We start from the raw sequence: 57454 nt of genomic DNA, 5'->3' as shown, positions 1-57454 counted from the left end.
CGCACCGCCGCAACCGGCCACCCCTGATGAGACCCCGAAGGTGGTCGCGTTCGTGGGAACCGGTGTGCTGGCGCTGATCGCAGCCGTCACCGCCGCGGTCGCGGTCCACCGGCGAAGGAACCTAGACAACCAAGCGGAGGCATCGTGACCGTTCGAATTGCGCTGGCGTCGGTGGCCGTGGTCCTGGCGGCCATGGCGTACCCGTGGGAGACAACCACGGATTGGTGGATCTTCGGCATCGCAGTCGCCGTGGTCGTCGTCGTGTTCGCATGGTGGCGGGGCCAGTTCGTGACGAACATGTTCGGCCGGCGGTTGGCGGTGTTTCGACGCAACCACTCCACGCCGAAGCCGCAGAGTGCGAAGCAGGCCACCGTGGTGTTGCGGGTCGAGGACCCGTCGGGACTCGGTGTGCCGTTGGCCCTGGTGGCGAGCTACGTCGAGCGGTTCGGCGTCCGCAGCGAGAAGGTTCGCGTGACGAACCGCGATGTGGATGGTAGTCGTACCACGTGGATAAGCCTGACCCTGGATGCCGAGGCGAATCTGGTTGCTCTGCAGGCGCGTTCACCGGAGCTGCCCCTGCGCGAGACTGCCGAAATCGCCGGTCGTCGGCTCGCCGATCACCTGCGGGAGGCGGGGCTCGATGCGGTGCCCGTCGACGACTCGGACGCGCCGTTGATCGGAAAGGGCCGCGAGAAGTGGCGCGGTGTCCACGACGAAGACGGATTCGTGTCGGCATACGGGATTCCGGTCGACGAGCGGCTGGGTGAGCTTCTCGACGAGGTGCGGTCCCAGTCGTCGGAGACGTGGACCGCCGTCGAGTTCAGCGGTTCGGCGGCGCACCCGACTGTCGCGGCGGTGTGCGCGTTCCGGACACCCGAGCCGGTACGCGGGGCCCCGGTGTCGGGACTGGCACCGCATCGCGGGGTTCAGCGGCCATTACTGACGGCGTTGGATCCCAAAGCCGTTGGCAGATTCGATCTTCCGGCTAAGCCGGTTACCGTCGATCAGTTGTCTCGGATCGACTGGCCGGCGGGAAATCAGGCCGAGCTCAGTCGAACATGAAATCCTTCATGAAGCGGGTCATCCTGCGCAGGTAGTCAGGCTGGCTGACATGCAGGATGTGGTTGCCCGGGAACCAGTGGAACGCGCAGCGGTCCCAATGTTCCCACAGCATCTCAGCCTGCTCCGGCGGCGCCAACCGGTCGCCGAGACCTGTGATGATCAAACGGCGGTCCTTGGGGACCAGCGGGGCGTAGTTCAGCGGTGAGGAGAACAGGGTGGCGCCCCCGGTGAGTTCCGCGTCGGTTCCCGTCAGCAGGTTTCGCAGCCCGACCACTTTGTTGGCGGGGAACCATTCGTCCACCGTCTGATCGGGTGCGACGACAGGGACATTGGGGATCACGGCCTGGATCCGGTCGTCGACGGCTGCGATCAGCGCTGACGTGTACCCGCCGAGCGACATACCGGTCAACGCGATCCGATCGACACCGGTGAACTCCAGATAGTCGATGACCGAGCGGAAGTCGTGCACCGCCTGGGCCATCGCCTCGGCGAAGCCCGAGAAGCCGTTGGCGAAGAACCCGTAGCCGCTGAAAGGGGAGCCCTTTTCCGCCCGGGGACCGTGAAAGGGCATGGTGTACAGCAGGACGTCGTAACCCGACCGAAAGAACCACGGCAGGGAGAAGAACAGGCCGTTGAACAGATACGGCGAACCCATGAACCCGTGGATCAGGCACAGGGTCGGGTGTGGCCCGTCGTCGTGGCGCCAGTGCTGGGCGTGGACGACGTTGTTGCGTTCGAATCCGCTGCACTGCGCGCGCAAGGCCGGGTTGATCGCTTCGAAACTGCTCTCGAAGCGAATGTTCTGAACCTGACCCTTCGCGATCCACTCGGCCAGCGGGTTGGCTGCCCGCGATGCGACCCGGGGCGGTGAAGTGGGGGCCGGGAACGACTGCGCGGGATCCTTCGCCGAGGCCAATTCGGCATAGAACTGCAGCTGTTCGCGTTCCGCGCGCGACTGCGAGCGGCGTAGGCCGCCGGCCAGGCTCGGCAACATCGTCGTCGCGAGCAGTGATGCGATCGCGGTGCGCAAGGCGAGATCCGCCACGGCCGACGAGTCGACGATGAAGCGCTGGCGCAGCGTCAGGTCGGCACGCCGCGGCAGACCTGCGCTGGCATCTGCGCCGGGGACGTCCGGAACGGGTATCGGCGGATCAACCGGGTTCGCCTCCGTTTGGCTCACTTCCGCATGGTATCCCGATCGGGCGATGTCAAACTGTCGACATGTGGAACCCCGACACATATCTGACGTTCGCCGACGAGCGTGGGCGCCCCTACTTCGATCTGTTGTCGAGGGTCGGTGCCGATGCCCCGCGGCGGGTTGCGGATCTGGGTTGTGGGCCGGGCAATCTGACGACCTCATTGGCCCAGCGTTGGCCGCAGGCTCGCATAGAGGCGTTGGACAGCTCGCCGGAAATGGTGCGGGCCGCGCGCGACAGGGGAATCGACGCGAACGTCGGTGACATCGGCGACTGGGTGCCGAAACCCGATACCGACGTGGTGATCAGCAACGCCACCCTGCACTGGGTGTCCGACCATCCACGCTTACTCGTCAGGTGGGCCGCACAGTTGCCGGCGCGGTCGTGGATCGCAATGCAGGTACCGGGTAACTTCGATGCTCCCTCGCACCGCACGGTAGGTGAGCTCGTCCAGCGGGACCGTTGGGCAGAACGATTGCAAGACTTCCCATTTCGTGGCTCACCGGTGAAGGATCCGGTCGAATACGCAGATCTGCTCGCCGATGCCGGTTGCAGGGTCGACGCGTGGGAGACCACCTACGTGCACGTGTTGACCGGTGAGGACCCGGTGCTGGACTGGATCGCGGGAACCGCGCTACGCCCGGTGCGCACTAGGCTCACCGACACCGAGTGGAACGAGTTTCGCAACGAATTGACCCCGCTGCTGAACGCGGCGTATCCGAAGCGGAAGGACGGCAGGACGTTCTTCCCGTTCCGGCGCATTTTCGTGGTGGCTCAGGTGAACTGAGCGTCCCGTTTGGCCTTGAGCAGATCGATCACCTGCTTGGCCAGATCCTCGACATTCGCTTCGGTGGTGTCAAGGACCAGATCGGGATTCTCGGGTGGTTCGTACGGTGCGTCGATGCCCGTCAGGCCCTTCAGCTCACCCGCGCGGGCCCGGGCGTACAGGCCCTTGGGATCGCGGCGTTCGCACTCGCCGACCGGGGTGGCCACGTGCACCTCGATGAAGGGCAGTTTGGCGGCATCGTTGAGGGCGCGGGCGGTGTCGCGATCCGACTTCAGCGGCGACACCAACGACGCCAGCGCCACCACACCGGCGTCGGCGAACAGTCTCGTGAGATGGCCGACCCGGCGGATGTTCTCGGCGCGGTCGCCGGCCGAGAACCCGAGGTCGTCGGAGAGCCCGTGCCGGATGTTGTCACCGTCGAGAAGGTAGGCCACATCGCCGGATTCGACGAGCGCGCGTTCGACGGCGACCGCGATCGTCGACTTGCCCGAGGCGGGAAGGCCGGTGAACCAGATCGTCGCCCCGCGTTGACCGGTCGACGACCACCGGTAGTCCCGGTCGAGGGAGGAGGGGTGCCACCGGATGTCGTTACGTGTCTGCTCGCCCGGCTTGACCTCGCGCGGTTCGATGATCGTGCCCGCGCCGACGGTGTCGTTGGTGGCCTCGTCGATGAGGATGAACGCGCCGCTGTCCTTGTTGTCGGCGTAGGGGTCGGCGATCACGACCGAGCTCGTGCGAAGCGTGACGTCACCGACGTCGTTGAGCACCAGCTCGACAGGGTTGTCCAGGTCATCGAGCGTCTCTGGATCCAGGCGGCTGTGCAGCGACTGAACGGTTGCGCGGACCGTCTTCGTACCTTGTTTGAGTGCCAGCCGGTCACCCGCCCGCAACGGAGCTTCCCGGAACCAGCACACTGTCGCGTCGAGCTCGCGGGCAAGGACGGGCAGGACGGCGTCGTCGGATCCGCTGACGAGGACGTCTCCGCGACCGACATCGATGTCGTCGGCCAGCTCCACCGAAACAGACAGCGGCGCAACAGCAACGGTGCGCTCGTCATCGAGAGTGTCGACGAGTGTCACGGTGGATCGGGTACCGCCAGGCAGGATGACGACCGGGTCCCCCGCCTGGAGCGTTCCACCGGAGAGCCTTCCGGCGTAGCGGCGACGTTGGTCGGCAGTGGGGCGGGACACCCACTGCACGGGAAGGCGCAACTTGCTCGATTGCGCCTGCGGTGCGCTCAGTTCGATGCTCTCGAGGTATTCAAGCAGCGTCGGCCCGTCGTACCACGGTGTGTTGCGGGATCGGTGGACCACGTTGTCGCCGTGCTTGGCGGCGATCGGAACCACCGTGATGTCGATGTTGCCGAGGCGTGCGCAGAGCTGTTGAAGCTGCGTATGCACCTCGGCGAACCGCAGTTGGTCGAACTCGACGAGGTCGATCTTGTTGACCGTCGCGACGAAGTGCTTGATTCCCAACAACTTCGCGATGCGCGCGTGCCGGTTGGTTTGACGCAGCACGCCTGCGCGGGCGTCGACGAGCAGGACGGCGACGTGGGCGTTCGAGGCACCCGTGAACATATTGCGGGTATAGCGCTCATGACCCGGGGTGTCGGCAAGGATGTAACTTCGGGTTTGCGTCGAGAAGAACCGGTAGGCCACGTCGATCGTGATGCCCTGTTCGCGTTCGGCGCGCAAACCGTCGGACAGGGCCGCCAGGTCGGCAATGCCCTCCTCGTCGGTGACGGCGTCGAGGTGGTCGGTCGGCAGGCTGTCGGTGTCGTGCAACAGGCGACCGATCAGCGTGCTCTTACCGTCGTCGACAGATCCGGCGGTGGTGATGCGGAGGAGTTGGCGGGTCATCAGAAATACCCTTCGCGCTTGCGGTCTTCCATGGCGGCGGCCGAGGTGCGGTCGTCGGCGCGCGTCTCGCCGCGCTCCGACACCGTGGCAGCTGAGATCTCGGCGATGACGCCCTCGATGTCGACGGCTCGGGAGCGCACCGCACCCGTGATGGTCAGGTCGCCCACGGTCCGGTAGCGGACCTCTTCGACGGACGCTGTCTCGCCGCCGACGGGTTTGGAGTACTCCGACACCGCGAGAAGGATGCCGTCGCGTTCGAAAACCTCACGTTCGTGCGCGAAGTAGATCGAGGGCAGTTCGAGGTTCTCCAGCTCGATATAGCGCCACACGTCGAGTTCGGTCCAGTTGCTCAGGGGGAAGACCCGGACCTGTTCGCCCTTCCTGATACGGCCGTTGTACAGCGACCACGGCTCCGGCCGCTGGGCCCGCGGATCCCACTGGCCGAACTCGTCTCGGAAGGACAGGATCCGCTCCTTCGCGCGGGCGCGCTCTTCGTCGCGGCGGGCTCCGCCGAACGCCGCGTCAAAACGCCCTTCTTCGAGCGCGTCGAGCAGGGTCCGGGTCTGCTGACGGTTGCGCGACGCCCCGGGCCCGGGATCGGGGACGCGGCCCTTGTCGATCGACTCCTGCACCGACGCCACCATCAACTTGTGCCCCTCGCCCGTGACTCGGCGGTCACGGAACTCGATGACCTCGTCGAAATTGTGGCCGGTGTCGACGTGCATGACCGGGAAAGGCAGCGGTGACGGGCGAAAAGCCTTCTCCGCGAGGCGAAGAAGTACGATCGAGTCCTTGCCCGCCGAGAACAGCAGCACCGGCCGTTCCAGTTCGGCGACGACCTCGCGGATGATGTGCACCGCCTCGGCCTCCAACAGTCGAAGCTCGTCGACGTGCAGGGTATCCACTGTCATGTAGGAAGCCCTTCTCTTTCGGCGTCCGCCCGGTACCGGTCGACCCACGCATCTGAGCGTTGGTCGGCCTGCCGCTCGAGAACCGGTTCCGGCGCGAGCCGCCGGTCCTGTCCGAGCGCTTCGAGCACATCGCCCACGATCTGGGAGAGATTGCGCCACAACACCGGGTACGGCACTTCCATCGGCGCGACTCCCTCCTCGGCGAACCAGTTGCGCCAGCCCTCTTCCTGGGCCCGCAGCATCGTCACGACGTGGGCGATGGCGCCGGCGTGGTATTGGGCCCGGGCATCGCGTGCCGGATCAGGCCGGCCCCGCCATACCCGGGTCTGCACCGCCCGCCAGAACGAAACCGCCTGTGAGACCACGTCAGGACGGAAGACATGGATGAGGAACGGGTCGCTACCGATGACGTCCCGGATGGCCGACAACAGGCCGGTACCGGAGCGGTCGGGCAGCCCGCCGGCCCGATCGAGCAGCAGCGGAGTCTGGTTCCACATCAGCTTGCCGCCCCAGATGCCGTTGGGGGTGCGGCCGACCGTGCGGATGTAATCACGCCAGATCTCCGGGGGAGCGAGGTCGGGTTTGCCCTCGTCAAGCGGGTCGAGGAGGCGCAAGATCGACTCGTCGGTCACACCCTCGAACCACTGCCTGGGCTGTGGTGACTGGCTGGTGCTCGGCAGGTACTGAAAGAACTCCCCGGGTTCTCCGGCGACACCCGTCGCGCGCAAGGACTCCACCAGCAGCGTGCTGCCGCTGCGCTGGGAGGCCAGGACGAGATAGGCCCTCGAGGCTGACATGCGCGCAGCTTACCCACGGGGCAAACATCCGACACCCCAGGAGTTTTCGTTCATGTTGAGCGAAACTATTGGTCGCTGTGGTCGTCCGTGACGCCGCGTTCGGCCGCGAGTGCGGAGCGGCTCGGCAGCTGACCTTGAATACGCAGATATGTTTCGGTGTAGCGCTCCGATATCCGGGTGCCTGCGAACTCCGACGGGATCACATCGTTGGTCTTGACGCGCCAGTCGTTGAGCAGCAGGGCCAGATCGTCGGCGATGGATTCCGCCACGTCCGAGCCGCGTTGGGCCAGAAGGTTGTTCGACTCGTTGGGGTCCGCGCGCAGGTCGTAGAGCTCTCGTTGCGGCCGCTGCGTACGGGTGAGGGGGGCGACGATTCGCCCGGGCGCACTGTCGGCGATATCCAACGGTAGATCGAGAAGCGGGCGCGACGCGTAGTTCTCGATGTAGCTGTATTCCTTGGTTCGGATCGCGCGGATGGGGTCGAAGGAGTCGTGGTAGGTCTTCGTGGTGTACACCTCGGTGCGCACGGGCGGCTCGGGGGAGGCCAGCAAAGCGGCCTTGTGCGAGAGGCCTTCGACGCCGGCTGGTATCTCGACACCGAGGACTTCGAGCAGTGTGGGAAGCAGGTCCACGCCGCTGAACAACCCGTCGTAGACCTTTGGCTGGATGGTCGCGTCGCGCGGTGGGCGCACGATCATCGCGATGCCCGTACCCGCGTCGTACAGCGTCGATTTGGCGCGGGGAAGTGCTGGGCCGTGGTCGGTCATGAACACCACCCAGGTGGTGCGGTCGAGGCCGGTCGCCGAGAGGGTGTCGAGCAGACGGCCGACCGCGGCGTCGGCCACCGATATCGATCCGTAGAACTCGGCGAGGTCCTGCCTGACCTCCGCTGTGTCGGGCAGATATCCGGGGACGTCGACGCCGGTGGCATCGGCGGGTTCATACCTGTCGCGCGGGTACGGTCGATGTGTCTCGAAGAAGCCCGCCGTCAACAGGAACGGCTTCTCGGGCGGCTCGGTCAGCCACCGCCTCGCGTGTTCGACGACGTATTCACAGTAGGAATTCGAGACGTCGTACTCATCGAAGCCGAGCCTGGCAGGATATGAGGTTTCGTGCTGCATACCGAACAATGCAGTGTGCCAACCTGATTCGGACAGAATCTGGGGCAGCGTACGGACGCCCGCACGATATTCCCATCCGTGGTGGGCCAGGCCGACGAGTCCGTTGCTCTGGGGGTAGCGGCCCGTGAACAACGATCCCCGCGATGGCGAGCAGAGCGGCGCAGTCGCGTGCGCGCGGGTGAACAGAATGCCTTCGGCGGCGAGTTCGTCGAGACGCGGACTCGACACGTCGTGGTGGCCGTAGGCGCCCAGGTAGCGGCCGAGGTCGTGCCAGTGAATGATCAGCACGTTGTCTCGGCGTCGGTCTGTCACGTCACATCCTTTCGTCGTCGACGTCCCACTTCAGCGTGCTCGGCCCGATGGGGCAAGCCTTCGGCTCGGTCGGCGGGTTATCCCCAAGTTGGGATTCATCCACAGATGGGTGTTGACCGCTGGTCACACCACCAGCGGGTCGATAGGTTCGATCACATGTTCGATGAACTGGTGGCCGCGGCCGGCAGTGCCCGGGGTGCGGGTGCGGTCGGGGCGTGGGCGCGGGTGGAAAACGCCGCCAGCGCGTACCGGCTGGCGGCCGCCGCTGACGTGCTCGATCGCCTGATCAGTGAAGCGGGGTCCGTCGACCGTGAGCAGTGGTGCATCGACAACTGGGCGATCGCGGCCGCCGAGGTCGCCGCCGCCCAAGGCGTCTCGCTGGGGGTGGCCTCCCACCAGTTGCTGCTCGCCGATGACCTGCGCCGGCGCCTGCCGGCGGTGAGCGCGGTGTTCGCCACCGGGGCGATCTCGTACCGCACCGTGGCCGCAGTGGCACACCGCAGCCGCCTGGTGCGCGATGCGGGCGCCCTGGCCAAACTCGACGCCGAGCTGGCCGCCCAGCTGACCCAGTGGGGCACCCTGTCCACCGAGCGGTTGCACACCGCCATCGACACCTGCGTGGACCGCTATGACCCCGCCGCGGTGCGGCGCACCGAATACGCCGCACGCGGGCGCCATGTCGATATCCACGACCCCCGCGACGGGTCGGGCACCGTCGCGCTGGAAGCCACATTGTTGGCCACCGACGGCCAAGCCCTCGACACCCGCCTGGATGCGATGGCCGCCGCGGTATGTGCCCACGACCCACGTACCGTTGACCAACGCCGCTCTGATGCGTTGGGCGCCCTCGGCCAGGGCGCCGACCGCCTGGCCTGTGGCTGTGGGCGCCCCGACTGCGGCGCCGCGGCGGCGACACCGAGTGCGGTGGTCATGCACATGATCGCGCGCGAAGAGTCACTGACCGATGACACCCCGGCCACGTTGGACGGGCGCGTGCCCTCCAGCGAGGAGGAGCCACCGTCCGCTCCGGCGGGCACCGACCCGGGCTATTTGATGGGCAAGGGCCTGCTACCGCCCCGCTGCTGGCAGCCAAGCTGGCTGGCACCGCCACGATCCAACCCGTCATTCATCCCGGGGACGCCGGGCCTGAACCGCGCTACCGCCCCTCAGAGGCGCTGGCGTGGTTTGTGCGCTGCCGCGACATGACGTGCCGGTTCCCCGGCTGTGATGTCCCGGCCACCGACTGCGACATCGACCACAGCGTGGCCTATCCGGTCGGGCCCACCCAAGCCTCCAACCTCAAATGCCTGTGCCGACACCACCACCTGCTCAAAACCTTCGCCGGCTGGCGCGAAGTACAGCACCGCGACGGCATGATCGAATGGACCTCGCGACACGGCCAGACCTACATCACCCACCCTGGCAGCCGGCTGCTGTTTCCCGAACTGTGCCGCCCTACCGCCCCAGCGTTGATCGACTCCAACATCGACACCGCATCCGACGACGCGCGCACCCTGAAAATGCCGCGCCGCAAACAAACCCGAGCCCAAGCCCGAACCCAAGCCATCAACGACGAACGCCGCCACAACCAACCGATCGTCGACGCACAACTCGCCGAACGCAACAAACCCCCACCCTTCTGAAAGCGACGGGGCGAGCGCGCGGTATAGCAGCTCCTATGGGTCGTAGGGCACTCCCACGGCCCGGAACACGTATTCGGGCGGGACATCGAAGGACACCGATCGTCGGGGGAGGCGCGAGAGGACGTCCTCGGGGATGGAGACCTTGTAATGCATCGAAAGTTCGCCGGTGAAGCGGGAATCGACACCGGCGATGTCGACATCGAGCTGCACACCGGTCTCCGAGAGCTGGGCGGTGACGGTCCCGGACTGCCTAGCGTCCCAGCGTTGATCGATGGTGCGGCCGGCCAGTTTCGGCACGGTCGACAGCGTGGCGAGTATGCGTTGGTTGGTCAGCGCCAGCGAGCCCACGTAACTCGTGACGTTCGCGTTCGCACGTCGTCCCGGGATCTTGCCGCTGAACCGTCGGGTCACCGCGATGTACTCGGCGAGGAAGAGCACACCCTCGGCTTCCACCTCGGCCCGCAAATCGTCTGGCATACCGCCGATACGGAGCAGCTTGCGCAGGAACACGGCCATGAGCAGTCACCCTAACGGCCTCAGCACCCACGTGGTAGAGGTGGACGATGGCATCACACACGCCTCGGCTGGTGGTATCGGCACTGGCCGCGGTCGCGGTGTATGCCCTGCTGTGGATCGGTTCCGCGCAGCAGTGGGCATGGCTGGTCGACATCGATTCGGCGGCGCTCGACGCCTTCTACCCGCTGGGAGTCGACCATCCGGGGTGGGTGCTCGGATGGGATGTCTTCTGCACCGCTCTCGGGCCCGGCATGTTCCGCGTGGTGACCGTTGTCCTCATCATTGTCGCGTTCGTGCGCCGCCGGATCCGCATCGCGATATTCCTGATCGTGACGGTGGAACTGGCCGGACTCGTCACCGAGATCGCGAAGGGGGCCGCCGACCGTCCGCGCCCGGATACCGCGTTCGTCGACGCGCTGGGAACAGCGTTTCCCTCCGGCCATGCCCTCGGGGTGCTCGTCGCGGTTCTCGCTCTGCTGACAGTCGCTCTACCTGCCGTGCGTCCATCCGCCCGCGCGTGGCTCATCGTCGCGGGCATCGGCGTCGTCGTCCTCATCGGCGTCGGGCGTGTAGTGCTCAACGTCCACCATCCGACCGACGTCGTGGCCGGGTGGGCTTTGGGCTACGCCTATTTCGTGCTCTGCCTGCTGACCGTGCGGCCGTCGTCTTGGGTCACGGAAGCGGACGAAACACCGGAAGCGCCCGGTATCGCACGCTGAAGCTGGCCCTTTCGCACTCGGTTCCGATCTCACCGTCGTGCGCCAACAGCGTCGGACCGTCGACTGCGGTGAACTCGAACTCGGGTACCCGCATCTCGTGGTAGAACGGGCTGCGCTCGAGCCTGCCGAGTGCGACGTCGACCAGGATGCGCAGCTTGCTGAACCGGTGACCGGTCTCGAGGATCCGGACATCCATCAGGCCGTCGTCCATCCGGTCCCGCCGCGACGGCGCGAATCCCGAAGGCAGATAAGCCGAATTGCCGAGGAAGAACAGAAACGTCTGCAACGTCTTGTTGTCATAGCGGATGCGGACCGGATCCTCGTGCCGCAACGTGTGATACATCGCGTAGAGCCCGGCCAGCGGCTTGCCGATCTTGCGTTCGTACTTCTCTCGTGTGCGGACGAACGCCGGGTACGCCCCGATACTCGCGGTGTTGACCACCATCTGCTTCTCGTTCAGACACACCATGTCGACGCAGGCGACACTGCCCCGCCGAATCGCGTCGACGGTCTTTTCCACCGTGTCACAACCGATGTCCTTCGCGAAGTGGTTGAAGGTACCCCCCGGGAACACCGCCAGCGGCACACCCGCCTCGATGGCCGCGGCCGCCGCGCACGACACCGTTCCATCTCCGCCGCCGATCGCCAGAACCTCAGCGCGCTGAGCCGCCGCGCGTAACGCCGCGTCGAAGTCATCGTCATCGGAGAGCTCGACAATCTCAGCGCGCGGCAACGCATCTCGGACCTCTTCGAGAATGTCTGCCCCGGTCCCGCTGCCGGACGCCGGATTGACGACGAGCACCACACCGGCCCCCTCCGGCCGCGGCGGGGTTTCCACCCGCAGCGGGTCGGCGGTCGGGAGCCTCGTCGGCACCACTGGCGGCACCACCCGCCCGCCCAGCACCGCGACCGCGGCACCCAGGCCGAATCCGGCGATCACATCCCCGGGGTAATGGGCGCCGACGGCGACCCGGGACAACCCGACGAGACCAGCCAGAAGCGCCAAGGGGAGTCCGAGCGAAGCGCTCTCCAGTCCGACAGCCACCGCGAAGGCTGCGGCGCTCGCGGAGTGCCCGGACGGCAGCGAGTTGGACGTGGGTCGACGGCGCGTACGGCGCACCAGTGGTACGGCGTCGAACAGCGGACGGGGCCGTCGCCGGATGCGCTTGGCGCCCTGGTTGGTGATCAGGCTCGTCGCCGCCAGCGTGAGCACCCCGCGCACCGCGCCGCGCCGCGCACGAGGGTTACCGGTGGCGGCCAGGGCCGCGGCGATCGCGAACCACAGTTTGGAATGGTCGGCCGCGCGGGTCAGCGGCGGCATCACCGTGTCGAGCAGCGGGGTCGGCGACTCGGCGATCGCATCGAAGATCTCCCGGTCGAGCGCGCCGAGACCGTGCGTGATTCGCCGTAGACCTGCGGGCCGGCCGACCACCTGCGCAACATCCATCTCCCCAACGTATCCACCGACGTCGGAAACTAATCGTGTCATCGCAGATCAGTCACAGGGCCGCGTGGCATACGGGGATCACAGCGCGGCGCGACCTAGCATGTGTCGGTGCGCCGACTGCTGACCCTGCTGTGTGTGGGCTTGATGGTCCTTGCGGTCGCCCCCGTCGGCCAGGCGCAGACCCTTCCGTGGTTCGCAGGGTCGGTGGGTTCGGCCACTCAGGTGATTTCCGTTGTCGGCGTGGGTGGTTCGAAGGCCAAGATGGATGTCTACCAGCGGACCGCGGCAGGCTGGCAACCGGTCGCGGCGGGTATACCGGCCTGGATCGGCGCCAACGGTATGACTCCGCAGAGCCATGACGGCGAAATGAAAACCCCGATGGGTGTTTTCACGCTCGACTTCGCCTTCGGCACGGCGCCCAACCCTGGCGGAGGCCTGCCCTACGTGCAGGTCGGGCCGGATCACTGGTGGGACGGCGACATGAAGAGCCCGACCTACAACACCATGCAGGTCTGCAAGAAAGCGCAGTGCCCGTTCGACACCGACCCGGCCAGCGGCACCGAGAATCTCCAGATCCCGCAGTATGTGCACGCGGTCGTGATGGGGGTCAACAAGGCGCGGGTGCCCGGCAACGGCGGCGCATTCTTCCTGCACGCCACCGACGGCGGGCCGACGGCCGGATGTGTGGCGATCGACGACGGCAAGCTGGTCGAGATCATGCGTTGGCTTCGGCCGGGGGCGCTGATCGCGATCGCTCAGTGATTCAAATGTTCAGCGCCCGACCGGGCTTCACCTTGAAGTTCAACGCCTCGAGTGACATCGACGCGTCATAGGTGCGGTCGTAACCGGTTTCGCTGATCCGCCATCCCTCGCTGGTCCGCCGGTACCTGTCGTGATAGAAGCCCGCGCCGATCAGCATGAAGTTGAAGTCCGGTGCGATCACCCGGTCCTGCAGATACCACGTGCCGGTCGCCTCGTCACCGTCGACGGTGATCTCGGGATGGGTGACGCGGTGTTCGGTGATGATCTCGGGGCCCAGCGAGTTGCGCATGAACTTGACCAACTCGTCGCGGTTGGTGAAGTGGTGCTCCTCGCCGATCGATTCGCCGTACTTGCCCACCACGTCCTCGGTGAGGGTGTCGGCGAACTCATCCCAGTGTTTGGTGTCGAGCGCGCGCAGGTAGCGGAACTTCACTTGCTGGATCTCGTCGATGTCACCCATGCCGACATTGCAACACAACATCTCCGCAGCGCGTACAGTCCGCTCATGAAATTTCTCGACGCCTATGTCAAATCTCCGTTTGCGGGGCTGGCGCCATGGATCCTCATGGCGGTCGTCGCAGGTCCGGGCCGGTTCGAGGAAGCCGCGTCCGCGGCGCTGGGACTCGCCCTACTGACACTCTGGGTCGGCACCCGCCGCGGCGTTCCCGTCCACGCCCTTGAAGCACTGACCATCGCCTACTTCGGTGCCCTCGCCGTAATCGGCCTCCTCGCGCCGGATCGTGTGATCGATTGGCTGCAGCTGTGGTCCGGCGAGCTCAGCAACATCGTGCTGGCCGTGTTCGCGGTCGGCACGCTGATCGTGCGGCGTCCGTTCACGATGGCGTACGCGAAGGACACGACGCCTCGTGAGTTCTGGGACACCGCACCGTTTCGACGCATCAACTTCGCGATCACCGGCGCATGGGCCGCCGCGTTCGTGGTGTCGGCCATCTCGGGGGGCATCGGTGACGCCGTCCTGCGCGACAACGACAACTTCTGGACCGCGTGGATCATCCCCATCGGCGCCCTCGTCTTCGCCGCATCGTTCACCGAGTTCTATCCCGATTACGCGACGGGCGAGTCGGACTCGTGGTCGGGTGCCATCGACTGGCTTCCACCCTTCCTCACGGTCACCGGAATCGTCGGCTGGGTGTCGGATTCCACGTCCGACACGGTCGCGATCACGCTGATCGTGGTCGGCATCGTCGGATCGATCGCCGTCCGGCGCTTTCTGCCCGAGAAGCCGATAACTACTGCGCCGCAGTGAGATTGCGGGTAGCGGGACCCTCGAGCAAGGTACCGTCGGGTGCGAAGCGTGAGCCGTGCAGTGGGCACTCCCACGATTCATCGGCGTCGTTCCAATTGACGATGCCGCCGAGGTGCGGGCACACCGGTGAAACGCGATATTCGCGGCCGTCGACCACGCTTCGCGCCTCCAGATCCCATGGCGGGCCACTGACCACACCGCCCTCCTCGGGGGTGCGATTGAGGATACGGGTGACCGGCGTGATCCACCCGCGCGTCAGATAGAGCGCCACCTGTGCGTTGGTCTGCATAGCCTTCGGGATTCCCGACAGCTCGTGCGGGCTCCAGCTGTCGAAGGCCTTGGCCCAGTCCATCCGCCCCCCGAGGATGCGGCTCGAGAGCGCCAGCGCGGCAGCCGTTCCGTTGGTCATGCCCCACTTGTCGAAACCCGTTGCCACAAAAATCTTGTCGTTGCCGGGCAGGATCGGCCCGACGTAGGGCAGTTCGTCGATGGGTGAGTAGTCCTGCGCGGACCAGTAATGCGTCTGCATCGCGCCGGGGAAGTGCAGCTTCGTCCACTGGTCGAGTTCCTGCACCGACGAGGCCGGGCTCTTCTCGTGGCCGACGGGATGTCCTGCGCCACCGGCGATCAGCCGATCGCCGTCCGGTGTCGGCGCATAACGCAGCGACCGGGTGGGCGAGTCGGCGGAGATGTACATGCCCCTGGTGATGTTGCCGGGCACCTTGTAGGCCATGCAGTAGGAGCGCTGCGGTTTGAGGCGGGCGAAGAAACCGCCGCGGTCCAGGATCGGGATGCCCGTCGCGAGAACACATTGCTTGGCATGCACGTCGAATTCGTCACCCGCGGTGGTTCGGACACCCAACGCCAGCTTGTCGCCGTCATTCGAAACCTTCTGCACCCGAACGCCTTGCGCAAGCCGTCCACCCCGTTCGTCGAGCTCCACGACCAGGCTGTCGAGCAACGGCATCGGGTCGAACTGCGCCTGGTCTGCCAGCCGGACCGCACCGTGGAACGGGAAGGGCACATCGGCGTCGTCGACCCAGTCGACGTCCAATCCCGCGGCCTCGCACGCCTGTAGCTCCTGGCGCACGGAGGGGACACCCTGCTCGGATTGTGCATAGGTGTAGGCGTCCTCGCGTTGCACCGACAGCCCGTGCGCCTCACAGTGCTGGACCAACCACTCCAGGCCCTCGCGATTGCCCTCGACGTACTGCCTGGCCGTCCCGGGTCCGTGTTTGGAGACGATCTTCGAGAGTTTGGTGCTCTGCAACAGGCTGATTTTGGCGGTGGTGTTGCCGGTGGCGCCCGCCCCGACGCGTTGGGCTTCGAGCGCCAACACGTCCTTGCCGGCCCGCGCCAGGAGCACCGCGGTGATGAGGCCGGTGATGCCGGCGCCGACCACGACGACGTCGGCCGACCGGTCCGATTCGACCAGCGGGTCGGGCGGTGTCGGCCGCTCGACGCGGTTTGCTAGCCACAGAGATGTCATGGCATTGCAGGTACCCGTTTGGTGCACCCCAAAACCGTGGCCCCCGAACGGGGTTCGCACGGAGTGTCTGACCGGTTCCCGGTGGTCGGAGGACTATCGTGTCCTCCGTTATGAGCGACCCAATGGGGTTGTCGATCGGGACGACGAACTTGGTCGCGGTACGCATCGACAATCGAGCCGATCAGCCCGTGCTCCGTCGTTCGGTGTTCACCGTGCCGGACGGCACCGTGATGTCCGGCTTCGTCGAGCGGGTGGGTGACGACGTACCCCTGGTCGCCGCCGACGGATCGTCGCACTCGGCCGACCGACTGTTGGTCGCCGCGCTCGCAGATCTCGTCGAAGACAGCGGCCCGGCGTCCTCCGACGTCTCGATCGCTGTGCCCGCGCACTGGGGGCCGGCCACCCTGCGGACGCTGCGCAGCGCACTGCGCGGGCATCCACTTTTCGGTGCCGACGCCACGATCACCCGACTCGTTTCGGATGCCAAGGCGTCGCTGACCGCACTGCAGAGCGATCTCGGCCTCCCGGCTCAGGGGGTGGTGGCGCTGGTCGATTTCGGCGGCGGCGCAACCAGCATCACGCTGGCGGATGCAGGTGACGCCTTCGAGCCCATCGACGAGACGACTCGTCACACGGAGTTCTCCGGTGACCTGGTGGACCAAGCCCTGCTGAGCCACATCCTTGCCGGGCTCGCGGGCTCGGGTGGCGACGACCCCCTGAGCACGGCCGCCGTGGGGTCACTGTCCCGCCTGCGAGACGAGTGCCGCAACGCCAAGGAACAGTTGTCGACGCACGAAGCCACCGACGTCGACGTGCAGTTGCCGGACCATCACCTGGCGGTCCGGGTGACACGCGACGAGCTCGAGGCTCTGGTCGCGCCAAAGCTGGACAGTGTCCTTGTTGCGATCGATGACACGTTGCAGCGCAACAGATTTGACTGGAAGGACATCGCTGCCCTGGTCGTTGCCGGCGGTGGCGCAGGCATGCCGTTGATTCGACGGCGGCTGGCCGAGCGCTCCGGCATGCCGGTGTTCGCCACCCCGCAACCGGGACTCGACGCCGCGAAGGGCGCCGCGTTGATCGGTGCGTACACCTCGGCCGCCGAGGCGCGGACCGGCTTGGCGCCCGTGATTCCCGCGGACGCCCCGACGGGTTTGGCGCCGGTGCCGCAGCCGGCGGCCGAGTCCCCCGGGTCGTCGACTTTTCGAGCGCTGGCCTGGTCGCAGGACGACGCGGCGGACGACCCCGTGCCCTACACCGGCTCGGGACCCTATGAGACCCCGTATGACTCCGGGCCGATGCGCCCGCCGCCCGCGCAGTACGTGCCTCCCACGGACGGGCCCATCGACGAACCGCGGATCTGGCAGCGGCTACCGGGGCTGGTGATGGGCGTGGCCGCGGCCATCGCGGTGGTCGCGGTCGGCGGGGTGGCGATCGCCCTGACCAGCGCGACCGGCAGTACCGGTGTGACCCCGGCGCCGCAGACCGCGCCGGTTCCGCCGCCGTCGGCACCGGCGCCCGAACCGGTCGCCCCCGAGGCGCCGCCGCCCCCGGTCGAGACCGTGACGCTGACTAACGCCCCGCCCCCGCCACCGGTGACCACCGAAGCACCGCCGCCTCCACCACCGCCCCCGACCACGACGGTCGCCACGACGACAGCACCGACCACCACCACAACCACGACGACGACCACAACCACCACACCCACCACAACCACGACCACCACGACAACGACAACCCCGCCCACGACGACCACCACCGCACCGACCACGACGACCGCCACGGCGACCACCACGCCGATGACGACCACGTATCTGACCGTGCCGTTCGTGCCGGTTCCGATTCCAATCCAGGTGCCGCAGAACCCTTACCAGCCGGTGCCGTAGGCGACTGTGGAGATAATGCGGCGATGAACCGGTTACATTCCGTCACGGCGGCCCTGGCGATCACGGCGACGATGACTGCACCGTCGGCGGCCGCCACACCCGCAGAGGGCGACATCGAGCGCACCGACCTGGCGAAGGGTACGACAGATGCGCCCATCGCGATCGTCTCCGTGGGCCACCCGACCACGCTCTACGTGCAGAGCTTGGTGCTCGCCCCGGAGTCGAGCAGCGGTTGGCACACCCACCCGGGTCCGGAGTACTCGGTGATCAACGGCGGCGAGGTGAGTCTGCAGACGGCGGGTGGCTGCCTGCCTGCGGTCTTCGGCGCCGGCCAAGCCATCTTCGTGCCCGCCGGAGTCCCACATGTGGTGTCCAACAAGGGCTTTGAGCACGCAGAGGCGACGGTCACCTACACGTTGCCGGCCGACCGTGCGGTGCGGGACGACGCACCGGACGCCTGCCCGTAGGGCTAACGCCCGTACGTGTACTCCGGTTCGTGGAACCGGTTGATGATCGGGATGCGCTCGATGATGCGGTCGCGCAGCCGCGGTTGCGGAGGCGGTACATATGCAGGCGCCGGCGGCGGCGCATACACCGGTGCCGGTGGCGTGTACGCCGGGGCGGTGTCGACGGGGGCTGGCGGCGCGTAGACGGGTTCCGGTGCGGTGTACGCCGGTGCGGGCGGTACGTAAGCCGGGGGTTCGTAGACCGGTTCAGCCGGGGGAGCGGCGGGCGGCGGTGGAGGGGCGGCCACCGCAATGGTCTGCGCGACAACAGGCCTGGCCTCGGCCGGGGTTGTGGCCTTCTTGCTGTGGATCTCGTTGTCGACGGGCCGCTGTGCCTCTTCCGCGACGGCCACGGGTTCCTCCTCCGTGGCGTGCGCGCCCTGGCGTGTGGGCTCGCCGTCACCGGTCAGGCTCAGGCCGACCGCCGTCGAGGTCGACACCACGAATGTCACCACGGCGGCGACGAGGACCGACGCCAGCGCGCCGACCCGCGACGGCCCCTTCGCCACGGTGGCGTCCAGCCTGTTGACCGCACGCGCCGATGCCAGCGCCGCTCCGCGCGCAAGCGCCAGGTCTGCCTCGGCGGCGGAGAACACCGGGGAGTCGGTCACGTCGCCGAGCGTGGAGGTGATCAGGTCGAGATCGCGGGCCGACCCGACCACGAAGATGGCCTGCGGTCGCCACTGGTTGAGCTCAAGCATGGCGATCACGCTGCTGGGCAGCTCGACGACGTCCGCGCCGTCAAGGGGTCGGGCGATGCGATCGACGGTCACGCCGTCACGGTCGACCATCGCAACCACCGCGGCGTCGGGCTCGACGATGCACACCGCGACCTCGTCGTAGTCGGCGATGTCGGCGATGCCCGCCGCCAGCACATCGCCGGCTTCCAGCTCGGAGATCGCGATCGCGTTGCCGTAACCACGCCCGGTCAGGGCTTCCAGCACACCGGACGCCATGGCTTCGGCCTCGTTGGTCCAGGTGACGCCGATCGCGTGGATCGGGCTGTCGACGACATCGGCGAGTGCCACGTTGAGCAGATCGTCGGGATCGACGTCCGCGTCGAAGTCGAACGATCCGCGGTCGACGGTGGCTCCTTCGCCGGTGGCGCCCTCCACGAGCACCCACCGAACCGTGCTGGACGTCATCGACAGGCCGAGCACGAGGTCCATATCGCGTCCCCGTTCTTGCGGTGAATCAGGCTCTGAGGTTACCTCTCGCCTGACTCGGTACCCACTCAGCCGCCGCATCCAACGGTTGCGGCGGGGCCACGTATCCGACGAATGTGGCGGTGGCACGATGTGGAGTTTGCGACGATGGCGCGCGGGGGAAACATTTGCGTCACCGATGTGTGTGAGGGGGAGCAATCCGTGGACCCGCCGGCCGAGACGATTTCGGACCCGGAATCTCGAGTGCGCACCTCGTGCCTGCGCTTCGGGGTGAGCGCGCCGGGCGGGTTCACGGCGGGGCGCGAGCTACAAGCGGTGGCCGATGCGGTCGGACACCGGCCCGAGCTGGTGATGGCGTTCGAGGATTTCTTTGCTCCACCCCCGGTGCCCGCGATGGCTCTGGTGGCGTACAGCGGCGCCGATCCCATCGTGTCCTGGGAGCCGTGGTGCTGGACGGACGATCGGTCACCCGCCGTTGTGAAATCGCTACTCGCGGGTGCCCTCGACGACTACATCTACCGCTGGGCCGACGAGTTCTGCGAATGGGGGCGCCACGTCTTCATCCGGCTGGCGCACGAGTTCAACGGTGACTGGTACCCCTGGACACCTGCATGCGGTACTTCGCCGTCGGCGTACATCAGCGCGTGGCGGCACGTGCACGACATCTTCACCGAACGCAACGTCGCAAACGTCGACTGGATATGGGCGCCCACGGTCGGTGGCGCCGGAAGGCTTGCGGACTGGTATCCCGGCCATGAGTACGTCGACGTTCTGGGGATCGACGGATACAACTGGGGGACCTGCCTGTCCTCGACGAGCTGGGTCGATCCCGATCAACTGTTCGGAGCCGCCCTCGACGAGCTGAGAGCGATCGCCGCGGACAAGCCGATCCTGATCGCGGAAGTCGGTTGCGCCGAGTCCGGCGGCTGCAAAGCCGAATGGATCGAGCGCTTCCTGGAATTCCTCCGGCTTCAGCGCGATGTGATCGGTTTCGTCTGGTTTGACCATGACAAGGAGACGGACTGGCGGATCGAGAGCACCCCGGAGTCCGCGGCCGCGATGGCCGCGGCGATGCGGTATGCGCGGTTGCTGTCATGACATCGGACGTAGTTCACGACCGCTTCGCCCTCCCGGCCGACGTGGAGGAGCAGCGGCTTCACTCCCTGACGCAACTGGACATCCTCGACACCCCGGCGGAAGAGCGGTTCGACCGGATCATCCGCATGGCCCAACTGATTTTCGAGGTGCCGAGGGCATACATCAACTTCATCGACCGTGACCGCCAATGGTGTAAGCAGGCGGTGGGCGAGGGCCTTGAGATCAGCGGACCTCGCGAGACCTCGGTGTGTCGGGCCACCATCGCGCGAACCTATGACAAACCGTCAGAACCGGCCCTGATCGTCGACGACCTCACCGCTGAACCGGAATTCGCCGCGCTGCCCGCGATCGCAGCCGAGGGCGGGATCCGGTTCTACGCCGGGTATCCGCTGTTCGGTCCCGGCGGCCATGCGGTCGGCACGTTCTGCATCTACGACTTGAAACCGCGTTCACTCGACGCCCGACAGCGCGAGGTGTTCCGTCAGCTCGCCGTATGGGCGCAACGCGAACTCGAACGGTCCGACGACTTGGAGAGGGCGGCCGCCATCCAGCGGCTGCTCCTGCCGCCGGAGATCGGCGACCTCCCGGGCTATTCCGTCTGTGCGATGTGTTCGCCCGCCTTCGCGGTCGGCGGTGACTTCTACGATTACTACGCTGTGCAGCGCGGCGCCGTGCTCACCGTCGCCGATGTGATGGGCAAGGGATTGGGGGCGGCGCTGCTGACCGCCAGCGTCCGGTCGGCGCTGAGGGGCGCGTCGCGCGCCGTCGACCAGGTCGCACACGATGCAGACTTGTCGGCGGCAATCAACTCGGTCGCCAGTCAACTGGCCGAAGACTTCAGTCGCACAGAGACCTTCGTGACGATTTTTCATGCCCGGCTGGACACGATGACCGGCCGGGTGCAGTACGTCGACGTCGGCCACGGAATCGCCGCGGTGTTGAGGCGAACCGGGGAGGTCGAACGCTTATCCGCAGGTGGGCTACCGATGGGTGTCGTACCCGACGACACCTGGGGAACACAGGAGACGATGTTGGAGCCGGGAGACATGCTGGTGGTTGCCTCGGACGGGTCGCTGGACTTGCTGGGGCGCTCAGCCGTTGAGCAGGACATTCTGAATTTCGTTGCCGCTCACGCCCAGCCGGGTGAACTCTGTGCCGCGGTGGGCGCCTTGACAACCAGGAAGCCGCCGCTCGACGACGTGACCTTGATCGCGGTACGCCGGGACGGACCGTGACACACAGGCATTCGTCCGAAGGAACCACGCCGTCACCGTGGCTGCGACTGCTGATCGTGCTGACGGCGGCGTTGGGCATCAATTACGTCGTTTGGCGATGGCTCGCCTCGACGAACTGGTCGGCGTGGTGGATCGCCGTCCCTCTCGTGCTGGCCGAGACCTACAGCCTCATTGACTCGCTTCTGTTTGGCATGACGATGTGGCGATTGCGTCGGCGGCCTCCGCCGCCACCGCCTCCCGAGGGCGCGACGGTCGACGTGTTCATCACCACGTACAACGAGCCCATCGACATGGTGATCGCGACAGCCGAAGCAGCGCAGCGCATTCGGTATCCACACCGGACCTACATTCTCGACGACGGGGAACGCGACGAGTTGGCGCAGGCGGCCGCCGAACGCGGGATCAGTTATCTGGTCCGGTCGTCGCATTGGCTGGACAAACCGCGTCACGCGAAGGCCGGGAACTTGAACAATGCGCTACTCGAGACCGACGGTGAGTTCATCCTGATCCTCGACGCGGACCAGGTTCCTGAGCCGGAGATCCTCGATCGAACGCTGGGTTACTTCCGTGACGAGAAGATGGCGTTGGTGCAGACGCCGCAATACTTCGTCAACGTCCCGTTCTCCGACCCGCTGGGCAGCCAGGCGCCACTGTTCTATGGTCCGATCCAGCAAGGCAAAGACGGTTGGAATGCTGCCTATTTCTGCGGATCCAACGCCGTTCTGCGACGCGATGCGCTGATGCAACTCGGTGTGACCGGCTATGTGCGCGCGGTTGAAGACGGCATCAAACGCGCGCTCTACACCTCCCGCAAGATCCTCAAACAGGCCAAGCGCAAGATCGGCAGGGACCAACCGGACGTGCTGGCCGCCCTGACGAGCGTCGAGGACGCAGTGCACGAGTCCCGTGCCGCGCTCAAGAACAAGCAACCGCTGGCCGACATCACCTACCTCTTTCAGCAACGCGTCGACGCGGCGGCAAAGAGCTTGGTGGATGCCGACGTCAGCGCCATGCGCGCCGATCTCGATGCCATCGCCGCGCTGAGTGGGCAGCGTGAACAACTCGACACCGCAGTCATCTTCGACGACGAGGCGCTGGAATCGCTGGCCGGACGGGACTGGTCACCGTTGGGGGCCCTGGAGTCGATCCGCACCATGATCCGCGCGGTCGACGTCGGGAGGGACGACGAGGCCCAGCCGATGCTGCCGATGGCTACCATCTCCGTGACCGAGGACATGGCCACCTGCATGCGCATGCACGCGCTCGGGTGGAAGTCGGCCTACCACCACGAAATCCTGGCCAAGGGGCTGGCGCCCGACGACGTGCGAACCATGCTCACGCAGCGGCTGCGTTGGGCACAGGGCACGATTCAGGTGATGCTCAAGGAGAACCCACTGTTCGTCAAGGGGCTGAGCATCGGACAGCGTTTGATGTACTTCGCCACGATGTGGAGCTACCTGGCCGGTTTCGCGGCGTTGGCCTACATCGCCGCCCCGGCAATCTTCCTGATCTTCAACGTCATGCCGGTGCAGGCATACAGCTGGGACTTCTTCGGGCGGTTGATTCCGTTCCTGATCCTCAATCAGCTCCTTTTCATCGTCGTCAGTAGGGGTACGCCGACATGGCGTGGCCAGCAGTACAGCCTTGCGCTGTTCCCGGTGTGGATCAAGGCATGTATCACGGCATTTCGCAATGTCTACTTCGACCGGCCGCTCGGCTTCGCGGTGACGCCCAAGACGCGGCAGGGTGCGGGTGCCATCCCGTGGGGATTGGTGAAATGGCAGATCGCTGCCATGGTGCTGCTGGTGGTCGCCTCGGTCATCGGGATCGTCCAGTTGTATTTCGGCGCAATCTCGGTGCTGGGCGTCGGAGTGAATCTATTCTGGGTGCTCTTCGACCTGATCATCCTGAGCGTCGTGTTCCAGGCGGTGCGGTATCGCGGCCATGAAGCGGAAGGTGAGAAGTGACCGGATCGACTAGGCGTACAACAGCTTCGGGCGCAGTGGTGGTAAAGCCCGAGGGGCGGCTGAACATGGTGGCGGCGCCGGCGCTGCGCAAGGAACTACACGGCCTCATCGAGGACGGCAACACCCGGCTGGTCGTGGATCTGTCGGCAACGGAGTTCATCGACTCGTCGGGGCTCGGGGCGCTGATCTCCGGCCTCAAGCTCGCGAGGCAGGCGGGCGGGGATCTGAGAATCGCGGCGCCCACGACGCAGGTGGAAACCGTGTTGTCGCTGACGAACCTGGACCGAGTGCTGCGCGCACATCCCACAGCCGATGCCGCATTCGACTAGAAGCGACCGATGATGCAGAATCCCACCGCCGTCGTCGAAATGGCCACCGGACCCGAAACCCTTGCAGCCCTGCACGAAACATTGGACGAGGTGTGGCAGAGGCATGACATTCCCGATGGGACCCGGATGTCGATGGATCTGGCGGTCGGAGAGATCGGCGCCAATATCATCGAGCATGCTGGGGGCGGCCAGTCGGTGCGGTTACGAATGGAGGTCACGGTCTCACCGACCGAAGTGATCGCCACCCTCATCGACGACGGCGGACCGTCCCCCGTCGACCTCAGTCAAGTGGAGCTGCCCGACGAACTCGCGGAAAGCGGCCGGGGGCTGGCCATCACGCTGAGGGTGCTCGACGAGCTGTCCTATCGGCGCGAGGAAACCGGTAACCGCTGGACATTGGTGTCGCGTCTGCACTGACCGGGATCAGGGCCGGAACGTCACCCCGCCGTCAACGCTGATCGTCTGCGCGGTGATGAAGCTGCCGTCGTCGGAGAGCAGAAGCGCGGCCAATGCGGCGACGTCGTTGGGCGTCCCGAACCGGGCCTTGATCATCTGGCGTGCGCGGGTCTGCTCGACGACGCCGTCGGGCATCGGCTGCTCGTCGAATTTGTAGTGCCAGATCAACCCCGGCGCAATCGCGTTGCATCGGATGCCCTTTGGTCCGTACCGGCGCGCGATGTGTCGCATCAGCGCCAGCTCGGCAGCTTTGCTCATGGCATACGACACCCGGGTGCTTGCGCCGTTGTAGGCATCGATCGAAGCGGTGAAGACGATCGAACCGCCGCCGGCCTCGACCATCGCGGGGATGGCGTGCTTGGCGCAGATGACGAAACCGCGGGTGTTGACGCGCATCACCTCGTCGAAGGCTTCCAGGGGAAGCTCCACGACCCCGCCGGGCAGATAGGCGTCCGCGGCATTGGTGAAGTTCACGTGCATGCCGTCGAGGCGACCGAAGGTGTCCACGGCCAGTGCGACCGCCGAGATCACGGACTGCTCATCGGAGCCGTCGAGATGTGTCCCGCGGATCCTCTTGCCCGTGGGGTCGATCTCGTCCGTGACGCGTTTCACCAGCTCAGCGTCGATATCGCCGATCACCAGACGGGCTCCCTCGTCGGCGTACCTGCGCGCCAGCCCGTTGCCGATGCCGCCGAGGCCGGCGACGATGATGACCTTGTCTTCGAGCATTCTCGCCACGTCCGGAGATGATCCACCCTGGTCGGGCACCGTCACAGCCGATCGTCCTGGATTGCGGCGAATGTAACGATTTGATATACAACCCTGCGTGGGTCGGCACTCCGTAGCCAAGAAGCGGCGCACGTCACCGATGGGCGTGGCTGCAGTGCTCGGACCGGCCGCTGTCTTCTTCGCGGTCGGCGGAGACGTCCATCTTGAGGCTCGTCCGGCCCCCGAGAGCAAGCCCGTCGTCGAAGAGGTCGCAGACACCCAACCGTGTTGTCTGGAGATCGTCGCGGCCCCTCCGATAACCCCCGCGGCGGCCATCGGTCATGTCAATCCCGGCGTGGCACCCGACGCCATGGTTGCGGCCGCCCGCTACCGCACTGTCGACCGTTCTCTGCCGGTCGGCATCGCACCCGAGCGCGGCCTCCAGGTGAAGACGATCCTCGCGTCGCGCGCGATCAGCGAGGCTTTCCCCGAGATCAGCAACATCGGCGGTGTGCGCCCGGATTCGCTGAGGTGGCATCCCAACGGCTTGGCGCTCGACGTGATGATCCCCAATCCGGGCAGCGCGGAGGGGATTGCGCTCGGTGACGAGATCGTCTCCTACGTCCTGCGCAACGCGAAACGCTTCGGCTTGCAGGATGCGATCTGGCGCGGCGTGTACTACACGCCAGATGGCGCTCAACGAGGTGGCTACGGCCATTACGACCATGTGCACATCACGACCCATGGCGGCGGATACCCGACCGGCGACGAGACCTACCTGCGTTGAGTTGTCGCGCGCGTGATGTGACGCAGCGGATGCCCGGGGGGTGGCGACGCCTTGAGGTCGTCTGTCGGGCAGCCCTGGAGTCGTGAGGTCCGGGGCTGTCATCGTCAGGGCCCGACGGGGCCTCAGTGATGTCCGCCGTCTTGCTGTTGGGTGTCGGCCGGGGCGGGTTGCACGTTGGAGACCCCCGGTGCCACAGGTGCGGGCACGCATGTCGGTGTGCCATCGACAATGGATTCACTTCCGCTGCAAGCCGGTTCGGTGATCGATTGCGCAGAGGCACCGGCCAGGGTGGTGACGACGGAACCCGCGGTGAGCGCGCATCCGAGAACCACCGCACCGGCGCATCGACCAAGAAATCCTAGTGGACGGGACATCTGACACCTCCTTCGACGGCCTCGGTGAAGAAGCTAGGCTGATTCGAGACGCTCACTGCGAGGCTGGGGCGAGACTATCGCCAATGTGCCGTTGGATTCGTGGAATTGACGCGTCGAGTGGGATCGGATCCGGCCGCAATCGGCGCATCATCCTGGTGGTGTACAGCGCTTCGTGGATGTCCATTTCTGTGCTCCTCTCCGCTACTCGGGCCAGCTGTTGTTCAAGATGAGGTCGACGAAGTCCTGCCGCTCGAACGTCGGGTCGAAGTGCGCCAGCACATCGGCGTTCATGGTCCCGAACGTGGTGTCGGGGCGGTGTTTCATGCCGTCGTTGAAGGCCGCGAGGATGCGGTTCTTGAAGTCGGGCCGAGGGTGGGCCGCGGTCACAGCGGCGATGGCCTGCGGCGAGAGCTCTTCCCGACCGATCCCGACGACGTCCGCCTCGACACCGGCAATCACCAGTGCGGTCTCGGGGTCCAGGAATTGCGGCACACCCGGGGTGGTGTGCAAGGCGATGCCCAGCCACACCTTGCGGGCATCGGCTGCGTCGACGCCGCGCTCGAGCAGGAAGTCGCGGGCCGCGTTCGCGCCGTCGACTTCGAAGCGTAGATCGGAGGTGCGGTAGCGCTCGGTGAGCCCGAGATCGTGGAACATCGCGGCCACGTACAACAGCTCGAGGTCGGGTCGCAGGCCCAACCGGTTGCCCCGCAGTGCCCCGAACAGGAACACCCTGCGTGAATGGTCGAACAGCAGGTCGTCTTCGGCGCTGCGGATGTACTCGGTCGCGTCGCGCACCAGCGCGCTGTCGGGGATCGTTATGCCGGCGATCGACTGGATCGATTGGGTACTCATTGTCAGCCTCCTCTGTTGGACTACTACTTCGTTTGAGTCAACGCAGGTCAGGAGCCGCGCGCATACGGTGATTGAGCCGTTCGTCCCACAAAATGCGACACAATGACGGAGTGGTTGCGGGTGCGGGCTCGCGGGTGGTGGTGATCGTCGTCTTCGACGACGTGACCATGCTTGATGTCGCCGGGGCGGGTGAGGTCTTCGCCGAGGCCAATCGATTCGGCGGCGACTACGAGGTCAGGATCGCGTCGGTCGACGGGTGTGACGTGACGACCTCAATCGGAATCCGCATGGGCGTCACCGACCCCATCACGTCGATCGAATATGCCGATACCGTCCTGGTTGCGGGCAGCGACACCATTCCTTCTCGGCCTATCGATCCCGCGCTCGTCGAGGCGGTGAAATCGGTGGCGGGTCGAACGCGGCGGTTGGGCTCGATCTGCACAGGGTCATTCATCCTGGCCCAGGCCGGGTTGCTCAGCGGACGGCGCGCGACCACGCATTGGCGCGAAACCCGAAGGCTGGCCAGGGCCTTCCCGGAGATCACCGTTGAGCCCGACGCCCTCTTCGTCCGTGACGGCGACGTCTTCACCTCGGCGGGGGTGTCGTCGGGCATCGACCTCGCGCTCGCGTTGGTGGAACAGGACCATGGTGCCGACCTCGTGCGCGAGGTCGCTCGCTGGTTGGTCGTCTACCTCAAAAGGGCCGGCGGGCAATCGCAGTTCTCCGCGCTCATCGAGTCGAACCCGCCACCGCAGTCGGCGCTTCGAGTCGTCACCGAGGCGATCGCCGCCAACCCGGCCGCCGACCACAGCGTGAAATCCCTCGCGGTACGGGCGTCATTGAGTACGCGTCAGATGACCCGGCTGTTCCGCGCGGAGCTGGGAATGACGCCCGCCGAATATGTCGAGATGATCCGCATCGACGCCGCCCGTGCGGCACTGGACGCTGGACGCACCGTCACGGACACGGCACACCTCGCCGGTTTCGGCAGCACCGAGACTCTTCGACGTGCGTTCGTCGAACACCTTGGCGTGTCCCCGAAGGCGTACCGCGACAGATTCCGCACCGCGATCCGGGGCTGAGCTGTCAGCTGACCTTTCGCAGTTGGAACGGGCTCTGGGTCACGACGCCGCCCGCACAACCGTAGTTGGAGTCTGAGGAGACGACACCGCCGAGCGTTGTGGGATCGACCGACATCGACACCACGGCCGGTTCATAGCTGCCGTCTTCACAGGTGAGACCTCCGGGCTTGGAGACGGTGAAGTTCCAGCGGCCGCCGGAGTACGTGGCGGGAGTGCGCCATCCCTGATTGCTGGCCACCGTGCCCGTACATCCGGCAGGCCCGCAGCTCGTCGCGAAGGTCAGCACCAGGATGGAGTCGCCGTCCACTTCGGTGTAGGAGCCGTTGAGCAGCGGAGGATCGGCGGCCGCCGTCGCGGCGAATGCAACGCATGCGGTCGCCGGCAGGGCGACCGCGATTGCCAATGTGCGCAAGGCCTTTGTCATAGTGACTCAGGAATTTACGGCCCCGTCGGGCGAATCCACGGTGGCGAGACACGCAAATGCCCGGTTGTGTCCGTCCCGCCGCAGAATCGAGACCTTCGGAACGAATTGCCGCGGTTACGGCGCCGTCTTGCGTCGACGGCCCGACAGGAGGAAATACAGCACCGCACCGATCGCCAGGACGCCGGCGACCGCCGCGGCGATGGCCACGGGCTTCACCCACGTATCCTGCGCGGGCGCAGCGGTTTCGCTGCTGCTCAGCTGGACTTGATAACCAGGGAGCGGACCCTGCGACGGCTGGACCAGACCGGGTAGCTGTTGGGTGCTGGTGATCTCGAACAGGCGCTCACCGCCTCCGGTCTTGGTCCAGTGCCCCCACGCGGGAGTCTCCTCGTCGAGAAGCACGCGGTGACCACCGACCGATGGGTCATCGCCGAGATCGGCCAGCGTTTTGACCCGGAACGGCTTCGATTCTCCGTCCTTGTACTTGAGCGCTACGAGCACGTTCTTGAAGGTCGTCGGCGGCTTGGGCTTTGGGGGCGGCGGCTGACCGGGAGCCGGCCGATAGCCGCCGCCGGAGAAGCTGCCAGTCGACACCGTCACCGGCTTGCCCGAGGGGTCCCGGTTCACCGCGGTGAAGCTGTACACGCCCGGACCGGGGGCGGTGAGAACGGCGCGTCCGCTCGGCGGGACGTCGAAGACCCGGGTGGTGTTGTTGTAGGGGTAGATGATCTGCAGCGGTGTCTTGTACGGATTGGTGAAGACGGGCCGGAACCAGCGGTCATATCCGGTCCACCTCGAATTCCATTGCGTCACTGGGCTACTCCACGTCGACGACGTGGTGCTGGTTGTGGTGCTGGTGAACGACTCCAGGGACTCCGTGAGTTCGGTGACCTCCGTCTCTGTCGCCGTCGGCGGATCGACGTCCACCGCGTCGGCGCCGTGCGCCTCGTCGAAGTCCTCCTGCGACACCTCGGCGATGTCGGGGTCGGCGGTGTCGGCCTCGACGGCCGGGTCGGCGATGTTTGTGTCGGGGTCGCCGGGATCACCCGGGTCCCCTGGGGTGCCCGGGTCACCCGGTGCGTCGCCCGGTCCCGGTTCGTCCGGCGCCCCAGCGGGTCCGGGTTCGTCGGGCGCCCCTGCGGGTCCGGGTTCGTCGGGCGCCTCGACGGGTCCCGGTTCGTCGGGGGCGCCAGCGGGTCCGGGTTCGTCGGGTGCGCCGGGCGCGGGTTCCTCTAGGTCGGGAGCCGGCGCCTCCGGTTCGGGAGCCTCGGCAACCGGCTCACCCGCGTCCACCGGGCCGGGTTCTTCGACAGGTTCGGCGTAGGAGCCGGAATCATCGACGATCTCGGGTGCGTCACCGTCGTCGTACGGATCCGCCCAAGCGGGCGGCACGGCACCCAGCCACATGGCCGTCGTCACTGCGACCGATGACAAGGCGAGGGCACCGCGCCGGTAGAGGGCGCTTCGAGCTTCGTTCACGGGGTCTCCTGGCGCGCGGGTGGGCACAGACTTGCGACCTTGGCAGATTCTTCGCGGCCGTGGCGAGGGACACGCCGCGAAAGGCAAGCCACAGCAAGAACCCGCCGGCCCCATGACTGGGCCGGCGGGTTGGGCGGGTTGGTCAGTGCGCGGTCTTGACCTGTGTCGAGGCGACCTGCATCGGCTGGGGGGCCTGCGAGCCGGTCGCGGGGTCGGCGCCGTCGTTGTGGCCGGGCTTGCCGGTGTAGGGGCCGTGGGGGGTCTTGGGGAAGGTGACGTGCTGTTCGGTCTGGGCGATGCCGGGCGCAGGGACGCCGACTCCGTTGCCGTCGCGGGCCGCGTCGAGTTGCTCGTCGAGCGCCTGGCGGGCGTTGGCCACCGACTGCTGGGCGGTTCCGGTCAACTCGGTGCCCGAGGTGCTCGAGCCGGCGTCGGCGTTGGCGCTTGCCGCGGCGAGGACACCGGCCAGGGCGGCCAGTCCGAAGATGACGAGGGCGGCGGTGGCGGCGATGCGGTTCTTGATCATCTGAGTTCCTTTCTCGGGGCCATCTGGTGTGGCGTTGAGAAAAGAATGGGGCGCGGTCCTCAATGGAAACTCAATGCGGCGTTCGTGCAGCTCAGCGGTCAGAAAGCCGGTGAGTCACCCGGTGCGATCTCGAAGGTGAACTGGTGGCCGGCGATGTCGATGACGTCGCCGTCACCAAGCGTTGTACTGCCGCGAACCCGCTCGTGCGCCACCACGATACCGTTGCCGGACCGCAGGTCGTTGATCACGAAGCTGGCGCCGGTGTCGATGATCGTCGCGTGGTACCGGCTGACTTTCGGGTCGTCGATGACGATGGTGTTGTCGGCCCTGCGCCCGATCCCGGTCACCACCGTTTCCAAGGGATAGCAGCGTCCGGCGAAGTCCCGGAGCTGCGCCCGATTGGACCTCGACGAGGCCGTCATGGTGGTCGACATATGGCTCTCGATCATGGTGACGACGTCGGAGGCATCGCTTTGCGCGATTCGCTGGACGTCCAACGGTTCCTGGCGCAGGATCCGCTCGTGCAGTGTGCGTAACGACGGCCCTGGATCGATGCCCAGTTCATCCGACAGCGTCGATCTGACGCGGCGGTACGCCTCAAGGGCATCGGTCTGCCGCTCGGCCAGATAGTAGGCCGTGATCAGCTGCGCCCACAGCGGTTCCCGATACGGATGCTCGCCAACCAGGTCCTCGAGCTCGCTGATTACCGAATCTGAACGCCCACAGGCGATTTCGGATTCAGCGCGTAACACCTGCGCCCCGACCTTGTCCTCTACGAGCGCAGCGGCGAACGGCTCGACGAAGCGGAACTCCCGCAGGTCGTCGAGAACGCTACCGCGCCATTGCGCCAACGCGGCCGACAGCCGGTCGGTGGCCAGCGCGAAACGGCCGGCGGCCGCCGCCTGCGCCCCGGCGGCCTTCTCGGTGTTGAACCGCCCCAGATCACAGGCCGCGTCGGGCACGTTGAGCTGATAGCCCGGCCGGGCACTGGCCAAAATCGCCTTCGGGTCGGCGCCGCCCGAACCGAGCACCTTGCGCAGGTTCGCCACGTAGACGTGCAGGTTGTGTATCGCGTCGGCCTCCGGCATGTCCTCGTCCCAGATCGCCGCGATGATCGAATCGCGCGGCACGGGACGGTTGCGGTTGATCAGCAGCAGCGCCAGCACAGCGCACTGCTTCGGCGTGCCCAACGGCACCGGTTGGCGGTTCACGCTGACACGCAGCGGACCCAGCACACCGAAATCGAGGCCCGACGCAACCATGGGCCCCGTTGTATCAGCCGACCGAGAGCTTGACCACGGGATTGGCGCCCACGTCGGTGACATAGACGTTGCCCGCCGCGTCGACCGCCACCCCCTGAGGGTCGTTGAGCCCCGTGAAGGGCAGCGGAAACGCGGCACTCGTACCGGGCCGCAGCTCGACGATCCCGGCGTTCCCGCGGTCGGTCACGTAGACGTTGCCCTCCGAGTCGACAGCCACACCGTGCGGCTCGTTCACCCCGGCGAACGGTAGTGCAGTGGCCTCCGTCGAGTCCGCCGCCAGCTGCAGCACCCGGTTGTTGCCGGTGTCGGTGACCACGACACCACCTGCCGGACCAACTGCCACGCCGCGGGGATCGTTGAGGTCGGTGAACGGTACCGGACTCGGAGCGGTGGCGCCGCTCGCCAGAAACAACACCCGATTGTTCCCGCGGTCGACGACGTAGACGTCGCCGTTGGGCTTGACGGTGATGCCGCGCGGATCGTTGAGGCCGCTGAACGGCAGCTGGGTTGCCGCAGGTGCGCCGACGGGAAGCCACATCACTCGGTCGTTACCCGAGTCGGTCACGTAGACATCGCCCTTCGCATCCACCGCGATATCTCGTGGATTCTTCAGACCCTCGATCGGCAGCGGGGTCGCCGTCGCTGCGCCGGGCTCCAATCGCATCACCTGGTCGATGCCGATGCCGGTGACGTACGTGGTTCCGTCGGCCTCGACCGCGATTCCTGCCGAGACTCGAAGTCCGTTGAACGGCAACGGTATTTGCGATGAGAAACCTTGACCGACCGGCGTTGGTGCAGCGCTGTCGGCGTCCGACGATTGTCGTCCGACGATCATGACTCCCGCGACCACAACCACGGCCACCGCCACCACGGCCGCAGACATGACGCCGATAGCCTTGCGTGGCAGGCGTTTCCGAATCGGATTCGAGGTCTTGGGGACGGCGGTGGGGTCGCCCAATGCCGCCCGAGCGGCCAGGGCCAGGTCCTGGACGCTTGCATATCGGTCGTCGGGGTTCTTGGCCATTCCCTTGGCGATCACCGCGTCGAAAGCCGCGGGCACGTCTGCGTCGCTGGCACTGGGCTGCGGCGGGGGAGTGTGGAGGTGATGACCGATCAACCCCTGCACACCCATGTCGCTGGTGAATGGCGGTCCGCCGGTGAGGCATTCGTAGAGCACACAGGCAAGCGCGTACACGTCTACGCGCGAATGGGTCTTCACGGCTGCGCCGATGGCTTCCGGAGCCATGTAGGCCGCCGTACCGATGGTCTCGCCGGCCTTGGTTAGCGTGGCGTCTCCCGAGGCATGAGCGATGCCGAAGTCGATCAGGTAGGCGAAATCGTTGGTGCACACCAAGATGTTGGAGGGTTTGACGTCGCGATGCACCAAACCCACGTCGTGGGCCGCCTGAAGCGCGCCTGCCACTTGGGTGATGACTGCGACCGCGCGTGCCGGGGCCAGTGCGCCTTCTTGTTTGATCAGCGTCCGAAGGTCCGTGCCGTCCACCAGCCGCATGTTGAGAAAGAGCCGACCGTCCACGTCGCCGAAGTCGTGGATCGGGATGATGTGCGGTTCGGTCAGCTGTGCCACCGCCTCGCACTCCCGCCGGAACCGTTCGCGCGTCTCCTGGTCGTTGGCAGAGTGCTCGGGCAGCACCTTCAGCGCGACCACGCGATTGGTCTGCGAATCACGTGCCCGCCACACCTGGCCCATGCCACCGGCGCCCAGCAGCGACAGCAATCCGTAGCGGCCGAAGTGCCTGGTGGGTTTCTCGTCGCGTTCGACGCGTCCGCGCGGCGGTGTATCGCCGGGGCTCGCGCCTTGTGTGGCGCCGCCGTCGTCTTTGACCGTGTCATCCATAGCGTTGCTGAATCGGCTCTCTCGCGACGGACGCCTCCACGCGCCTATTTAACCAGTCTAAACGTCAACGAGGCAGCAGTTGCGCGATGACGTTTGGATGACTTCTGCGGTATCGGCCGACTATTGCGTTGGCATGTTGGCGAGTTCGACGGCCCGGTTCAACGTCTGACGGTCGACGACGTCGGCGGCATTCATGGGTCCGGTGAGGACGTCCGATTCCCTCGCGATGTCGATCATGAACCTCACGCTGTCGTCGGTGAGCCCGCCTCCGTCGGTCCAGAAAGGGTGCTGCTGGATGAGGTCGAACAGCTCTCTGAGTGATTCTTCGGAGGGGGGCGCTTCGACATATTCGTCGACCGCGCTTCGGAACACGGCGTAGTCGCTTTTCAGCGTCCGCATCGCGCGCAACGTGGTGGCACAGTATCTGGCGGCGAGCTCGCGGTTCTGTGCGAGCCAATCCCCACGGGCGGCCTGGGCTACCTTGATGAAGCCCGGGGCATTGTCAAAGAGGGTCGCGATCAACACCGGTTGATTCACCATCGCCTTCGCACCGTCGTACTGCGTGTCGTGAATGACCGTCGCGTCCAGCTGGCTTGCGACCCACTCATCGAGTCGGAGGCGGGAGCTTTCGAGGATCACCGGATTCGGAATCTCGTGGACGTCGCGGTGCTCGCCGATGCCGCTCAGCAGCGCGTTGAGCACGATGGCGCCCGAGCCGCCCGGGCTGTCGATGCCCACCCGCGTCGATGGTTCGAACAGCTGGCCGGCGTTGTTCACACCGTTGGCGCCGGCAAGGACGAAGTCGTCCATGCTGACGTAGGGGCAGAACATCTTGACGTCTTCGCCGTGCTCACGCGCATCCAGGATCGCGGACACCGACGTCGCCAGGACCTGGGCTTCGTTGTCGCGCAAGGTCTGTACCGCGTCGGTGTGGGTGTCGTACTGGATGATGTTCTGCTGGGTACTGAGGGTCAGCCCGAAGTCGGGTCCGTAGCGGTCTACGCCGTAGACCAGCGGGATCTGGGACGGATGTGGTTGTGAACCCAGCACGATGCGCAGCGACTCCCCGGTGCTTGGCGCGCCCGGTTGGGCTACGGCGGAGGTGCAGCCCGCGAGCGAGAGCACACTGGCGGTACCGACGGCGATCAAGCACATCGCATTGCGTCGAGCGCTCTTGGGTGGCATGGGTCTCCTCGTTGTAGGTTGCGCTGACCGTACGCGACGAGGACCGGGTTCGTTGGTTACTGAGCATCCGTCGTCGACAGCGGTTGGCGTTCGACGGAGCGTCCGAGGGCAACCTTTGCGGTGATGATGCCCAACTTGGCCATACCCAAGTACGTCGACGGGTTGAACAAGGTCGGCCACATGGTGCGCGTTCTGTGTTCGTCGACCGGTCGGTCGGTGAAGCGATCGCGCAGCCACCTCAGCGTCATGGGCGCCGACAGCGGGTGCAAAAGCAGGTGACCGCAGAATCGATCGCGGTGGTAGGTGACTGCGGCGCCCATGCGTTCATACTCGGCCACCAAGGCATCGACGTCGTCGACGCTGATGATCCCGTCGTGCACCGCCTGCACGACAAGCACGGGGGGCTTGGGCCTGGACTTGCCGAGCTTGGTCTCGTCGAAGATGTGGCGCACCTCGGGCAGGTCCCACAACTCGTCGGCCGACATGTCGACGTACGACCCGATGTCGACATTGCGCAACTGCCAAACGGCCTGCGCTGTCGTCATTGTCTGCAACTTTTCGAGCAAGGCCTTGCCCTCGTCGGTTGCGTGCTCGTTGACGACGTTTTGTGCGCCCGGGAAGACTTGGATCAACGCGGAGATCATCAGCGCGGCCAGACCGGCGAAGAAGCTGCCGTTGAGGCGGCGCGCCACACTCCCTGGGTCGCCGACAGGTGAACCCAGCACGGCGCCAACGATATTGAGCTCCGGTGCATAGCGCTCACACAGCTCGGCCGCCCACGCCGAGGCCAAGCCTCCCCCCGAATAACCCCAGAGACCCAGTGGTGCGGAGGGCGCTAATTCCAGGCGCTCGCAGCGCATCGCGGCACGCAGGCCGTCCAGAATCCGGTAGCCGGGTTCGACGGGAGCACCCCACATGCCGTGACAGCCTTCGTGGTCCGGTACGCAAACCGCCCAGCCTTCGGCCAGCGCGGCGATCACCAACAAGTACTCGGCTTGGACGAACGCACCGATCGGTCGCGCGCCTCGCCTCATGGCGAACGAGGGGAAACATCGCGACGCGACGGCGTCGATTGCGCACTGGTACGAGAGGACCGGGCAAGCGACGTCCGACTCGCGCTGTGACGGGACGAGCACCGTCGTCACGGCGACTTCCGGTTCTTCGTGCAGATTCGTCGTCCGGTACAGCAATTGAGTGGCTTTCACTCGTTGGCTGACGAGACCGAGAAATCCGATCTCCACGTCGCGGGATCGCAACACCGTGCCCGGGTCCGCGTGCTCGTAACCCTGTGGTGCTCGGTAGAACGGGTCGTCATCCGGTGGGAGCGGAGGTTCGCCGAGGCGCAGCTTGTGGTGCGGCGGAGTTGCTTCCTTGACTGGCGTGGATGAGTTGTCCATGGGTGTGACGGCCCCCTCGGCGTTTTATTGACAGCGCGCGCGTCGCCGCCGCCCGGGGGATGCATTACCCGCGGTAGCGGGCTGCCAACCGTCCGTCAGCCGATCAACGCTGCTGAGCTCGCATTTGGCCGACAGCGTGTCCCGCCATTCCGTCAACGCCGATCGTTGGGGCCGGCAGGTGCTGTCGTCCCCGCCAGATCGTGTACACGCTGCAGATGAGCACGATGCAAAGGGCGAAAAGATAAGCCGCCGGAAGAAGCTGATCCCACGTTCCCGGGTGGCGCAGGGACATCAGGCCTGCCTGTGGAGGCGAGCTTCTCGATGCGATGAACCACCCCCCGAAGGCCGCAGCAAGCGTCCACATGGCCAGCACCGCGGCGCGCGAGCGATGCACGAAGCCGAGAACCCCAAGGTGAACAAGGAGCGGCGCGAACCACACCCAGTGGTGGCTCCAGCTGAAAGGCGACACGGCGGCCGAGGTCATGCCCGCGATGGCGACGCCCAAGAGCAAATGACCCCGGCGCCACGCCACCGCGGCGATCGCGATGGCGAAGATCGCGAGTATGACTCCGGCCGCGCTCTCCCACCGCGTCGCCCAGTCGAGGCGCGCGAGGAGTCCGGTCAAACTGGTATTCGCCAGGGGGTCACTGGAGATCCGTCGTACATCTTGAAACCGCCCTCGCAGCCAGAACTCGTTCGAATCGGCGGGTAGTGCTACGAACCCGACCGCGACGGTCGAGACGAAGGTCAAGCCAGCGATGACTGCCTCGCGACGCCGCCCGGTTGCGACGAGGAACACGATGAAGAGCGCGGGTGTCAGTTTGATCCCGGCGGCGATCCCGATACCTATTCCCGTCCACCTACGGGGCGGTTGCGTCAGCACATCGGCCAGGACGATAGCCATGATGAGCAAATTGATCTGGCCGAGCTGCAGCGAAAGACGGACAGGCTCGAGCCAGATGATCGGAGCCGTCAAAAGCGCCGTCAACCCCCACAAACCGGTTGCGGTCGTGATTCCTGCAGCACTGAGCATCCGGTGGACGATGTAGCCCACGGCGGCCACGTTCAGCAGAAGGCCAACGGCGAGAATGGCAGGCTGGCCCAACCCGATCAGTGGGAGGAAGCACAGAGCGGCGAACGGCGTGTAGGCGAACAGCATCGTGTTCGAATCTCCGGTCATCCCCACCGAATACAGGTCTTGACCATCCCAGACGCGCAGTGCTCCAAACCGGTAGACCTGCAGGTCCACCTGGCTGATCAGGCTGGGCCACCGAAGGTATGCGACCACGTACAACGCCAACCCAAGCACTAGGACGACCGGCCCCACCACACGGACCGCTGGAGAGACGGGGCGAGCGACGGGATTGGCCTGCACGATTGGGCGACTCCTACATCAGTGCCGTATTCGTTGCCCGGACATTTCTTGCGGGCGGACATCGCGGGCAATCCTGATAGCGCCTCCCCGCGAACCGGGGATGAGGCATTCTCGGTCGGCACTGTTTCGAACGGCCCCCGGACGTCTGTTCCCGCCGCGGTGTTCGGCAAACGGTTCTGGAGTAATTGATGCCCCGTCACACCCGTAGTTCATTCAAGGGGCATCGGCAGACGCGACTATGCCGACGAGTGTGGGTTCGTGGAGCCGGTGACGGGAATCGAACCCGCGTTCTCAGCTTGGGAAGCTGATGTTCTGCCATTGAACTACACCGGCCTGTTTGAGCACGAAGGCTAACATCCGAGCCGCTAGGCTCGTCGGGTGCTGCTCTCCGACCGCGACATCCGCGCCGAGATCGCTGCCGAGCGACTGGGGCTCGATCCGTTCGACGACTCCCTGGTTCAGCCGTCCAGCATCGATGTCCGCCTCGACAACCTGTTCCGCGTCTTCAACAACACGCGCTACACCCACATCGACCCGGCCAAGCAGCAGGACGAGCTGACCACCCTGGTCCAAGCCGACCCGGGTGAGCCCTTCGTGCTGCACCCCGGCGAGTTCGTGCTCGGCTCGACATTGGAACTGTGCACCCTGCCCGACGACCTGGCGGGCCGGCTGGAAGGCAAATCCTCCCTGGGCCGCCTGGGTCTGTTGACGCACTCCACCGCGGGGTTCATCGACCCCGGGTTCTCCGGGCACATCACGCTCGAGTTGTCGAACGTCGCGAATCTGCCGATCACACTGTGGCCCGGAATGAAGATCGGCCAGCTGTGCCTGCTGCGGCTGACCAGCCCCGCCGAGCACCCGTACGGCAGCGCGCGCGTCGGCTCGAAGTATCAGGGCCAACGCGGCCCGACCCCGTCGCGGTCGTACCAGAACTTCATCAAGTCCAGTTGAACCGCTCGGCGCGGACGGCCGTTGACACGAGTAGGGTCGAGATACCAACGTCGGCAGCTTCGACCCCAGCAAATGTCGGTGGAGGCGTAACGCCTGTGCTGCTCACGGCGATGAACTACTAGTCGCCGACCTGTGCGTGGCGAGATGCCGATCGGCGATCCAGGCTTGGTAGCAAACGTTTTTGGAGGGGCAGTGGACATCGTTCTGGGTGTGTCGATGACACCTACGACGGTCCGCATGGTGCTGGTCGAAGGCGAGATGGCCGACGGGGCCACCGTCGACCACGACGTCTTCGAGGTCAGCGGAAGTGACGGCTCAGCAACATCGGGTGCCGCCGCCCAGGTGGTGGACGCCGTACTCGGCACCAAGGAGAGCGCCGAGGCGGGTGGCCATGATCTGAAGGCCATCGGCGTCACGTGGAGCGATCACGCCGAGGCCGCGCAGCTGCGTGATGCGCTCGCCGCCCGCGATATCGACGACGTCATGCTCGTCTCCGACGGGCACGCCGCGGCCGCACTCGCCCAGGCCGTCGGGCGGGCGGTCGGATACGAGACCACCGCACTGCTGTTCATCGACCGCGACACCGCGACGTTGTCGGTTGTGCAGACCGACGACGGATCCGTGGTCAAGGTGCTCGCCAGTAGCCTGCACAGCCAGGACGCGATGGCGGTGCTCGCCGACATGGCCGCCGCCGTCGATGCCCAGGACAACGCACCGCAGGGCATGTTCGTGATCGGATCGGGCGTCGACGTGAGCTCGGTGAAGAGCCATCTCGAGCATCTGGTGAGCCTGCCGGTGCACGCGCCCGACGAGCCGGAGATGGCGCTGGCGCGTGGTGCGGCGCTGGCCGCCGCGGCCGCGCCCCCGTTGGAGGCCTCGACCGTCGGACTCGCGTACTCCCAGGACCCCGACGGCACCACCGCGGGTTCGGTGTACGCCGGGCTCGCTGGCGCGGAAACCCAGCTGGCGCCCGCCGGCGGTGACGGCGCCTACATCGGCGACTACGCATCGCGGACCGACCTGTCCGCCGCGGCCAACGAGGACCGCAAGCCCTTCCTGCTCGTCGGTAGCGCGATGGCGTCGATCTTCGTGGTCGGCGTTGTCGCGCTCGTGATCTCGCTCGCGGTCAGTATCCGGCCGACGGCCGACCAGCGGCCGAGCCCGGGGCAGAGCGCGATCGTGCCCAGCAGCATTGCACCCGCTCCACCGCCTCCGCCGACCGAACAGGCGCAGCCGGTTCAGGCGCCCCCGCCCCCGAAGGCGGAGACCATAAAGGCTCCCGTTCCTGTCGTCCAGCAGCAGCCTGCTCCGCAGGCGCCGCCGCGGACGGTCTACGTCGAGGCGCCACCACCAGCGCCGCAAGCCCCGCCGCCCGCGCCTGCGCCCGCGGCACCGCCGCCTGCACCGGCACCCGTGGCTCCGGCGCCCGTCGCTCCGGCCCCGGTTCCGGTGTACGTACCGCCGGTGATCGCACCGCCGCAGTACTACCCGCGACCGCAGAACCCGTGGACCCCGCCGAGATGGACGCCCAAGGTGCCGAGCTGGACTCCGCCGTGGCGGGACGCGCCCGAGGAGCCCGAGCTGCCCAGGCCTCAGCTGCCGCCGTGGCAAAACGGCTCCGGCAGTGGCTCCGGCAGCTACCCCGGTAGCGGATCGGGCGGTTACCCGGGCAGTGGCTCGGACCGCTATCCCGGTAGCGGCTCCGGTGGGTCCAGTGACAGCGGATCCTCTCGCGGGCCGGGTTCGGGCGGTTCGAGTGACGGCGGATCCTCCCGCGGGCCGGGCTCGGATGGATCGAGTCGCGGCGGATCGAACTGCTTCCTGGGGTTGTGCCGCTAGCTCGTAACCTGCCGTTGGCCGCGCGATCAGTGTCGCGTAGCGGTTAGCTCATCGGGGCTGCATATCAAGGCGGTATGCGGTGCACCGTTTTCGGCACGGGATATCTGGGAGCCACCCACGCGGCGGGTATGGCCGAGTTGGGCCACGAGGTGCTCGGCGTCGACGTCGATACCGGCAAGGTCGCCAAACTCGCAGCGGGCGAAACCCCGTTCTACGAGCCCGGCCTGCGGAAAGTATTGAGCGACAACATATCCGCTGGACGCTTGATGTTCACCACCGACTACGACGCCGCGGCCGGGTTCGCCGACCTGCACTTCCTCGCCGTCGGGACGCCCCAGAAAAAGGGGGAGTTCGCCGCCGATCTGCGTCATGTCCACGCCGTCATCGACATGCTGGTTCCGCGGCTGCGCCGGTCGGCCGTCATCGTCGGCAAGTCCACGGTGCCGGTCGGTACCGCCGCCGAACTCGGGAACCGGGCGCGCGCGTTGGCGCCGATTGGAGTCGACGTCGAGTTGGCCTGGAACCCGGAGTTCCTGCGCGAGGGCTTCGCCGTGCATGACACGCTGAATCCGGACCGCATTGTGCTTGGCGTACAACCGAATTCGTGTGCCGCCGAGGCGGCGATCCGGGAACTGTACGCCCGGCTGCTGGATCAGCGGGTCCCCCTGCTGGTCACCGATCTGCAGACCGCCGAGCTGGTCAAGGTGTCGGCCAACGCCTTTCTCGCCACGAAGATCTCGTTCATCAACGCGATTTCCGAAGTCTGCGAGGCCGTCGACGCCGACGTGACGCTTCTCGCCGACGCGTTGGGATATGACCCGCGGATCGGGCGCCGCTTCCTCAACGCCGGACTGGGTTTCGGAGGCGGTTGCCTGCCCAAAGACATTCGCGCGTTCATGGCCCGCGCCGGTGAACTCGGCGCCAACCATGCCCTGACGTTCCTGCGCGAGGTGGACGCCATCAACATGCGGCGGCGCAGCAGGATGGTGGAACTGGCGACCGTCGCGTGCGGAGGATCGCTGCTCGGCGCCAACATCGCGATTCTGGGGGCCGCGTTCAAGCCCGAGTCCGACGACGTGCGCGACTCGCCGGCTCTCAACGTGGCCGGAATGCTGCAACTCAAGGGCGCCACCGTCACCGTCTACGACCCGAAGGCGATGGACAACTCCCGCCGCCAGTTTCCGACGCTGACCTATTCGACGTCGGCCGCCGAGGCGTGTGACCGGGCCGATGCCGTACTGGTGCTCACCGAATGGCGCGAGTTCATCGAATTGGACCCCGCCGACCTCGCCGGTGCGGTACGCGCGAAAGTCGTTGTCGACGGCCGCAATTGCCTCGACATCGACCGTTGGACGCAAGCCGGCTGGCAGATCCACTGCCTGGGCAGGGGCGTGACGCCTCAGAATCGGTAGGCTCGGCCGCGTGGAACCGATTCGTCCGGCGCGGCACGGCGGACCCATCCGTCACCGAATCCGATGGCTTGCGGTGCACGGGTTCGTGCGCGGTGCCTCGAAGCTGCTCGCCCGCCGTGGCGATCCCCAGGGCCGGATGATCGCCGATCCGACCGTTCGAGCCGATCCGGTCGCGTTCGCCGACGATCTGCGCGCGCGGGGGCCGGTGGTGGAGGCCGCCATCGTGCACCTCACCGTCGACCACGCGATCGCCAACGACCTGCTGAGAAGCGATGACTTCGAGGTTCTGCCGATTGGCTCCAACTTGCCCAAACCGGTGCAATGGGTGGCGAACCGCACCAAAACCGACCTGCTTCATCCCCTCGAGCCGCCGTCGATATTGGCGGTTGAACCCCCGGACCACACCCGGTACCGAAAGCTGGTGTCGTCGGTGTTCACCCCCAGAGCCGTTGCCGCGCTGAGGGACCGGGTGCAGGAGACCGCCGAATCTCTCCTCGACGAACTCGCGGGAGCCGGCACCGTCGACATCGTCGACCGCTACTGCGCCCAGTTACCGGTCGCGGTGATCGGTGACATTCTGGGCGTTCCCGACGCCGACAGGTCACGTGTCCTGGAGTTCGGCGAACGCGGGGCGGCGAGCCTCGACATCGGCCTGACCTGGCCGCAGTACCGCACCGTGTACCGCAGCGTGGTCGGCTTCAACGATTGGCTGTCCGGGCACCTCGAAGCGCTGCGACGCAACCCCGGCGACGACCTGATGAGCCAGCTGATCGCGGCGTCCGACGAGGCTGCCCGGCTCAACCAGCAGGAACTGATGGCTACCGCCGGCCTCGTGCTGGCCGCGGGGTTCGAGACGACGGTCAACCTGCTGAGCAACGGAATCCGGATGCTGCTCGATCACCCGCAGCATCTCGAGACCCTGGCGCAGCGGCCCGAGCTGTGGCCGACCGCCGTGGAGGAGATCTTGCGCCTGGACCCGCCGGTGCAGCTCACCGCGCGCAGGGCGACGAAGCACACCGAGATCGCGGGCTGCCGGATCCCCCGCGGCAGGGTCGTGCTCATCTACATCGCCGGCGCCAACCGCGACCCCAACGTGTTCGACGACCCGGACCGCTTCGACCTCGAACGCGAGAACGCCGGAAGACACCTGTCGTTCTCCGGTGGCAGGCATTTCTGCCTCGGATCTGCTTTGGCCCGCGCTGAGGGCGAGGTAGGGCTGCGGGCGTTCTTCGAGCGTTTCCCCGGCGCGCGACTGGCAGGTGAGGGCAGCAGGCGTGAGACGCGGGTGCTGCGGGGGTGGGCGTCGCTGCTGATTGCCCTGGGGACCGCTGGAGCGCCACCTCGCCGGACTGCGTGAGCGCGGCCTCGATCCCGAGGAAATCGTCGCAGCCAGTAAGGGTGTGCGATTGTCGAAGATCGAAGATTTCGACGGCAACGAGATCGGCATTATCGGGGGCTTCCGCGTCGAGTATTGAGTACGTTCGGGGGCGTGGATTTCCGAGCCGCGCTGCTCGACCAGACCCGCGAATTCGGGGAACTGATCCGCAGTGCCGACCCCTCGACGCCGGTGCCGACCTGTCCCGACTGGACGCTCAAACACCTGTTCCGCCACGTCGGTCGCGGAAACCGGTGGGCGGCACAGATCATCGCCGAACGCCGGATGTCGGCGCTGGATCCGCGCGAGGTGCGCGAGGGTAAACCACCCGACGACCCCGACGGCGCGATCGACTGGCTCAACCAGGGCGCGCAACTGGTGGTCGACGCGGTCGAGCGGGCGGGGGCGGCGACCCGCGTATGGACCTTCCGCGGCTCGCGCCCGGCGGGTTGGTGGATCCGCCGCCGGCTGCACGAGGTCACCGTTCACCACGCGGATGCGGTGCTGGCCCTTGGGGCCGACTTCAACCCATCGCCCGAGTTGGCCGCCGACGCGATCAGCGAATGGGTCGAATTGATGGCCGGCCCCGGAGCGCAATCCGCGCTGGATCGCGGCAGAAGCATCCACATGCACGCCACCGACGACGGGCTGGGGCCGACCGGGGAGTGGACCATCGTCCACGACGAGGACGGACTCTGGTGGTCGCACAACCACAGCAAGGCCGACACCGCTCTGCGTGGGAGCGCCGGCGACCTGCTGCTGGCGATCACGCGCCGGCGCACGGCCGCCGACAGCGGTATCGAGGTGTTTGGCGACACCGCGGTGTGGGACGCGTGGCTGGAGCGCACCGGCTTCTAGCCGCGTCGGGCGCGAGCGGGTGTCGCCAGCACCGTGGCGATGCCCGTCGTCAGCGGTACCGACAACGCCAGCGCGATGCCGCCGACCGCCGAGCGCGCGATCTCGATGGCGACACTCTCGCTGGTGAGGACGTCGCCCAGGGCCCGATTGGCCACGCTGAACAACAGCAGCAAGGGCAATGCGCTACCCGCATACGCCAACACCAGCGTGTAGACCGTGCTCGCGATGTGGTCACGTCCCACGCGCATCGCGCCCAGGTAGATGGTCCGCCGCGAGCTGCCCTCGAGCTCGGCGAGCTCGAACACCGTCGAGGCCTGGGTGACCGTGACGTCGTTGAGCACACCGAGCGACCCGATGATGAAACCGGCCAGCAGCAGGCCGGTGATCGACACGTTGCCCAGGTAGGCCGCGACCTCGTTGTTGCGATCTTCCGAAAGACCCGTCAGGTGAGCCAATTCGATTGCGCCCCAGGAGAGGAAGGCGGCAAGCAGCAGCGAGGTGAGTGTGCCGAGCAGGGCCGCGCTGGTACGCAAGCTCACACCGTGGGCCAGGTAGATGACGGCGTAGAGGATCAGCGCCGAGGCCACCAGCGCGACGGGGACGGCCGCGGCGCCGTCGCGCAGCGCCGGCAGCATGAACACCACGAGCACGAGGAACGCGACTACGATGCCGATGAGCGCGCGGAACCCCCGCCACCCGGCGACCACGACGACCACCACGGCGAACGCCACGGCGAGCGCGACGAGCGGCCACGTCCGCTCGTAGTCGTAGAACGAGTAGGTGGTGGTGCCGGTCGCGTCGACCTGACGGCTGATCCTGACCTCGTCACCGGGGGCGAGGTTGGGTTGGCCGGGGCCGCCGCTGAATTCGAGCAGGGTCGCCGCACCCTTGTTGGGGCCGGATTCGATGGCAATCAGCGCCTGTACGCACTCGGCAGCACCACCCGCGGCCGGCACCGGATCGGCGGTGAGCACCTGACCAACCGACGGGCTGCCGCATGTCGTGGTGCTGCTCGAGCGGACCAGCCCCGCTTCGGTGGTGACGGCGCCGCCCTCGGCGTTCTGAAACGGCAGCGGGATCTCGGTCTTCTGCTGGCTCGGCCACAGCCACGCGGTTCCCGCCAGGACCGCCACGCCTATCGCTATCAGGAGGCCGACGACGACCTTCGCAGCGATCGGTCCCAGCGGGGCCGGGCCGGTCGGAAAGTGGGAGTGGGAGTGGGAGTGTGAGTGCGCCACCCGGCCAGGGTAGAGGCAGCCGCGGAGCGCTCACTGATGTACCGGTTGCGCGGCCCCCTGCCCGTACGTAGCTGAGCGCTCGCCTACCGGGGCGCCGCTACTGCCGGTAGCTGACCAGGAAGTTGCCCAGCCGTTCGATCGCGTTCGCCAGTTCGCGGGCCCACGGCAACGTCACGATGCGCAGGTGATCCGGTGTCGGCCAATTGAACCCGGTGCCCTGGGTGACCAGGATCTTCTCCTGCAGCAGTAGATCCAGAACCAGCTGCTCGTCGTCGACGATGTCGTAGACCTCGGGATCCAGCCGCGGGAAGGCGTACAGCGCCCCTTGAGGTTTCACACAGGACACCCCGGGAATCTCGTTCAGCATCTGCCAGGCCACATCGCGCTGCTCCAGCAGCCGGCCGCCAGGCAGGACCAGCTCCTCGATGCTCTGATGCCCACCGAGAGCGACCTGGATCGCATGCTGCGCAGGAACATTCGGGCACAATCGCATGTTCGCGAGCAGGCTGATTCCCTCGATGAAACTGGTGGCGTTCTCCTTGGGCCCAGTGATCACCAGCCAGCCCGCCCGATAGCCCGCCACCCGGTATGCCTTCGACAATCCGTTGAAGGTCAGGGTCAGCACATCGGGTGCCACCGATGCCGTCGCGATGTGCTCGGCGTCGTCGTAGAGAATCTTGTCGTAGATCTCGTCGGACAGCAGCAGCAGCTCGTGTTTGCGCGCCAAATCGGCGATCTGCGTGATGATCTCGCGCGTATACACCGCGCCGGTCGGGTTGTTCGGATTGATCACGACGATCGCCTTCGTGCGTTCGGTGATCTTGGATTCCAGGTCGGCGATGTCGGGCATCCAGCCCTGCGTCTCGTCGCACAGGTAGTGCACCGGGGTGCCGCCCGCCAACGAGGTGCACGCGGTCCACAGCGGATAGTCGGGCGCCGGAATCAGCACCTGGTCTCCGTTGTCGAGCAACGCCTGCAACGTCATCTGGATCAACTCGGACGCGCCGTTGCCGAGGTACACGTCGTCGACGTCGAATCGCGGGAAGCCCTCGACCAGTTCGTAGCGAGTGAACACCGCGCGCCGCGCGGGCATGATGCCCTTGGAATCGGAGTAGCCCTGGGCATACGGCAGCGCCTGGATGATGTCGCGCATGATCACGTCCGGCGCTTCGAACCCGAACGGCGCGGGGTTGCCGATGTTCAGTTTGAGGATGCGGTGACCCTCGGCCTCCAAGCGTGAGGCGTGCTCGTGCACCGGTCCGCGGATCTCGTACAGGACGTCCTGCAGCTTCGACGACTGCGTGAACGTGCGCTGGCGCGGTCCGTGCCCGGCGGCGTGGATCGGCACGTGGTGGGTGGTCACGTCGTTCATGCTCTCACTTTTGTCCAGCGATTAACCAAAATCGCCGGTCAGCAGGTCATCGTTTACCCGGGGGACGAGCGCCCCTGGCGATTCCCAGACCCTTCACCGGAGGCTGTTCGGGCTGGTCTCCGTTGTCCCCGCCGGAAGGCTCAGGGGCAGCGGTCGATTCGCCGTCATCCTTCGGCTCCGGTTGCGCGGCAGCGGGTTTCGACTCGGCGGGCGGCTGTGCCGGTGCGGCCGATTTCTTGGCCCCGGGCCGGCGCGCGCCCGGGGCGATGCCGAGGCCCTTGACCTCAGGTTCGGGCTTGGGCTCCAGGCCTCGATCCGAGTCGGCGGTATCGGTCTTGGCCCCCGGCGCCGCCTTGTCCGGGTCCACGTTCGGCGGCTGGGTGACGGTCGCCTCGCCCTCGTTGGGCGACGCGGCCGGGGACTTCTTCTTCGCACCGGGCCGCTTGGCGCCTGCCGCGATGCCCAGTCCCTTGACCTCGGGCTCCGGCTTGGCCGCGGCTTCGGGCCCGGCCTCCGGCTTGGCTTCGGTCTGGGCGGGAGCCGCCTGCGCCGCCGGCGCGGCCTTCTTGGCACCGGGCCGCTTGGCGCCTGCGGCGATCCCGAGCCCCTTCGCGGGTGCTGCTGTGGCAGCGGGCTTTTCGTCGCCCGCAGGCTTGTCGCCGGCGGGAGCGGCGGTCTTCTTGGCGCCGGGTCGCTTGGCGCCGCCGGCGATTCCGAGGCCCTTGACCGGTTTGGTTTCGGTCGCCGTGGCGGCCTCGGCCTTCGGGGAGGGCGCGGCCTCGGGCTCGGCCTGCGCCTCGGCTTCGGCCTCGGCGGGGGCTTCCTTGACGGGCGCTTCGGCGGCCAGCTTGGCGGCGCGTTCCTCGGCCTCCTTGGCCGCGGTGCCCTTCTCCGGCAGCGTGATGGTGCTCTTGTCCAACGAACCCAGCAGCAGCTGGGCCACGTCGAGCACCTCGGCCTTCTCCACCTCGCGGGCGGCCGAGACCTCGTCCACACCGTCGGTGATCATCACGCGGCAGAACGGGCAGCCGGTCGCGATGGTCGAGGCGGTGTCCATGGCCTCCTCGGTGCGCTCGGTGTTGACGCGTTTGCCGATGTGTTCTTCCATCCACATCCGCGCCCCGCCGGCGCCGCAGCACAGGCCCCGATCGGCGTGCCGAGGCATTTCGGTCAGCTTCGCGCCGGACGCCCCGATCAGCTCACGCGGCGCCGAGTACTCCTTGTTGTGCCGTCCCAGGTAGCACGGATCGTGGTAGGTGATATCCGCCCCACCGTCAGCGGGCGTGACCGGAATCAGCTTCTTGTCGCGCACCAGCCGGTTCAGCAGCTGCGTGTGGTGCAGCACCGTGAAGTTGCCACCGACCTGCGGATATTCGCGCCCCAGGGTGTTGAAGCAGTGCGGGCAGGTCACGACGATCTTGCGGTCCACCCGCTCGACGCCCTCGAACAACTCGTTGAGCGTCTCCACGTTCTGCGCGGCCAGCTGCTGGAACAGGAACTCGTTGCCCGAGCGGCGCGCCGAGTCGCCGTTGCATGTCTCGCCCTCGCCGAGCACCAGGTACTTCACGCCCGCGGCGGCCAGCAGTTCGGCCACGGCCTTGGTGGTCTTCTTCGCGCGGTCCTCGTAAGCGCCTGCACAGCCCACCCAGAACAGGTACTCGTAGCCGTCGAACGACTCCACGTCCTTGCCGTACACCGGCACGTCGAAGTCGACCTCGTCGATCCAGTTGGTGCGGTCCTTGGCGTTCTGGCCCCACGGGTTGCCCTTGGTCTCCAGGTTCTTGAACAGCACGCCGAGCTCGCCTGGGAACTCGGACTCCATCATCACCTGGTAGCGGCGCATGTCGACGATGTGGTCGATGTGCTCGATGTCGACGGGGCACTGCTCGACGCAGGCACCGCACGTCGTGCAGGACCACAGCACGTCGGGGTCGATGACCCCGCCCTGCTCCTCGGTGCCCACCAGCGGCCTGGTGGCCTGCTCGGGACCCGACCCGAGGATCCGTTCGAAGCCGGACTCGGGGACGTGGTCGTGCGAATGTTTTTCGGATTTCTTCTCGCCGCGCAGTTCCTCGCCGAGGCCGCCCTCGGGGGTGTTCTCCAGCGGCGACTCCTTGTCGCCGAGGATGTAGGGCGCCTTGGCGAACAGGTGGTCGCGCAGGTTCATGATCACGAGCTTGGGCGACAGCGGCTTACCGGTGTTCCACGCCGGGCACTGCGACTGGCACCGACCGCACTCGGTGCACGTGGTCATGTCGAGGTAGGCCTTCCACGTGAAGTCCTCGATCTTGCCGCGGCCCAACACCGCATCCTCGGGCGGATCCTCGAAGTCGATCTGCTTGCCCTCGTACTCGACGGGCAGCAGCGGGCCGAGCCCGTCGGGCATCCGCTTGAAGGTGACGTTGATCGGCGCCAGGCCGATGTGCAGGTGCTTGGAGTGCAGGACGATCAGCAGGAAGATCAGCATCACCGCGATGTGGGCCAGCAGCGCAATGGTCTCGATCCACGAGTTGGCGGTGTAGCCCAGCGGGCTCATCAACCACCCCATGAACTGGGAGAAGAACGCGCCGTTGCCGTAGGGCAGGGCGTCGGTGTTGACCGCGGCGCCGCGCACCAGCGCGTAGGTCCAGATGACGTTGAAGATCATGAACAGGATCAGCCACGCGCCGCCGGTGTGCGATCCGTAGAACCGCGAGTCGCGGCCGTGCTGCTTGGGCTCCTGCCTCACCCGGATGATCGCGAACGTGATGATGCCGAGCAGCACCGCGACGGCGAAGAAGTCCTGCAGGAAGCCCAGAACGTCCCAGCGGCCGATGATCGGGATGTGGAAGTCGTGGTCGAAGAGCAGGCCGTACGCCTCGAGGTAGACCGATGCGAGGATGAAAAAGCCCCACATCGTGAAGAAGTGGGCCAGCCCGGGCAGGGACCACTTCAGCAGTCGGGTTTGCCCGAAGACCTCTTCGATCTGCGTGGTGATGCGCTTGCCGAGGTTGTCCTTGCGGTTGTTCTCGGGGCTGGTGGGTGCACCGGAGCGGATCAACTTCGTCAGCCAGAGCACGCGTTTGGCGGCGAAGACCAGGACGAGGGCCGTCAGCCCTAGCCCGACGACGAGCCTGATCAGCATCTGCGTATCCACCGCGCGCCTCCCATTCTCAAGTTACTCAAGGGTAACTTATCGTTAGTTACCGTCGGGTAACTTAACTCAGGCCTGCTCAAGCCCGGGAGTCATAGTTGCATCTCCAAAGGAAACACCGCTACGAAGGTTGTCCTAACTACGCACCGTCGGTCGGGCTGGACTCGTCGGGCACCGTGTCGGTACCCGTTTGCTCGTCGCTCGAATCCGGCACGACGGGATCGCCCTCGGGTGATGGAGCGCCGTTACCGGGCCCGGGATCGATCGGCGGAGGGTCAGGCACCGGCGGGGTCTGCGGATCGGTCGGCGGCTCGGGGTTGGTCGGCGGCTCAGGGTTGGACGGTGGGGTCTCGGGTTCCGGTGACGGATGGGCGCTCGTCGGTGGCGTGGGTGTCCAGGGCGGTGCTGCGGGCGCCATCGGCGCGGCCGGTGCCGGGCGCGGGCTGCGGTGCTGGGGTGTGGACGACCGCTGCGCGGGTTGCACGACGACCGTGGTGAGTTGAGGGGCCTGCGGCGCCGGGGGTACTGGAGTGGGAGCCGGCGCCGCAGGCGTGGGGGGCGGCGTGGCCGCGGGACTGAGGACGGTCGCCGCCTCGACCGGGGTGGCGGTGTCACCGCGCAACTGCGTGAAGCCGAACAGGGCTGTCGTGACCACCGCGGCGGCCGCCGCGAGGCTGAACAGGACGAGCGGGGAGCGTCGCGGTGCCGCCGCCTCCTCCTGCCACTGCTCATGCTCGAAGTGAAGTTCGGGGCGCGAATCGGTGAAGGGCAGGGGCGCATCCTGCTGGTCGTCCTCGGACCAGGCCAGCGCGCCGAACGTGGCCGACGACGATCCGGCGTCGACCCGGACGGTGGCTTCATCGAGCCCGGCGGGCGCGAGCGTGGTCTCCGGGTCGACGACGCGCCGGCGCTGGGCGATCAGAGCGGTCCCGACGGCGGCGGCCAGTTGCGGCCGCGCGGTGGTCACTACCGGTACTCGCAGGTGTTCAGACAGCTTCTGCGTGAGCAGAGGGATACGTGCGCCGCCGCCGACGGTCGCCACCGCCGAAACCGCGGCCTCCGGAACCCCGTAGCGTTCAAGCGTTTCATCCACTGCGGCAAGGAAATCCGTGACCGGCCGCTGAATGAGCCCCTCGAGCTCGGCGCGGGTGACCCTGACGTCCGCGTGGTGTCCGGGCAGAGCGACGGCGACGGCCGTCGCGGTGTGGGCCGACAACCGCTCCTTGGCGGCGCGGCACTCGTCGCGTAGCCGCGCCAGCGAACCGACGACAGCCGTTCCGGACGGGTCGGTGTCAGCAGGCAACGGCGTCATCACATGTGCCATCAGCGCCTGATCCACCAGATCGCCGGAAAGATCGGCGAACCGGACGGTCTCGCCGACCACCGCGTGGTCCGAGGACGCGTTGACGAGCGTGATGTTGGTGCCGCTGCCACCGAAGTCGCAGAGCACGACGACGCCGCGAGAGGGCAGCCCGGGTTCGGCGTTCAGCGCGGCCACAGCGGCGGTCGCGTCCGACACCACCGGCACGTCGCCGCCCAGGGCGTGGCGCAAGGAGTCGGCGACCGACGGACGCCAGTGCGCGGGTACGGCGACCGTGACGTCCTCGGCCGACTGCGTGACCGTGCGCAACGCCTCGGCGAGCAGTTGCTCGGGGCGATGGGCGGAGCCGTCGGGGGCGATGAGCGGAACCGGGTCGCCGATGCGGTCGACGAACCCGGTGAGTCGCTGCCCGTGCAGCGTGAGCTCGGAAGGCCGGATCACCGCGGCGTGTCCGTCCCGGGTCGCGGCGAGGTAGGTCGCGCCGACCGAAACACCCAGCGGCCGGTCCGGGGTTGCCTGGTGATTGAACATGGCATGACGCTATGGCGCTTCGCAGGCGGGCGAATCCGGTGCCGGACCCGTCGTCGGACACGGCGGTTAGGGGATTGCCGTTAGGGGATGACGGTGGGCTGGGGGATCACGACTGCGGAGACAACATGGCCCGCAGCATCGACAACATCTCCGAGCGGGATTCCGCGCCGAGCCGACGGCGGATTCGGGCGACGTGGTGTTCGACGGTCTTCGCCGAGATGAACAACTGTGTCCCGATGTCGCGGTAGGGCATGCCGAGAAGCAGCAGTTCGGCGACCTCGCGCTCGCGGTCGGACAGTCGTGACGACACGGGACGCGCCGAGCCGGCCCGCGCGGTCTGGTTAGCCGCGAGCTGGTCGGCCCCGGGTGCGTCGTCGGGGGCGACGGTCTGCTTCAGATCGCGTGCGAGCTGCAGCATCGCGCCGGACACCCGGCCATCGGGGGTCTGCAGTGCGGCCTGACCGGCCAGCCGGGTCGCATCCCACGTGAGGCCGACCTGCGCAAGCAGCCGCGCAGCCGTGGTGACCTCGTCGATGTCGACATGATTGGCCAGTACCCGCAACCAGGTTCGGCCCGCAGTAGCCAGCGTCTTGGCGAAGGCGCTGTGCGCGGCAGCGGCAGTCAGCGCCTGACCGTGCGGGGCGACCGCGTCCGGCGCGTTGGCGAGGATGCCCGCGTGCACCCCGGCCCAGTGCAGGGGAGTCGACCACAACACGGGCTCGCCGAGGGAGCCGAGCAGCGCGAAGGCCTCGTCGAGGGTGTGCTGCAGCCGGTCGATCTGGCGCATCCGGGATGCGGCCACCCACAGTTCACCCAGCGGCAGTAGGGAGAACAGGTCCATCGAGTACTCGGCGAGCACCTCCACCGCCGCGTACCAGTGCTTCTGCATGGCGCCGGTGTCACCGCTGCGCCGGGCGATCGCTGTCTGCAGCGCGGCTGCCCACAGCGAGTCGCGGCGGTGCAGCGGCGAAGTATCGGCGTCCGCGCACGCGACCGCCACGTCGGACGTCGCTGCGGGCAGTTGCCCGTCCTGCATCCGCACCCAGCCCAGCAGCAGCCGGTGTCTGCGGGCGACGAAAAGCGCGGCCTCCGTACCGTCTTCGAGACCGGCGCGCACCGCCCGGGCGATCACGCTGCGGGCCCGTACCGGATCACCGCCGTGCAGGGCGGCCAGGGTCACCAGCGCCGCGGGACTGTCCGGGGCCACGCCCGCCGCGGGCTGATCCGCGGTGATCGCCTGCCCCAACCGGGAGACGGCGGCGGGGTACGGCGCGTCCAACGACATCAACAGGCCCTCGGCGAGGCTGCGCGCGGCGCGGGCCGTGGAGGTGGGTGGGCCGGCGCTCTCGGCGGACAACGCCGCCCGGGCGGCCGGCAGGTCACCGGCGGCCAGGGTCACCACCGCGCCCGCCGCACTCACGAACGCGTCCGGATACGGGCCCAGCCAGCGAAACAGGTCCGCGGCCTGCGCTGCACTGCCGTCGTGCAGGGCGATGCTGGCCGCGATCCGGACCGCGGCGGCCTTTTCGGCCGCATCCTCGGAGCCGAGCAGCTGATCGGTGAGGCGGCCCGCGGTGCCGCAGTCACCGGTCAGCGCCAGCGCGTCGGCCAGCCGCGGGCTCAGCGTGGTCGCCCCCGCATCGACGGCAGCGCGGTAAAGCCTTGCCGCCCTTGCTGGTTGGCCATGGCTGCGGGCGGCCATATCGGCCAGCGCGGTCGCCAACCGATCGTCGCGCAGGCCGTGCTCGGCCAGCTGGAGCGCTAACTGGGTTGTGAGCGTGGACGATTCGAGCTGCGACACCAGAAGCGCGACCTCGGTGTCGTGATGCCGTGCGGTGCCGAGAATCTGGGCCACGCAGCGGTGCAGTGTCCGCGCGAAGGCTCGGCTGTGGGACGGCTCGACCAGACCCGTGGCGCGGGCACGATCGACCACCGCGTACGCCTGCTCGGCGTCCATCCGCAACGCCGCAGCGATGTCGTCGGGGCCGAGTTCTCTGCTCAGCGAGGTGACCAGAAGGGTGTCGAGCGTCGCGTCGTCGAGGCGGCGCAACCGTTCGGTCAACGCGTACGTGACCGCCTGCAGGATCGCCGTCGCCGGTGCCTCGTCCTGCGGGTCGGTGACGGCCGCTATCGCCGGCTGCAGCAGGAACGGCAGGCCCGCCGTCGCCACGACCAGGGACCGCACCATGTCCGATGGCGGTGTGCCACCCAGCTTTTCGGCGACGAGGCTTGTCACGTCTCCCGGGGGCAGTGGTCCGAGGCTGACGATCGGGTTCTCGCGTTCGATCGCCGTGAACAGGGCACGTATCGCCGGGCGGTGCGCGATGGGCTCACTGCTGACGACGAGGGTCGAAGGCAGATCCGACACCCGCTGCGCGAGCTGGTCGAGTTCGTCGTCGTCCAGCAGCTGGGCATCGTCGATGACGACGGCGGCCCCCGGATCGTCATCGACACGCGGGATGCGGGTGAGCACGGGTACGCCCGCGGCGCGAAGTGCGGTTCGAACGGCGGTCAGCACCGAACTCTTACCGGTGCCGATCCCGCCCGACACGAGCAGTTTGACCGGCTCGGTCGGCGCGGCCGCCAATCCTGCGACCGCCTCGCGCGCGGGCGGCGGGATGTCCGGCCGGGGGTCCGACGCGGTCATGGGTCTATGGCGCGTCCGGAACGGGGATGTCCGGCTCCGGTTCGACCGATGTGGTGGGCGGGTCGGTGGTCGGCGGCTGGGTGGTCGTCGGCTGCGTGGTGGTGGGACGCGTCGTCGTGGTGGTGGGCTGAGTGGTGGTGGTTGTCGTTGTGGTGGTCGTGGTTGTGGTGGTGGGTGGCGTCGTGGTCGTCGTGGTCGTCGTCTCGGGGGGCGGCGGTGGGGGGACCACGCTGGTGGTCGGGCGCCCATCGGTTCCCGTGACGGTAACCGTCTGTGGTGCAACCGAAGTCGTCGTCTCCGGTGAGGGTCCTGACTCGAAGGTAGTAGCGGTCTCGGTGACGGGGGAGCTGTCGCCGGTCGTACCGGTCAGCGTGACCGCGAGACCACCGGCGGCCAGCAGTGCGGCCGCGGCCGCCGCGCCGAACAGCACCACCGGCCTGCGGTACCACGGCAGCGGTTCGGGTTCCGGTTCGTACTGCTCTTCCTCGTGGGCGAACCCCATCGCGGGGCGAGCGCCGGTTCCCCCCGCTTCGAACGTGTAATCCTCACCGGCATAGGGGACCGGCTCATCGGCGGGCGAGTCGTCCTGCGACCACGCCAGCGCGCGGAACGTCGCCGAGCCCGCACCGTCGGCGGCCGACTCGGCGGCCGCGACGCCTGCGGCTCCGGCGGCCCACGCGGCGGCCGACATGCTCGTCGGCGCCATCCCGGTCGGGGCATCGGCGGCGGCAGCCATCCCGGTGGCCGCGTCGGCGGCGTCGGCGATCAGCGCGGCGCCCGCTGCGACGTTGAGTTGGGACTGCGGCGTGGTGATGACCGGTGCGCGCAGCCGGGTCGACAGCTGCTGGGTGACCATCGGGATGTTGGCCCCACCGCCGACGGTCGCGACGGCCGAGACGTTCGCCGGCGCAATGTTGTTGCGCTGCAACGTCTCCTGGACGGCATTGAGCAACCCGTCGAGCGGCTCGCTGATCAGCTGCTCCAGCTCGGTGCGGGTGACGCGCACATCGGAGGTGAAGCCGGGCAGGTCGGCGTGCACGACCGCGGCGGTATCGGCCGACAGTTGTTCCTTGGCCACGCGGGCCTCGTTGCGCAGCCGGGCCAGGGAACTGACGGCGGCGGTGCCCGCGGGGTCGGCGTCGTTGGCCGCCGCGATGCCCGCTACGACGTGGTTGAGCAGGAGCTGATCGATCTGGTCGCCGGAGAAGTCCGCGTAGCGGACCGTTTCTCCGATCGGGCCCAAGTCGGCCCCCGCGTCGGCCAGGCTGATGCTGGTCCCACTGCCGCCGAAATCACACAGCACCACCACGCCGCTCGACGGCAACCCCGGCGCGGCCTGAAGCGCGGCGAGCGCGGCCGCCGAATCCGGCACCAGCGTGGGCGCCACCCCGTCGGGAGCCAGGCCCGGCGCGGCACGCAGGGCCCCCCGCAGCGCGCCAGTCGTGGCGGCTCCCCAGTGCGCGGGCACCGCGATCACGACCGGTGCACCGCCGCCGACCGTGCGCGCCATGGCGTCGAGCGCCTCGACCAGCACCCGCTCGCCACGATGCGGCGAACCATCGGCGGCCACCAACGGCACCGGGTCGCCGACGCGTTCGACGAAACCGCTCAGCACCATGCCCGGTTGGTTCAGGTTGGGGTTCTCGGCCGGGACGCCGACCTCCGGCGCGCGATCGTCGAATATGGTGAGTATCGATCGGCGCATGACCGGTGGACGGCCGATGCGGGCCGCGACCAAATTGGTCGAACCGATCGACAACCCGAGTGAGTCGCTCATCTCCACCTTTGCATTTGGGTGCATTCGAACCCGGCCATCACGATAGCGGCTCGATGGCTTCGGACACGGGAGCTGCCCCTAGTGGGAGAAAATCCCCTAACGCGGCATCCCCTAACGACGCGGCCGAGCAGGTGGGTTTCGCACCGATCACCGCGGCGTTCGCCGTCGATAGCATCGTGGCAGGCCACTCGGCTAGGCCTTGTCTCTAGCCACATATATCTGGTCTCTAGCCACATATATCTGTTTGAGGGAGGGAGGGTGTTTCATGGCCAACGAGTTACTCGACTTTGTCATGTCGGTGGTGCGTGATCCCGACGCCGCTGCGCGTTTCGCCGCCGATCCGGATCAAGCCATTCTCGACGCCAATCTGACGAACGTGACCAGTGCCGATGTCCACGCCCTGATCCCGGTGGTGTCGGAGTCCATGTCGGCGCTTCCGACGACCGTTCCGACCGCGCTGGACGGCGGTATCGCCGAAGCCGCGAGCAATGTCTGGAGCAGCGGAGCGGCCACCGCCGCCTTCGACGCGTTCGGCGATCACGTACCGGCCGAGGTGGTGGACGACGTGTCCGCGGCGTTGATCTCCGACCCGGGGGTCCCCGAACTCGCTGAGCCGGATGTTCCCAGCGTCGCCGGCGCGGACGACACCTCGCTGGAGTTGGACCAGCCGGTGGTCTCCGACGTCGTCGACGACGTCCCGACCATCGACGACTTCAGCGACGCGGTGGCCGATGTGCAGCAGCTCGACATCGACGCGGGCGGATTCGACATCTTCGACTGAAACGCAGTACCGACCGAATGCGCGGCCCCTTAAGGGGCCGCGCATTTGTCGTTTCGACGCGAGAATGCGGGCTCTCCCGAGTACCCCCCAGCCATCCCCTAATCCCCTAACGGCGCCCCTACTCCGATCCCGGGACGCTGCCGCGCAGGGAGGGGCCGCGACCCCGTTTCAGGGCCGCCGCGACCGCCATAACGTGGTTCTCAGCTCGCCGGACAGCCCGGCGACCAGACCAAGACCGACATCTTCGAAAGGATCCGACATGAACCTCATCGACTGGTTTCTGAACCTGTTCCGCGACCCCGTCTCCGCTGCCGCGTTCGTGGCGGACCCCGACCGCGAACTCCACCAGGCCGGCTTCGGCAACGTCTCGGCCGCCCAG

Annotated in this window: 50 protein-coding genes, 1 tRNA gene and 1 pseudogene (1 of these 52 cut by a window edge); 24 read left to right on the top strand and 28 right to left on the bottom strand. The window is 67.1% G+C overall.

The features are described 5' to 3' along the window. Window positions 1-148, top strand: partial view of a type VII secretion-associated serine protease mycosin gene (gene mycP, locus RMCN_RS19320; protein WP_067392571.1) — the end only. It extends 1256 nt beyond the left edge of the window; 148 of the gene's 1404 nt are visible here — the last part of the coding sequence; its start codon lies beyond the left edge, outside the window; it ends in the stop codon at window positions 146-148. Then, window positions 145-1062 carry a type VII secretion protein EccE gene (gene eccE, locus RMCN_RS19315; RefSeq protein ID WP_064413986.1) on the top strand — a complete coding sequence of 306 codons (918 nt, stop codon included), beginning with the start codon at window positions 145-147 and terminating at the stop codon, window positions 1060-1062. Before mycP ends, eccE begins: the two co-directional genes overlap by 4 nt. Here the strand turns inward: eccE and RMCN_RS19310 are convergent. Further along, window positions 1049-2242 (bottom strand): alpha/beta hydrolase family protein, encoded by a 1194-nt coding sequence (locus RMCN_RS19310; RefSeq protein WP_064413987.1) that lies wholly within the window; start codon window positions 2240-2242, stop codon window positions 1049-1051. The genes eccE and RMCN_RS19310 overlap by 14 nt on opposite strands. A 41-nt stretch (window positions 2243-2283) precedes the next feature. On the opposite strand from RMCN_RS19310, the gene RMCN_RS19305 reads away from it, so the two are divergent. After that, the gene (locus RMCN_RS19305; protein ID WP_067392567.1) at window positions 2284-3045 is read left to right on the top strand and encodes a trans-aconitate 2-methyltransferase; all 762 of its coding nucleotides are present in this window, start codon (window positions 2284-2286) and stop codon (window positions 3043-3045) included. Here RMCN_RS19305 and cysC read toward each other — a convergent pair. From cysC to RMCN_RS19285, 4 genes are all read right to left on the bottom strand, one after another. After that, window positions 3033-4904 (bottom strand): sulfate adenylyltransferase subunit CysN, encoded by a 1872-nt coding sequence (gene cysC, locus RMCN_RS19300; protein ID WP_067392564.1) that lies wholly within the window; start codon window positions 4902-4904, stop codon window positions 3033-3035. The two genes, RMCN_RS19305 and cysC, sit on opposite strands and share 13 nt — an antisense overlap. Next, on the bottom strand, window positions 4904-5815 hold the full coding sequence (gene cysD / locus RMCN_RS19295; protein WP_064413990.1) for a sulfate adenylyltransferase subunit CysD: 912 nt from the start codon (window positions 5813-5815) through the stop codon (window positions 4904-4906). The genes cysC and cysD overlap by 1 nt, the downstream gene beginning before the upstream one ends. Next, the gene (gene stf0 / locus RMCN_RS19290; protein ID WP_064346840.1) at window positions 5812-6612 is read right to left on the bottom strand and encodes a trehalose 2-sulfotransferase; all 801 of its coding nucleotides are present in this window, start codon (window positions 6610-6612) and stop codon (window positions 5812-5814) included. Before stf0 ends, cysD begins: the two co-directional genes overlap by 4 nt. A 65-nt stretch (window positions 6613-6677) precedes the next feature. Next, window positions 6678-8045: a sulfatase family protein gene (locus RMCN_RS19285; protein ID WP_067392561.1), complete on the bottom strand. Its 1368-nt coding sequence runs from the start codon at window positions 8043-8045 to the stop codon at window positions 6678-6680. A 156-nt stretch (window positions 8046-8201) separates the two neighbouring features. Between RMCN_RS19285 and RMCN_RS19280 the strand changes: the two genes are divergently transcribed. Both RMCN_RS19280 and RMCN_RS32015 read left to right on the top strand, forming a co-directional pair. Continuing rightward, window positions 8202-9251, top strand: a complete 1050-nt coding sequence (locus tag RMCN_RS19280; RefSeq protein WP_308206351.1) for a DUF222 domain-containing protein — start codon at window positions 8202-8204, stop codon at window positions 9249-9251. Then, the gene (locus tag RMCN_RS32015; protein WP_308206352.1) at window positions 9248-9688 is read left to right on the top strand and encodes an HNH endonuclease signature motif containing protein; all 441 of its coding nucleotides are present in this window, start codon (window positions 9248-9250) and stop codon (window positions 9686-9688) included. The genes RMCN_RS19280 and RMCN_RS32015 overlap by 4 nt, the downstream gene beginning before the upstream one ends. Before the next feature lie 33 nt (window positions 9689-9721). Here the strand turns inward: RMCN_RS32015 and RMCN_RS19275 are convergent, their stop codons facing one another. Beyond that, on the bottom strand, window positions 9722-10204 hold the full coding sequence (locus RMCN_RS19275; RefSeq protein WP_067392558.1) for a hypothetical protein: 483 nt from the start codon (window positions 10202-10204) through the stop codon (window positions 9722-9724). A 47-nt stretch (window positions 10205-10251) separates the two neighbouring features. Between RMCN_RS19275 and RMCN_RS19270 the strand changes: the two genes are divergently transcribed. After that, window positions 10252-10923, top strand: a complete 672-nt coding sequence (locus RMCN_RS19270; RefSeq protein ID WP_067392556.1) for a phosphatase PAP2 family protein — start codon at window positions 10252-10254, stop codon at window positions 10921-10923. Here the strand turns inward: RMCN_RS19270 and RMCN_RS19265 are convergent. Beyond that, window positions 10877-12370: a bifunctional phosphatase PAP2/diacylglycerol kinase family protein gene (locus RMCN_RS19265; RefSeq protein WP_067392553.1), complete on the bottom strand. Its 1494-nt coding sequence runs from the start codon at window positions 12368-12370 to the stop codon at window positions 10877-10879. The genes RMCN_RS19270 and RMCN_RS19265 overlap by 47 nt on opposite strands. Before the next feature lie 108 nt (window positions 12371-12478). Between RMCN_RS19265 and RMCN_RS19260 the strand changes: the two genes are divergently transcribed. Then, entirely contained in the window at window positions 12479-13132 is a 654-nt protein-coding gene (locus tag RMCN_RS19260) for a L,D-transpeptidase family protein (RefSeq protein ID WP_064414058.1), read from the top strand. A 1-nt stretch (window position 13133) separates the two neighbouring features. Here RMCN_RS19260 and RMCN_RS19255 read toward each other — a convergent pair whose 3' ends face one another. Beyond that, entirely contained in the window at window positions 13134-13592 is a 459-nt protein-coding gene (locus RMCN_RS19255; protein WP_064414059.1) for a nuclear transport factor 2 family protein, read from the bottom strand. A gap of 45 nt (window positions 13593-13637) precedes the next feature. Here RMCN_RS19255 and RMCN_RS19250 point away from each other — a divergent pair, with 45 nt between their 5' ends. Continuing rightward, the gene (locus RMCN_RS19250) at window positions 13638-14399 is read left to right on the top strand and encodes a DUF3159 domain-containing protein (RefSeq protein WP_110765884.1); all 762 of its coding nucleotides are present in this window, start codon (window positions 13638-13640) and stop codon (window positions 14397-14399) included. Here the strand turns inward: RMCN_RS19250 and RMCN_RS19245 are convergent. After that, entirely contained in the window at window positions 14383-15888 is a 1506-nt protein-coding gene (locus RMCN_RS19245; protein ID WP_067392550.1) for an FAD-dependent oxidoreductase, read from the bottom strand. The genes RMCN_RS19250 and RMCN_RS19245 overlap by 17 nt on opposite strands. Before the next feature lie 110 nt (window positions 15889-15998). On the opposite strand from RMCN_RS19245, the gene RMCN_RS19240 reads away from it, so the two are divergent. Together RMCN_RS19240 and RMCN_RS19235 are read left to right on the top strand one after the other, a co-directional pair. After that, the gene (locus tag RMCN_RS19240) at window positions 15999-17774 is read left to right on the top strand and encodes an Hsp70 family protein (protein WP_067392547.1); all 1776 of its coding nucleotides are present in this window, start codon (window positions 15999-16001) and stop codon (window positions 17772-17774) included. Between the two features lie 23 nt (window positions 17775-17797). Beyond that, window positions 17798-18241, top strand: coding sequence for a cupin domain-containing protein (locus RMCN_RS19235; protein WP_067392544.1), 444 nt, complete (start codon window positions 17798-17800; stop codon window positions 18239-18241). Between the two features lie 2 nt (window positions 18242-18243). On the opposite strand, the gene RMCN_RS19230 is transcribed toward RMCN_RS19235, so the two are convergent. Then, window positions 18244-19449 (bottom strand): DUF7159 family protein, encoded by a 1206-nt coding sequence (locus RMCN_RS19230; RefSeq protein ID WP_067392542.1) that lies wholly within the window; start codon window positions 19447-19449, stop codon window positions 18244-18246. A gap of 198 nt (window positions 19450-19647) precedes the next feature. Here RMCN_RS19230 and RMCN_RS19225 point away from each other — a divergent pair, with 198 nt between their 5' ends. From RMCN_RS19225 to RMCN_RS19205, 5 genes are read left to right on the top strand one after another with little or no spacing between them, the layout of a single operon-like run. After that, on the top strand, window positions 19648-20544 hold the full coding sequence (locus tag RMCN_RS19225; protein WP_234787718.1) for a glycoside hydrolase family 26 protein: 897 nt from the start codon (window positions 19648-19650) through the stop codon (window positions 20542-20544). Then, a complete protein-coding gene (locus RMCN_RS19220; protein ID WP_064415213.1) occupies window positions 20541-21779 on the top strand; it encodes a PP2C family protein-serine/threonine phosphatase in 1239 nt (412 codons plus the stop codon). The genes RMCN_RS19225 and RMCN_RS19220 overlap by 4 nt, the downstream gene beginning before the upstream one ends. Further along, window positions 21776-23746: a glycosyltransferase gene (locus RMCN_RS19215; protein ID WP_064415212.1), complete on the top strand. Its 1971-nt coding sequence runs from the start codon at window positions 21776-21778 to the stop codon at window positions 23744-23746. Before RMCN_RS19220 ends, RMCN_RS19215 begins: the two co-directional genes overlap by 4 nt. Further along, window positions 23743-24075 (top strand): STAS domain-containing protein, encoded by a 333-nt coding sequence (locus RMCN_RS19210; protein ID WP_064415211.1) that lies wholly within the window; start codon window positions 23743-23745, stop codon window positions 24073-24075. The genes RMCN_RS19215 and RMCN_RS19210 overlap by 4 nt, the downstream gene beginning before the upstream one ends. 9 nt (window positions 24076-24084) lie before the next feature. After that, complete coding sequence (locus tag RMCN_RS19205; RefSeq protein WP_067392537.1) at window positions 24085-24492, top strand: ATP-binding protein; 408 nt, start codon at window positions 24085-24087, stop codon at window positions 24490-24492. A 6-nt stretch (window positions 24493-24498) separates the two neighbouring features. Here RMCN_RS19205 and RMCN_RS19200 read toward each other — a convergent pair whose 3' ends face one another. Continuing rightward, window positions 24499-25260, bottom strand: coding sequence for an SDR family NAD(P)-dependent oxidoreductase (locus RMCN_RS19200; protein ID WP_067393036.1), 762 nt, complete (start codon window positions 25258-25260; stop codon window positions 24499-24501). A gap of 97 nt (window positions 25261-25357) precedes the next feature. Between RMCN_RS19200 and RMCN_RS19195 the strand changes: the two genes are divergently transcribed. Further along, complete coding sequence (locus RMCN_RS19195) at window positions 25358-26026, top strand: VldE C-terminal domain-containing protein (protein ID WP_201028882.1); 669 nt, start codon at window positions 25358-25360, stop codon at window positions 26024-26026. Between the two features lie 486 nt (window positions 26027-26512). On the opposite strand, the pseudogene RMCN_RS31590 reads toward RMCN_RS19195, so the two are convergent. Both RMCN_RS31590 and RMCN_RS19180 read right to left on the bottom strand, forming a co-directional pair. Beyond that, window positions 26513-26584: pseudogene (locus RMCN_RS31590) on the bottom strand (nitroreductase family protein); the annotation flags it as partial. Window positions 26585-26601: 17 nt separating this feature from the next. After that, window positions 26602-27252 (bottom strand): HD domain-containing protein, encoded by a 651-nt coding sequence (locus RMCN_RS19180; protein WP_067392529.1) that lies wholly within the window; start codon window positions 27250-27252, stop codon window positions 26602-26604. A gap of 92 nt (window positions 27253-27344) precedes the next feature. On the opposite strand from RMCN_RS19180, the gene RMCN_RS19175 reads away from it, so the two are divergent. Then, window positions 27345-28334: a GlxA family transcriptional regulator gene (locus RMCN_RS19175; RefSeq protein ID WP_201028880.1), complete on the top strand. Its 990-nt coding sequence runs from the start codon at window positions 27345-27347 to the stop codon at window positions 28332-28334. Between the two features lie 4 nt (window positions 28335-28338). Here the strand turns inward: RMCN_RS19175 and RMCN_RS19170 are convergent, their stop codons facing one another. The 9 genes from RMCN_RS19170 to RMCN_RS19125 form a co-directional block, all read right to left on the bottom strand. Beyond that, complete coding sequence (locus RMCN_RS19170; protein ID WP_064415203.1) at window positions 28339-28758, bottom strand: hypothetical protein; 420 nt, start codon at window positions 28756-28758, stop codon at window positions 28339-28341. Between the two features lie 114 nt (window positions 28759-28872). Beyond that, entirely contained in the window at window positions 28873-30237 is a 1365-nt protein-coding gene (locus RMCN_RS19165; protein WP_067392526.1) for a collagen-like protein, read from the bottom strand. 142 nt (window positions 30238-30379) lie between these two features. After that, the gene (locus RMCN_RS19160; RefSeq protein WP_067392523.1) at window positions 30380-30763 is read right to left on the bottom strand and encodes a hypothetical protein; all 384 of its coding nucleotides are present in this window, start codon (window positions 30761-30763) and stop codon (window positions 30380-30382) included. Between the two features lie 98 nt (window positions 30764-30861). Further along, window positions 30862-32025, bottom strand: a complete 1164-nt coding sequence (locus RMCN_RS19155) for a BTAD domain-containing putative transcriptional regulator (protein WP_067392520.1) — start codon at window positions 32023-32025, stop codon at window positions 30862-30864. A 13-nt stretch (window positions 32026-32038) separates the two neighbouring features. Then, window positions 32039-33883 (bottom strand): serine/threonine-protein kinase PknD, encoded by a 1845-nt coding sequence (locus RMCN_RS19150; protein WP_067392516.1) that lies wholly within the window; start codon window positions 33881-33883, stop codon window positions 32039-32041. 120 nt (window positions 33884-34003) lie between these two features. Next, window positions 34004-35068: an ABC transporter substrate-binding protein gene (locus tag RMCN_RS31585; protein WP_234787717.1), complete on the bottom strand. Its 1065-nt coding sequence runs from the start codon at window positions 35066-35068 to the stop codon at window positions 34004-34006. A gap of 56 nt (window positions 35069-35124) precedes the next feature. Continuing rightward, a complete protein-coding gene (locus RMCN_RS19135) occupies window positions 35125-36465 on the bottom strand; it encodes a lipase family protein (protein ID WP_067392510.1) in 1341 nt (446 codons plus the stop codon). Between the two features lie 103 nt (window positions 36466-36568). Continuing rightward, entirely contained in the window at window positions 36569-37714 is a 1146-nt protein-coding gene (locus tag RMCN_RS19130; protein ID WP_234787716.1) for a glycosyltransferase 87 family protein, read from the bottom strand. A gap of 385 nt (window positions 37715-38099) precedes the next feature. Next, window positions 38100-38173 (bottom strand) — tRNA-Gly (locus RMCN_RS19125). A gap of 45 nt (window positions 38174-38218) precedes the next feature. Here RMCN_RS19125 and dcd point away from each other — a divergent pair. The 5 genes from dcd (at window position 38219) to RMCN_RS19100 (ending at window position 44275) form a co-directional block, all read left to right on the top strand. Further along, a complete protein-coding gene (dcd, locus tag RMCN_RS19120; RefSeq protein ID WP_064346781.1) occupies window positions 38219-38791 on the top strand; it encodes a dCTP deaminase in 573 nt (190 codons plus the stop codon). Window positions 38792-38983: 192 nt separating this feature from the next. Continuing rightward, complete coding sequence (locus RMCN_RS19115) at window positions 38984-40630, top strand: DUF7159 family protein (RefSeq protein ID WP_067392504.1); 1647 nt, start codon at window positions 38984-38986, stop codon at window positions 40628-40630. A 74-nt stretch (window positions 40631-40704) separates the two neighbouring features. Then, window positions 40705-42042 carry a UDP-glucose dehydrogenase family protein gene (locus RMCN_RS19110; protein WP_067392501.1) on the top strand — a complete coding sequence of 446 codons (1338 nt, stop codon included), beginning with the start codon at window positions 40705-40707 and terminating at the stop codon, window positions 42040-42042. 46 nt (window positions 42043-42088) lie between these two features. Further along, complete coding sequence (locus RMCN_RS19105) at window positions 42089-43399, top strand: cytochrome P450 (protein ID WP_084377591.1); 1311 nt, start codon at window positions 42089-42091, stop codon at window positions 43397-43399. Between the two features lie 132 nt (window positions 43400-43531). Next, on the top strand, window positions 43532-44275 hold the full coding sequence (locus RMCN_RS19100; protein WP_067392498.1) for a maleylpyruvate isomerase family mycothiol-dependent enzyme: 744 nt from the start codon (window positions 43532-43534) through the stop codon (window positions 44273-44275). Here the strand turns inward: RMCN_RS19100 and RMCN_RS19095 are convergent. The 6 genes from RMCN_RS19095 to RMCN_RS19070 all read right to left on the bottom strand — a co-directional run bounded on the left by RMCN_RS19095 (window position 44272) and on the right by RMCN_RS19070 (window position 56294). After that, a complete protein-coding gene (locus tag RMCN_RS19095; RefSeq protein ID WP_067392496.1) occupies window positions 44272-45513 on the bottom strand; it encodes a YibE/F family protein in 1242 nt (413 codons plus the stop codon). The genes RMCN_RS19100 and RMCN_RS19095 overlap by 4 nt on opposite strands. A gap of 97 nt (window positions 45514-45610) precedes the next feature. Further along, entirely contained in the window at window positions 45611-46885 is a 1275-nt protein-coding gene (locus RMCN_RS19090) for a pyridoxal phosphate-dependent aminotransferase (protein WP_064415191.1), read from the bottom strand. 46 nt (window positions 46886-46931) lie between these two features. Further along, window positions 46932-50021, bottom strand: a complete 3090-nt coding sequence (locus tag RMCN_RS19085) for a heterodisulfide reductase-related iron-sulfur binding cluster (protein ID WP_067392494.1) — start codon at window positions 50019-50021, stop codon at window positions 46932-46934. A gap of 136 nt (window positions 50022-50157) precedes the next feature. Continuing rightward, window positions 50158-51870: an Hsp70 family protein gene (locus tag RMCN_RS19080; RefSeq protein WP_067392492.1), complete on the bottom strand. Its 1713-nt coding sequence runs from the start codon at window positions 51868-51870 to the stop codon at window positions 50158-50160. Window positions 51871-51976: 106 nt separating this feature from the next. Beyond that, window positions 51977-54517, bottom strand: a complete 2541-nt coding sequence (iniR, locus tag RMCN_RS19075; RefSeq protein WP_067392490.1) for an isoniazid response ATPase/transcriptional regulator IniR — start codon at window positions 54515-54517, stop codon at window positions 51977-51979. Between the two features lie 4 nt (window positions 54518-54521). Further along, on the bottom strand, window positions 54522-56294 hold the full coding sequence (locus tag RMCN_RS19070; protein ID WP_067392488.1) for an Hsp70 family protein: 1773 nt from the start codon (window positions 56292-56294) through the stop codon (window positions 54522-54524). A gap of 265 nt (window positions 56295-56559) precedes the next feature. On the opposite strand from RMCN_RS19070, the gene RMCN_RS19065 reads away from it, so the two are divergent. Continuing rightward, entirely contained in the window at window positions 56560-57075 is a 516-nt protein-coding gene (locus tag RMCN_RS19065) for an Rv0340 family IniB-related protein (protein WP_067392484.1), read from the top strand. Beyond that, window positions 57026-57454: IniB N-terminal domain-containing protein (locus tag RMCN_RS32010; RefSeq protein ID WP_322788616.1), on the top strand; the 429-nt coding region annotated here is incomplete at its 3' end. The genes RMCN_RS19065 and RMCN_RS32010, both read left to right, overlap by 50 nt.

Source organism: Mycolicibacterium novocastrense, assembly GCF_001570485.1.
GTDB classification, from domain to species: Bacteria; Actinomycetota; Actinomycetes; order Mycobacteriales; family Mycobacteriaceae; genus Mycobacterium; species Mycobacterium novocastrense.
The sequence above is the reverse complement of the archived record's forward strand: the minus strand, read 5'-3'. Positions and strand labels throughout refer to the sequence as shown.

What these genes read in the sequence shown, in the direction of transcription:
- RMCN_RS19065 (WP_067392484.1), top strand. Translation starts at nt 56,560, where the DNA reads ATGGCCAACGAGTTACTCGACTTTGTCATGTCGGTGGTGCGTGATCCC.
- RMCN_RS19135 (WP_067392510.1), bottom strand. Translation starts at nt 36,465, where the DNA reads ATGGACAACTCATCCACGCCAGTCAAGGAAGCAACTCCGCCGCACCAC.
- RMCN_RS19270 (WP_067392556.1), top strand. Translation starts at nt 10,252, where the DNA reads ATGGCATCACACACGCCTCGGCTGGTGGTATCGGCACTGGCCGCGGTC.
- RMCN_RS19240 (WP_067392547.1), top strand. Translation starts at nt 15,999, where the DNA reads ATGAGCGACCCAATGGGGTTGTCGATCGGGACGACGAACTTGGTCGCG.
- RMCN_RS19275 (WP_067392558.1), bottom strand. Translation starts at nt 10,204, where the DNA reads ATGGCCGTGTTCCTGCGCAAGCTGCTCCGTATCGGCGGTATGCCAGAC.
- RMCN_RS19110 (WP_067392501.1), top strand. Translation starts at nt 40,705, where the DNA reads ATGCGGTGCACCGTTTTCGGCACGGGATATCTGGGAGCCACCCACGCG.
- cysC (WP_067392564.1), bottom strand. Translation starts at nt 4,904, where the DNA reads ATGACCCGCCAACTCCTCCGCATCACCACCGCCGGATCTGTCGACGAC.
- RMCN_RS19255 (WP_064414059.1), bottom strand. Translation starts at nt 13,592, where the DNA reads ATGGGTGACATCGACGAGATCCAGCAAGTGAAGTTCCGCTACCTGCGC.
- iniR (WP_067392490.1), bottom strand. Translation starts at nt 54,517, where the DNA reads ATGACCGCGTCGGACCCCCGGCCGGACATCCCGCCGCCCGCGCGCGAG.
- RMCN_RS19280 (WP_308206351.1), top strand. Translation starts at nt 8,202, where the DNA reads ATGTTCGATGAACTGGTGGCCGCGGCCGGCAGTGCCCGGGGTGCGGGT.
- RMCN_RS19205 (WP_067392537.1), top strand. Translation starts at nt 24,085, where the DNA reads ATGATGCAGAATCCCACCGCCGTCGTCGAAATGGCCACCGGACCCGAA.
- RMCN_RS19090 (WP_064415191.1), bottom strand. Translation starts at nt 46,885, where the DNA reads ATGAACGACGTGACCACCCACCACGTGCCGATCCACGCCGCCGGGCAC.
- RMCN_RS19245 (WP_067392550.1), bottom strand. Translation starts at nt 15,888, where the DNA reads ATGACATCTCTGTGGCTAGCAAACCGCGTCGAGCGGCCGACACCGCCC.
- RMCN_RS19170 (WP_064415203.1), bottom strand. Translation starts at nt 28,758, where the DNA reads ATGACAAAGGCCTTGCGCACATTGGCAATCGCGGTCGCCCTGCCGGCG.
- RMCN_RS19180 (WP_067392529.1), bottom strand. Translation starts at nt 27,252, where the DNA reads ATGAGTACCCAATCGATCCAGTCGATCGCCGGCATAACGATCCCCGAC.
- RMCN_RS19160 (WP_067392523.1), bottom strand. Translation starts at nt 30,763, where the DNA reads ATGATCAAGAACCGCATCGCCGCCACCGCCGCCCTCGTCATCTTCGGA.
- RMCN_RS31585 (WP_234787717.1), bottom strand. Translation starts at nt 35,068, where the DNA reads ATGCCACCCAAGAGCGCTCGACGCAATGCGATGTGCTTGATCGCCGTC.
- RMCN_RS19235 (WP_067392544.1), top strand. Translation starts at nt 17,798, where the DNA reads ATGAACCGGTTACATTCCGTCACGGCGGCCCTGGCGATCACGGCGACG.
- RMCN_RS19175 (WP_201028880.1), top strand. Translation starts at nt 27,345, where the DNA reads ATGCGACACAATGACGGAGTGGTTGCGGGTGCGGGCTCGCGGGTGGTG.
- RMCN_RS19230 (WP_067392542.1), bottom strand. Translation starts at nt 19,449, where the DNA reads ATGGACCTCGTGCTCGGCCTGTCGATGACGTCCAGCACGGTTCGGTGG.
- cysD (WP_064413990.1), bottom strand. Translation starts at nt 5,815, where the DNA reads ATGACAGTGGATACCCTGCACGTCGACGAGCTTCGACTGTTGGAGGCC.
- RMCN_RS32015 (WP_308206352.1), top strand. Translation starts at nt 9,248, where the DNA reads ATGACGTGCCGGTTCCCCGGCTGTGATGTCCCGGCCACCGACTGCGAC.
- RMCN_RS19220 (WP_064415213.1), top strand. Translation starts at nt 20,541, where the DNA reads ATGACATCGGACGTAGTTCACGACCGCTTCGCCCTCCCGGCCGACGTG.
- RMCN_RS19150 (WP_067392516.1), bottom strand. Translation starts at nt 33,883, where the DNA reads ATGGATGACACGGTCAAAGACGACGGCGGCGCCACACAAGGCGCGAGC.
- RMCN_RS19155 (WP_067392520.1), bottom strand. Translation starts at nt 32,025, where the DNA reads ATGGTTGCGTCGGGCCTCGATTTCGGTGTGCTGGGTCCGCTGCGTGTC.
- stf0 (WP_064346840.1), bottom strand. Translation starts at nt 6,612, where the DNA reads ATGTCAGCCTCGAGGGCCTATCTCGTCCTGGCCTCCCAGCGCAGCGGC.
- RMCN_RS19250 (WP_110765884.1), top strand. Translation starts at nt 13,638, where the DNA reads ATGAAATTTCTCGACGCCTATGTCAAATCTCCGTTTGCGGGGCTGGCG.
- RMCN_RS19265 (WP_067392553.1), bottom strand. Translation starts at nt 12,370, where the DNA reads ATGGATGTTGCGCAGGTGGTCGGCCGGCCCGCAGGTCTACGGCGAATC.
- RMCN_RS19070 (WP_067392488.1), bottom strand. Translation starts at nt 56,294, where the DNA reads ATGAGCGACTCACTCGGGTTGTCGATCGGTTCGACCAATTTGGTCGCG.
- RMCN_RS19080 (WP_067392492.1), bottom strand. Translation starts at nt 51,870, where the DNA reads ATGTTCAATCACCAGGCAACCCCGGACCGGCCGCTGGGTGTTTCGGTC.
- RMCN_RS19305 (WP_067392567.1), top strand. Translation starts at nt 2,284, where the DNA reads ATGTGGAACCCCGACACATATCTGACGTTCGCCGACGAGCGTGGGCGC.
- RMCN_RS19200 (WP_067393036.1), bottom strand. Translation starts at nt 25,260, where the DNA reads ATGCTCGAAGACAAGGTCATCATCGTCGCCGGCCTCGGCGGCATCGGC.